The sequence below is a fragment of the Halomonas sp. GFAJ-1 genome (genome assembly GCA_002966495.1).
GTDB lineage: Bacteria > Pseudomonadota > Gammaproteobacteria > Pseudomonadales > Halomonadaceae > Vreelandella.
On record CP016490.1, the window covers coordinates 2,072,922 to 2,130,592 of the forward strand.

The 57,671-nt window shown below is 50.0% G+C and carries 34 protein-coding genes and 3 pseudogenes (2 of these 37 cut by a window edge); 27 read left to right on the top strand and 10 right to left on the bottom strand.

Annotated elements, in window-relative coordinates; all coding sequences use genetic code 11:
* The 5 genes from BB497_09520 to BB497_09540 all read right to left on the bottom strand — a co-directional run.
* Window positions 1-1,079, bottom strand: the 5' portion of a protein-coding gene (locus BB497_09520) for a helicase (GenBank protein AVI62918.1). It extends 469 nt beyond the left edge of the window; only the first 1,079 of its 1,548 coding nucleotides appear in the window; its start codon is at window positions 1,077-1,079; the stop codon falls past the left edge of the window.
* Complete coding sequence (locus tag BB497_09525; GenBank protein AVI62919.1) at window positions 1,076-1,684, bottom strand: hypothetical protein; 609 nt, start codon at window positions 1,682-1,684, stop codon at window positions 1,076-1,078. The genes BB497_09520 and BB497_09525 overlap by 4 nt, the downstream gene beginning before the upstream one ends.
* 577 nt (window positions 1,685-2,261) lie before the next feature.
* Window positions 2,262-4,592 (bottom strand): hypothetical protein, encoded by a 2,331-nt coding sequence (locus tag BB497_09530; GenBank protein ID AVI62920.1) that lies wholly within the window; start codon window positions 4,590-4,592, stop codon window positions 2,262-2,264.
* Window positions 4,580-6,934, bottom strand: coding sequence for a hypothetical protein (locus BB497_09535; protein AVI62921.1), 2,355 nt, complete (start codon window positions 6,932-6,934; stop codon window positions 4,580-4,582). The genes BB497_09530 and BB497_09535 overlap by 13 nt, the downstream gene beginning before the upstream one ends.
* Before the next feature lie 2 nt (window positions 6,935-6,936).
* A complete protein-coding gene (locus BB497_09540) occupies window positions 6,937-7,701 on the bottom strand; it encodes a hypothetical protein (protein ID AVI62922.1) in 765 nt (254 codons plus the stop codon).
* Window positions 7,702-8,602: 901 nt separating this feature from the next.
* Here BB497_09540 and BB497_09545 point away from each other — a divergent pair.
* The 4 genes from BB497_09545 to BB497_09560 all read left to right on the top strand — a co-directional run bounded on the left by BB497_09545 (window position 8,603) and on the right by BB497_09560 (window position 12,738).
* Window positions 8,603-9,013: a hypothetical protein gene (locus BB497_09545; protein AVI62923.1), complete on the top strand. Its 411-nt coding sequence runs from the start codon at window positions 8,603-8,605 to the stop codon at window positions 9,011-9,013.
* Window positions 9,013-10,749 carry a capsid assembly protein gene (locus BB497_09550; protein ID AVI62924.1) on the top strand — a complete coding sequence of 579 codons (1,737 nt, stop codon included), beginning with the start codon at window positions 9,013-9,015 and terminating at the stop codon, window positions 10,747-10,749. Before BB497_09545 ends, BB497_09550 begins: the two co-directional genes overlap by 1 nt.
* A gap of 78 nt (window positions 10,750-10,827) precedes the next feature.
* Window positions 10,828-11,637, top strand: a complete 810-nt coding sequence (locus tag BB497_09555; protein ID AVI62925.1) for an ABC transporter permease — start codon at window positions 10,828-10,830, stop codon at window positions 11,635-11,637.
* A gap of 3 nt (window positions 11,638-11,640) precedes the next feature.
* Window positions 11,641-12,738 (top strand): chain-length determining protein, encoded by a 1,098-nt coding sequence (locus BB497_09560; protein ID AVI62926.1) that lies wholly within the window; start codon window positions 11,641-11,643, stop codon window positions 12,736-12,738.
* Between the two features lie 78 nt (window positions 12,739-12,816).
* On the opposite strand, the gene BB497_09565 is transcribed toward BB497_09560, so the two are convergent.
* The 4 genes and pseudogenes from BB497_09565 to BB497_09580 form a co-directional block, all read right to left on the bottom strand.
* The gene (locus tag BB497_09565; protein AVI62927.1) at window positions 12,817-13,635 is read right to left on the bottom strand and encodes a transposase; all 819 of its coding nucleotides are present in this window, start codon (window positions 13,633-13,635) and stop codon (window positions 12,817-12,819) included.
* Window positions 13,636-13,691: 56 nt separating this feature from the next.
* Window positions 13,692-13,970, bottom strand: coding sequence for a transposase (locus BB497_09570; protein AVI62928.1), 279 nt, complete (start codon window positions 13,968-13,970; stop codon window positions 13,692-13,694).
* A gap of 178 nt (window positions 13,971-14,148) precedes the next feature.
* A pseudogene (locus BB497_09575) lies at window positions 14,149-15,014 on the bottom strand (transposase).
* Entirely contained in the window at window positions 15,011-15,313 is a 303-nt protein-coding gene (locus BB497_09580; protein AVI62929.1) for a transposase, read from the bottom strand. Before BB497_09580 ends, BB497_09575 begins: the two are co-directional and overlap by 4 nt.
* Before the next feature lie 60 nt (window positions 15,314-15,373).
* On the opposite strand from BB497_09580, the gene BB497_09585 reads away from it, so the two are divergent.
* The 19 genes and pseudogenes from BB497_09585 (at window position 15,374) to BB497_09675 (ending at window position 35,841) form a co-directional block, all read left to right on the top strand.
* Window positions 15,374-15,667, top strand: a complete 294-nt coding sequence (locus tag BB497_09585) for a four helix bundle protein (protein AVI62930.1) — start codon at window positions 15,374-15,376, stop codon at window positions 15,665-15,667.
* Window positions 15,668-15,738: 71 nt separating this feature from the next.
* The gene (locus BB497_09590; GenBank protein ID AVI62931.1) at window positions 15,739-17,151 is read left to right on the top strand and encodes an MBL fold hydrolase; all 1,413 of its coding nucleotides are present in this window, start codon (window positions 15,739-15,741) and stop codon (window positions 17,149-17,151) included.
* 129 nt (window positions 17,152-17,280) lie between these two features.
* On the top strand, window positions 17,281-18,093 hold the full coding sequence (locus tag BB497_09595) for a polysaccharide/polyol phosphate ABC transporter ATP-binding protein (protein ID AVI62932.1): 813 nt from the start codon (window positions 17,281-17,283) through the stop codon (window positions 18,091-18,093).
* A gap of 11 nt (window positions 18,094-18,104) precedes the next feature.
* A complete protein-coding gene (locus tag BB497_09600) occupies window positions 18,105-21,455 on the top strand; it encodes a hypothetical protein (GenBank protein ID AVI62933.1) in 3,351 nt (1,116 codons plus the stop codon).
* 8 nt (window positions 21,456-21,463) lie between these two features.
* Window positions 21,464-23,077, top strand: coding sequence for an aldolase (locus tag BB497_09605; GenBank protein ID AVI62934.1), 1,614 nt, complete (start codon window positions 21,464-21,466; stop codon window positions 23,075-23,077).
* Between the two features lie 22 nt (window positions 23,078-23,099).
* On the top strand, window positions 23,100-23,840 hold the full coding sequence (locus tag BB497_09610; protein AVI62935.1) for a 3-deoxy-manno-octulosonate cytidylyltransferase: 741 nt from the start codon (window positions 23,100-23,102) through the stop codon (window positions 23,838-23,840).
* Entirely contained in the window at window positions 23,837-24,490 is a 654-nt protein-coding gene (locus BB497_09615; protein AVI62936.1) for an HAD family hydrolase, read from the top strand. The genes BB497_09610 and BB497_09615 overlap by 4 nt, the downstream gene beginning before the upstream one ends.
* 158 nt (window positions 24,491-24,648) lie before the next feature.
* Window positions 24,649-25,218: a hypothetical protein gene (locus tag BB497_09620; protein ID AVI64316.1), complete on the top strand. Its 570-nt coding sequence runs from the start codon at window positions 24,649-24,651 to the stop codon at window positions 25,216-25,218.
* The gene (locus BB497_09625; protein AVI62937.1) at window positions 25,215-25,958 is read left to right on the top strand and encodes a hypothetical protein; all 744 of its coding nucleotides are present in this window, start codon (window positions 25,215-25,217) and stop codon (window positions 25,956-25,958) included. The genes BB497_09620 and BB497_09625 overlap by 4 nt, the downstream gene beginning before the upstream one ends.
* A 5-nt stretch (window positions 25,959-25,963) precedes the next feature.
* Complete coding sequence (locus BB497_09630) at window positions 25,964-26,806, top strand: 3-deoxy-8-phosphooctulonate synthase (GenBank protein ID AVI64317.1); 843 nt, start codon at window positions 25,964-25,966, stop codon at window positions 26,804-26,806.
* Window positions 26,807-27,614: 808 nt separating this feature from the next.
* A complete protein-coding gene (locus BB497_09635; GenBank protein AVI64318.1) occupies window positions 27,615-28,103 on the top strand; it encodes a 3-deoxy-D-manno-octulosonate 8-phosphate phosphatase in 489 nt (162 codons plus the stop codon).
* A gap of 140 nt (window positions 28,104-28,243) precedes the next feature.
* Window positions 28,244-29,089 (top strand): arabinose-5-phosphate isomerase, encoded by an 846-nt coding sequence (locus tag BB497_09640; protein AVI64319.1) that lies wholly within the window; start codon window positions 28,244-28,246, stop codon window positions 29,087-29,089.
* Window positions 29,090-29,449: 360 nt separating this feature from the next.
* Window positions 29,450-29,824, top strand: coding sequence for a hypothetical protein (locus tag BB497_09645; protein AVI62938.1), 375 nt, complete (start codon window positions 29,450-29,452; stop codon window positions 29,822-29,824).
* Window positions 29,796-31,397: a phosphoglucomutase, alpha-D-glucose phosphate-specific gene (locus BB497_09650; GenBank protein AVI62939.1), complete on the top strand. Its 1,602-nt coding sequence runs from the start codon at window positions 29,796-29,798 to the stop codon at window positions 31,395-31,397. Before BB497_09645 ends, BB497_09650 begins: the two co-directional genes overlap by 29 nt.
* Window positions 31,398-31,563: 166 nt before the next feature.
* Window positions 31,564-32,736 (top strand): transposase, encoded by a 1,173-nt coding sequence (locus tag BB497_09655; GenBank protein AVI62940.1) that lies wholly within the window; start codon window positions 31,564-31,566, stop codon window positions 32,734-32,736.
* A gap of 60 nt (window positions 32,737-32,796) precedes the next feature.
* Window positions 32,797-33,504, top strand: a pseudogene (locus BB497_09660) (glucose-6-phosphate isomerase).
* 23 nt (window positions 33,505-33,527) lie between these two features.
* Window positions 33,528-34,382 (top strand): UTP--glucose-1-phosphate uridylyltransferase, encoded by an 855-nt coding sequence (locus BB497_09665; GenBank protein ID AVI62941.1) that lies wholly within the window; start codon window positions 33,528-33,530, stop codon window positions 34,380-34,382.
* Window positions 34,383-34,467: 85 nt separating this feature from the next.
* A complete protein-coding gene (locus BB497_09670) occupies window positions 34,468-35,226 on the top strand; it encodes a 3'(2'),5'-bisphosphate nucleotidase (protein ID AVI62942.1) in 759 nt (252 codons plus the stop codon).
* 71 nt (window positions 35,227-35,297) lie between these two features.
* Window positions 35,298-35,841: pseudogene (locus tag BB497_09675) on the top strand (hypothetical protein).
* 83 nt (window positions 35,842-35,924) lie between these two features.
* Here BB497_09675 and BB497_09680 read toward each other — a convergent pair.
* Window positions 35,925-36,926, bottom strand: a complete 1,002-nt coding sequence (locus BB497_09680) for an AraC family transcriptional regulator (GenBank protein AVI62943.1) — start codon at window positions 36,924-36,926, stop codon at window positions 35,925-35,927.
* A gap of 539 nt (window positions 36,927-37,465) precedes the next feature.
* Here BB497_09680 and BB497_09685 point away from each other — a divergent pair.
* The 4 genes from BB497_09685 to BB497_09700 form a co-directional block, all read left to right on the top strand.
* A complete protein-coding gene (locus BB497_09685; protein ID AVI62944.1) occupies window positions 37,466-38,851 on the top strand; it encodes a channel protein TolC in 1,386 nt (461 codons plus the stop codon).
* A gap of 67 nt (window positions 38,852-38,918) precedes the next feature.
* Window positions 38,919-39,758, top strand: coding sequence for a hypothetical protein (locus tag BB497_09690; protein ID AVI62945.1), 840 nt, complete (start codon window positions 38,919-38,921; stop codon window positions 39,756-39,758).
* An 84-nt stretch (window positions 39,759-39,842) separates the two neighbouring features.
* Window positions 39,843-40,640, top strand: coding sequence for a multidrug transporter (locus tag BB497_09695; GenBank protein AVI62946.1), 798 nt, complete (start codon window positions 39,843-39,845; stop codon window positions 40,638-40,640).
* Window positions 40,641-40,783: 143 nt separating this feature from the next.
* Window positions 40,784-57,671 carry the 5' portion of a hypothetical protein gene (locus BB497_09700; GenBank protein ID AVI62947.1) on the top strand. Its footprint extends 14,150 nt past the window's final position, so 16,888 of the gene's 31,038 nt are visible here — the first part of the coding sequence; the start codon lies at window positions 40,784-40,786; its stop codon lies off the right edge, out of view.

A 57,671-nucleotide genomic window follows, 5' to 3' on the forward strand; every position in this document is an offset into this window, starting at 1 on the left:
TCAGTGACCATGCCTACTGAGACAATCCAGGCAGTCTGCGAACAACGGAATGCTTTTAGTTGTGCGTGAGCAGTTGGATCGTTGCTAGTGACTAAGCAGACAGACTGATGCGCATTCTCTAAGCGCTGCGTAATTTCTTCAGCGTGCTGGATACTGGCCGCCACCATTAAGCCACCTGCATATGGATCGTGCTGGCGCAGTTCGCTTAAGCGATTGATACCGAGTGTTAGCAGATGGGATAACGGGGCGTCATCGCGAATGATATGGGCATAATGTACGCCAGGGTGCCGAAGCAGCTGTGGAATGCTGGCATATTGACGTGCTTCTTTTTGCCCAGTCCTTGGATGAATGCGTGTTAACCCAATGCTGCGGTTATCGACCAGTTCTATATGTGGATAGCGGCAAACGCTATCTTGGATAGCCTCTTTCAGCGTGTACACAAAGTCGGGTATTAAGCGCTGTCGAGGCGATTTAGACGCAGTTTTATCTTCAACGTCTGTCGGGGTGGCTGTTTGTTCCACGTAACGCAGCAGCGGCAAGCAACTGCCATCTGTCCGCCAAGGGGTACCCGATAGGGCAAGCGTAAAACGTACATATCGTTCTAATACGACAAGTGTCATGCCCCATTGATTTGGGGCCTCCACTTGGCCACCAGGGGCCGATGCGTGGTGGCTTTCATCCCAAATAAGAAACACATTTGCATTCAGGCATAGCTGTTTGAGCGAAGCCAGGCGATTGGTGAGTGCATGATAGGTAAGTGTTACACCAACCGCGCCAAGCTGCCCGTCCAAAGAGCGTTTGAGTACTGTCTCTAAGGTGTCGCGTGCATCGTTCACAACGGCGCGAGTAGGGCCAAGGTATACGACGTAATCAATATCCCCGCGTTTGATTAACGCCTCTGCTAGCACGGCAGCGAGCCGCATTTTGCCGGCGCCTGGTGTGGCTTGGCAGAGGAAATGGGGTGTTTGTGATGACAGGCTAGTCAGGGCGCGTGCCAGGCAATTGGATTGCCACCGTCGTAGCGGAGGCGTTGCAGAAGTTGGGCTGGCAGTGCGGTGTGCTGGGGACTGCTGCTTCATGACGGTTTCCCCTGACTTGCCAGTTGAGATCGCAAGGTCACGTTAGCGTCCCATTCACCTTTCAGGCGGCTGCTTTTTTCCAGCGCGGTTTCAAGAAGCGGACTAATACGTGCTTTTTCATCAGGGTACTGATCAAGCACCTTTTTGTAATACTCAGCCTCGCTCACTGCAATTTGCATGCGAGTGCTCAGATGCTGTCGGTCTTTTTCTAAAAACACCAACAGGTTGTCATTGCTCGAGCGATGCGTTCCGGGAGATTGTGGGGCATTGTCGGTAGTTTGCTGTGTACACTCGGCCTCGACTACCTCGAGGTGTAAGCGAAAAATCGCGCGGTTTTCGCCCATCACCCCTACACGAGTCGCTAATCCCAAGCGTTCCAAAGTGTGTAAGCGGTCACGAACATAGTAGCGAAGTTGGGTTTTGTCCGTATCTGCAAAATCCGGCAAAGCGCTAAGGTCATTGCGTGCTTCGGGAATCGTAAACTCAATACCTGCATGGGCATAACGCAACAACAGGTTGTCTAATGCTTCGGCAATCATGCGGCCTAACGGGTTATCTTGACGTGGTTTACGAGGTGGTAGTGACGAGGAGGTTAACTGGCTCATGCGCTCACCTCCTGCTTGTTAAACCAATCTCCCAAAGGTGAACAATGGGTAATGGCGTTCAGGCAAGAGAAATACGTGAAGTAGCTCAGCAAGTAAGCGCGTGGATAACTGAAAATGGTGGGGGATAAATTAACGGCGGGTAGGGCAGTGTTAACAACTATCTGCCGATCGTATAGAGGTGTGGATATACATGTTGCCATGGATAGAGCTCCTTTTGCTTAGGGGCCGCTCCACTGTCGCCAAACAGTATGGAGGCGGCCGTACGCAGGTTGGCGAACCGGTGCAAAAGGAAACCGGCAGACCCGAGAGTCTCCCACGCACGACCGCCATATTCATGGCTAGCACAAATGAGCGCCTTCCATGATAGGGGCGCTTGCGCGCCTTTTGCTTGTCAGGTCGCCAAACCTGGTTGAGAATTTGTTCTCAACTGCTGTAAAAATATCAGGGCGTTATTAACTTGTAAAGTCTTCGTGTTGTTTCCTTGATCAACCTATTTTTTAACGTCTAGGTGTCAGGCCTCTCACTTAAATGGTCTGCCCTTATAAATGGTCTGCAAGAGCAGGTGATTGATAGCGCTCTAGTTTTTCGGTTTTGGTGCCAGTATGTCACTGTGTATGAGCCCAAGTGTATGCGCGTAGTTCTCTAACAACGTGCCGGGTTCGCGGTGACCTATCCACTTAGTGACCTGCAAAAGCAAAGTGCCTCTTGCCAGGGTGTCACGTCCTTCTGCGCCGCAAAAATGCTCAAGAATCTTTTGTAAGGGTTCCGGTTGGAACATCCAGTGGTGCCTATGTTGTAGGGTGTTTCGAAAATGCGGGTGTTGAGCCGCATGCAACCTTAGTAACGTCCAGGAGACAGCCGCGTGGCGCAGACCATGAAAATCAATATCCTCACCCAGCATATAGCGCATCCATTCGATGACGGGTTGAATTAATGACTTGCGTGTATAGGTTTCCGGTGAGTGTCGAGGGCCGAACAGCGCGGCTTCCGTTAACGACCACTGCGAGCATTCTGACAGGCGAGTATTGACCCACCTATGCATGCATTGGATAACGGAAGGTGGTGCCATAATATGCAGAGCCACTCGCCGCCTAGCCGCGGCTGTTTTTCCGCCTAGGATCTCGACCCAACAGTTGCGGTGACTTTGCTCATTAGCATCACTAAATATGATGGAATTCAGTGTTAGCGATTCAACTTCAGAGGCGCGCAGCCCACCATAAAATCCAAGCGCAATCACCAATCCCATCATTTGGCGTGGGTCGCCGTCGGGTACGTTGTTTGTCAGCGTATTCCATAGCAGCTGCATATGGTCCGGTGACAAAATGCGTGTGCGTAAGACGCTGGGTGCCAGTGTACCTCCTTGCTTCTTGGGCAGTGATACGTCTTCTAACATGCCGTGCTGTTGGCAGAACCGTATAAATTGTCGAAAACTGATTTTGAAACTTTCTAGCGTGCGGGCGGACCACTGGGCGCCGGATTGGGCCTCCATTTGCAGCTCGAGTACAACATCATCATCCCAATCGCTAAGATCGAGCACTGCTTCATGCAGTAGCATGGTGATAGGAGTTAGTCGTGAAAGCTGGGTGCGTGCTGTACTGAGTGTATTCCCTTCAGTACGCAGCTGATAATAGAGGAATTGCAGTATCCAGTCTGGATAGTGCCCGCGATGACCAATAAGCCTTTTTAGCCGTTTTTCATAGCGTTCTAACAGCGTCTGCATATCCACTGTATGTTTCTTGGCCACTACTTTTTTTTTATTGAGTCGAGCAGCTTCGGCTAAAAACTGTCTCAGCAGGTTTTTAGCGCGGCGCTGCCAGTCGATTGGTAAATGTTGAGTAGAGAAACTATAAACGCCCGCTGGGCGTGTTGTAGAGCCTGCTTCAGGAATAGGTGCTGGTGTTTGATTATGGTTGGATACTCGGTCAGGTAACCGCCCCATGCTGGCACCTGGGGCATACTGATGGGCGTCATCGTTTTGGGCAAGCAGCGGCACTGGTGTGCACGTTGGCAACGGATATTGTCGTAGCAGTGTAGACCATAGAGGAGGAGTGCCGCGCACAACGTCAACGTAGCGGCTAGCGGATACGACTGATGACCAGTGACGCAAGGCATACCACTCATGGCTGTCGGGGTGTGAGCGCAGTTCAGTTAGGCACTGTTTTACTGTTGTTTTTAGCCTCTGTCGTAGCTGTTTTCGTCGCTCTTTATAATTTAAGCTTTCAGCATCTTCGCTGATATCAAATAACCACGTTGTTGTGTTTTTACGTTTCAGACGCGTGGTTAGTGCTCGGATGGGTATCCATACATCATCATGCAGGGTGATCCGATAATGCCCGTCGTCAGGCCACTGGGCATGAGGAGATGATGGGATGGCGAGCTCGCGTCCGTTGATATGTTGCTGCGAAAGCATAGCTAGTGTGCCTAGCATGACTGTCTCACTCATTCCTGTCCTTGTCATTAATCGAATGGCCAGCAGCATTAGCCAAGCGTCGATATCCTGACGTTTCCGGCACCAGGGCAGCAGGTGTACCTCTAAGGCAATCATCTGCTCGGACATTGAAAAAGATCGCGGTGTGGTGGGAAGGGCAGAGGGCCGATGGACAGCGATGGGCTCCGGCATTAATACGGACTGCATGCCGGGCACTAAGTTGAGAGCCGTCAGCACGCGGTTAACGCGGTCTCGAGCTTGTCTTCTTGAAATGGAGCGCTCGGTAGCCTGACGCCATTCAAAAAAACGCTCGATTAGCGCTAAAACATCCGGCTGCTCGAGTTTTAGTGTTTGGATAGGCGTGTCACCCAGTGCATTGCTGAGTATGTGTGTTGTATCGCTGAGTTGCGATGCTTGGGTGAGTGGGTGGTTTGCTTCTTTCCACTCGCTGATTAGTCGCTCTGCATTTAGTAATTCCATGGCATACGGCTCCAATTCAGCGGTTGATATCCGCACGCGTTTAACCACTTTTTTAAAACATGACACAGTTGAGGGTGCCCTTGTACTCCCGACGGGGTTTCTGAACGAGGCGATGACAACATCCTTCCGTGGCGTGCGTGCCCAAGCAACGCGTCGACTTGGGCGTCCGGCACCGACTTGCGCAACCAACTAGCAAGCGAGTGACGAGCAACATTATTTTGGCTATCTGATATCAATGATAGGTTGAGAGTCGATATGTCTGACCAGTGCATGCCACGTAGTATTAAGTGTTGATCGCGCCGAGGTTTAAATAGCCAGGTGGGTGTGTCCAAGTTACCGGTGCGTTGATCATCAATAACGACCTCTGTAGAGCTCGCGACATGCATGACTAAAGAGTGCCAGCGGTGTAGTGATTTAAGGCTGTCGCGCACTGTAGGAAGAACAGGAATAACGCGCGACTCTAACCCGCGCGCTGAATTTTTGTCATGTACCCACTGCTGCTTTTGACCAATACGGTTCTCGCTGCTTGGGCCAATCGGGCGGGCACCCGTTGATAGCTGCCAGCCAAGTAGTTCATGTGCTGAAACCAGCTGTGAGAGGCATAACAGAGCATCAGTAGGAAACGGTTTATAAGGTTGCCATGTCTCGAGCTCTGCCTGTGAACTGCGCATGCGTTGACGAATATCATTAAATATCGACAGAAAAAACACGGGTGGCTGCGCAATGGCCGACCCAAAAGTCGCTGATGTGTGATGAGCGTTAACAGGTATTGCGGCAGGCAAAGTGGTTTTCGGAATACCTAGGTGTTGCAGCGTTTTATCCAACACGTGCTGAAGCTCGTTTCTGGATAGTTGTCTGTAAGCGGCTGGCGCGGAGAGGCCCAGGCCAAACTGACCAGCAAGTGCGCTTGCAGCCACATCATCAATGGCATGTGGCCGACGATAAAGCCAACTGCTTGCGCTTAAACGATTGGCGGTGGGAATCATGCCAGGTTCGTTACGAAAATAGCGTTTGAGATGTCGGTTGAGCTGGCCGCGGGCACCACGAAATGGGCGTTCTGAGAGTGGAAAGCGATTAAAAAACTCTGTCAGTGATGGAGGTAGCGCGAGCTGTACCCACTGATTTGCTGGGTTACCATTGCTTGAAGAGGGGCCGTCGAGTAAACGATAACACAGCAGGCTTTCAGCGGTGCACCAATGGGGGCGTTCGTCTTTTGGGTCGGCAGTGGCCGCGTTAATATACTCGCTAATGATGAGTCGCATTAATCGCTGTGGTGGCAAACCAAATGCGAGAAGCAAAGTCGCAAAAAACTTTAAGTTTAATTCGAGTGGCTGCGCGAGTACTTTACGCACCGTCTCGTCTGTTAGTCGTGCGAGATCGGTAATCGCAGGCAATGATGACACTGGCGCGCCCTGCGTCCGTCGACGTACGAGCTGAACATCATCGGTTCGGGTAAGCGTAGAAGAAAATTTGCGCTGTACTTGAGTGCTTTCGCTTGATTCTTCTCTATCGCTAGGGGCTTGCTTTTGGCCTTTAATAGGAATGTCATGCATGCCAAAAACTGTATTCTCGGACTGGCTACTACTATCATACTGTCTGTCGCGCTCTTTTCGTATAGTTAGACGGTTTGGCTGAGGTGTCTTTGATAATAAAGCTAGGCGTTTATTATGCCAAGGATCGCTTTTAAGCGTGCCGCCTGCACTTTTTTGACGATTTGAGCTGCTATATTCTCGTTGTTTTTCACCGGGCGTGAGAATTTTATTAGCCAACATGCTTAAAGTGTCTATTTTGTCTTTTAAACGTTTTTTTTGTGTATGCAGTGCGTCACTTCTGATGGTTGCTAAAATGTCAGAGCCTAAAGATTGTTGTGTTTCTAAAACCGTTATACCTGATTTTATAACAGCGCAGATAACGTCACGCGCTGCCAAGACATGGTTATAAAATGTCGATTTTGATATGCTTTTATTTTCATCAACGCTACTGAAAAGGTGACTAAAGTACTGCCTGGACTTTTTTGCTAATGCATTTGAGCTTTGAGAGAGATAAGAGGGATGAGTTAGTGCATAATAGACAGGATAGTTAGTTCCAATGTGCTCGGGCTTGGTTTTATTAATCAGTTCACTAGCCTGTAATTTTACAAGCAGCGTGTTAGTATCAATTTTTTGAACGTCACTACTATAAAGTGCAGCTGCTTTTTGAAACGTCAGCAGAGAGACGGGTGTCTGTGAATAGCTAACAACATCAAAAATACATGTTTTTTCATCATCAGACAGAGGGAGGCAGCCTATGGCGGACTCCCATTGTTGTTTGATTTCATGAGGATAAAGGCGTTCATTGGACATTTTTATAACTCAACATTTAATGAGAACTGTTTTTCTGCTTTTTCAGCAGCATTATTAATAATGGCTAACGATTTTTCAAAATTAGATGGCTTTTTTTGATGGTCAAAATTAGTGCTTGTTTTTTTAATTTCCGTACTGTTATCTGTTGGCGTTCTTTCAAGCTTGCCTTTGGGTTCTGTGTTTTTTTTATTTTCTGGTTTCTTCCTGGTTTTAATGTCAGGCATATGGGCAAGTGAGCTCTCGCTAAGGTTAGCTGCGTTGAGCAATGTTTTATAGTGGCGCAGCGAAAGTTTCGCGCTATTGAATAGAGTGTTTTCTATGCACGTTTTAAGTGCTGGGTTTTGTGAGATTTCGTTGGCCGCCTTTTTCCATAGTAGCGAACCGGCCGAATCTTTCTTTTTATAATGAAGTTGCTGAATCGTTCCGAGAAGAAAGCTCAACAGCATGCTATGGTCACTTTTTATAGATGCTTCCTCTACGATGTAAACAACTAAGTTTTCCATCAGTGAAAAGCTATTTTTAAGTGATGATTTCATCGAATTGAGCTGTGCAGTTATTGAGGGTCGGTTTAATAGCTGCTCACCCCCTCCTTCCGGTAGCAAAAGGACAGGAGGATGCGTTAGCACGACATTTTGCGCTCGGTCTGAAGCGCCACTCTTATAACTGCTGTTGTCTGTAAAGCCAAGAAGCTCTTGGGCTGATCGTACATCTATGCGTGCTTTAATAGTGTATGGATGACCAGTAAGTGGCTGAAAATTAATGTTCATGTGCAACGCTCTTTTATGTGTGTACATAGTGATAAGGGGCAATTTTTCGCTTCGTGCCCCAGCCGCGTTGGAGCGTTTTAAAAATTCAAGGCGGCAATCAGCACACACCCTCAAATAGCAGGCATGCGTAATGTCACCCCTCGAGCGCTAAACACCCGAAAAAATGACGTTTTAAACAGAAGGTAAGCGCGGCAGAGAACTGCCTAGCCTAGTAGATTGATAGCGCCAAAAGATTACGGCGATAAAGAACAAGCCAGCCAGCACCTAGCGCTATTCGTCATGGCCATTGGTCTAAGCCATAGCAATAGCAATAGCAATAGCCTACACAGCCCAAGCTATGAAGAGTGAGGCAGCCATGATTAGCCGGTGTGGAAGCTTCATTCGAAATAGCAAAGTGCAAGAAGGCAGCATTTTCCAAATGGATATCTTTGGAAGCCATCCTATAGGCACATTTGTATTGGGGGACTCCTAACAACCGATTTTGAACATCGAGAGGGAGCCGTAATAAAAGTGAAGATAGGTGATCATCCTCACCATGCGACAGCGGATAAATTAAATGCAATTGTACTTAATCAATGCATTATTTACCGGCACTGTGCGATAAGTACCTACTATCAGTAGATAGTCTTGGTTGGAAATTTACCATCGCTATTTCTGTATTGTCAATCACTTTTTCGCGGATCATGATTTTCGCGAGTGGCCTTGCGTGGTGCATGGCGGGTTTGCTTTAAAAGAAGCTTGTATAGGGTTTGTCTACGTAGAGCCTGCTATGCGAATACCTTACAATGGCGCGTGCATTTTAATAGCACAGGTTAATTAATATTCACCCGTACAGTGTAGGGCAAGGGAACACGCCCGTTTAATCCCTGGGCGGTAGCGTGCCTTTTTAATGGAAATCCTTATGTTACTAGATACTCCTATTTCCCTATCGCGGCCAGCGCGCATGCTGCTGGCGGCGCTAAGCGTTGCCGTGGTAAGCGGCTGTGCCACTAATTACCCCTCTGGCACCTCACAGCAACCCGCACAGTACGTACTCACTAACGACACCGCTAAGCCGCTGGAAGATGAAGCGCTAAACCGTTTCTTGTCTCAGGCGCCTGCCAGCGGGATACATAGCATGGCACGCAGCCCCTGGGGTGATAACGTCGAAATCATCGCCGACTCAACCTACCTAGCCGCCAGTGGCCGCCAATGCCGCCAGCTGCGCGTGGTGGCGGCGGGTGGCAATGCCCAAGCCGCGCTAGTGTGTGAAACGCCAAATGGCTGGGTGAGCCAGCGACTTGTGACCCAGGCCGTAGAAGGGCGCTACTAATGAGGATTTTACTGCCGATGCCGCGTATTTCGCTAAAACACAGCGTGGTTGCCGTGACGTTGATGATAGGTGCACTTGTAGCAGGCCCCGTTTCGGCACAGTCGCTTAGTCTTGCTGATTCTATTTTGCCCGAGCAGAGCGCAAGAGGTGGTCAAAGCGGACAACAGCAAGAACAAGTAGATGATACCCCTCGTGCCGATTGGCGTAGCGGTACCTTCGGCCCTGTTAACTTACCTATGCAGAATCCTGATGCGTTGCCGCCTTTTGGTGCCAACCTCTTTACTGGTGGTTTTCGTGGCGCTATGGGCGATGGTCTCAATGCGGATTACCGTATTAAGCCGGGTGACCAAGTCACCGTGCGTGCTTGGGGGGCTTTTGAACTCGACCGCGTTCTGCCGGTAGATGCCCAAGGCAACATTTTTATCCCTGGCTCTGGCCCGCTGAATGTACAAGGGCAAAACAGCCAGCAAGTAGATAACAGCGTGCGCCGCGCGATTACGTCTGTCTACCCGGATAACGTAGAGGTATACACCAACTTACAGGGCGTTCAGCCCGTGGCCGTCTTCGTAACCGGCTATGTGGAAAACCCCGGCCGCTACGCAGGCACCCCTAACGATTCGCTGCTTTATTTCCTCGACCAAGCAGGCGGTATCGATCAAGACCTAGGCAGCTACCGTCAGATCCGTGTGATGCGTAACAACAGCACCGTAGCTACCGTCGACCTTTATGACTTCCTGATTAACGGCACCATTGCCCGCCCGCAGTTTCAAGATGGCGACACCATTGTGGTAGAAGAACGCGGCCCTGCCATCGCAGTCGGGGGAGATGTACATCGCGAACACCGTTACGAACTAACGGGCAGCCTGCTCAGTGGGGCTGAAATCGTCAGTTTGGCGCGCTTAAGAAGCGGCGTATCGCATGTGCTGCTGCGTGGCGACCGTGAAGATGGCCCCATCGCTCAGTACTTCCCCATCGATATGTTTTACGGCCAAACGATTCGCAGCGGCGATGAAGTCCTGTTTAGCGCCGACCAGCGCAGCGAAACCATCGTGGTGGAAGTGGAAGGCAGCTATTACGGCCCATCGCGCTTTGCGCTTCCCCGCAATGCACGCTTAAGCGAATTGCTGGATGCCATCGCAGTGCCTGAAAATATGACCGCCGTTGAAAGCATTTCACTACAGCGGGAAAGCGTTCGCCAGCAGCAGGAGCAGTCGCTTCAAGATAGCCTGCGCCGCTTGGAAACCACTTATCTGGGCGCGTCATCGCGTACCGACCAAGAAGCGCAAATACGCCTTCAAGAGGCCGAACTCATTGAGCGCTTTATTGAGCGTGCCAGTGAGCTAGAGCCAAGCGGCCGCTTAGTAGTTGCTTCAAAGGACGGTATTTCTGACATTCGCCTGCAGGATGGTGATGTAATCACCATTCCCGAAATTAGCGATTCAGTACTCATCAGCGGGGAAATTCTTGTGCCTCAGGCCGCGGTGTATCGCCCGGGCATGAGCGTTATCGACTACGTGGAAAGCGCCGGTGGCTTTACCGAACGTGCAGATAAAGACCAAATTCTGCTGGTTCGCCAAAACGGCGCAGTGGAGCATGCCCGTAACTCGCCGCTTCGCCCAGGGGATGAGATTCTCATCATGCCCAAAGCGCCCACCCACAACCTTCAGTTAGCGTCCACGCTTACGCAAATACTGTTCCAAATCGCCGTTACCACCCGTGTAGCCTTGGATCTGTAAGCGTTTTAATGGTGAGTGGTGAGTAGACGAAATGCTCACACCTCACGCCTCACACCTCACTAATTTAAAAGTAGCGCTATGGCTAATGTAAAAGGGGCGCCAAAGGGCGCCCGCACGCCTTGGCAAGTCACCCGCAGCGTGTGGTACGCCATGTTTATGCGAGAAGCCATTTCTCGCACCATGGCAGACCGCATGGGCTGGTTCTGGATGATTTTTGAGCCAGTGGCGTTAGTTGCCATCATGGTAGCTATTCGCAGTTTTATCCGTGGCGACCGGCTGATTGTGAATGCTGAATTCATCCCCTGGATGATTGCTGGGCTGATGGGGTTTTTCTTAGTGCGTGAAGGGATGCTGCGCGGTATGGGGGCCATTGAAGCCAATAGTGCGCTGTTTGCTTATCGGCAAGTACAACCTGCAGACCCAGTGCTGGTGCGTAACTTCCTAGAGGGTATGCTGCGTACCTTTGTTTTTTTAATCTTTATCGTAGGTGGCTTGATGCTGGGGTTAAACATGTACCCCGATAATGCAATTAGGGCGATGGGGGCCTGGCTGTCGCTTTGGAGTTTAGGGCTTGGGCTGGGGCTAGTGACTTCTACAGCCGCTACGTTGGTGCCGGAAGTAGGCCGCGTGATTCGTATGCTGTCTTTGCCGCTGTTGATCATTTCTGGCGTCATTTTTCCGCTCAATCAGCTGCCTCACTGGCTGCTGGAATACCTGATGCTTAACCCTATTCCACACGCGTTAGAAACCCTCCGACTGGGCTTTTTTGAAAACTATCAGGTCATTCACGGCACCAGCCTGCTCTACTTCTGGTTATTTACGCTTTCACTAATTTCAGTAGGGCTACTCATGCACCTGCGTTTTGTTGATCGGTTAAAGGCAAAATAATTCATGTACGTTTCCCTACGTCGATTTGTAAAAACCTCTCCCCAATGGGCCGTTGCATTTCTTGCCATCCTGCTGGTCTCATTCTATTGGTTTGTTTGGGCAGAAGAGCGCTACGTATCCCGCGCCACGGTAGTATTAGAAAGCCCCCAAGTCGCCACGCCAGAATTCAGCCTTTCATCATTAATGGGGGGCGGAGGGGGTAACACGGCAGATCTCCTACTGCTGCGTGAGCACTTACTATCAGTAGATATGTTGCGTTTGTTAGACGAGCAGCTAGGGATTCGCCAGCACTATAGCGAGCATGGCGATTTTTTTGCCAAGTTGCGCGATGCAAACGCCCCGATTGAAGACCTGCACAAATATTACCTGCGCCGGGTAGAAGTGGAGCTGGACGAATACGCTGGGGTGCTGAATATTCATGTGCAAGGCTACACCCCAGAGTTCGCCCACAGCATGGCAACGCTACTGCTGGAAGCTGGCGAAAACCACATGAATGAAATGGGCCACCGCTTAGCAGACGAGCAAGTGCGTTTTCTAGAGCATCAAATGGTACGCCTGGAAGACCGCTTTAGAGATACCCGTTCAGAGTTACTCGACTTTCAAAACCAGTACGGCTTAGTATCGCCCACCTCCACAGTGGAAAGCATTAACCAAGTGGTTGCTACGTTAGAAGGCGATCTTGCCCGCTTACAGGCCCAGCGCAACGCACTTGCCAGCTTCCAAAGCGCACAATCTTCCGAGATGCGCCAAGTAGAGCGCAATATTGAAGCACTTCGCGACCAAATCATTGAACAGCGCGACCGCCTAGCCCAAGCGGCAGGGGACTCGCTTAACCGCATCTCCGCCGAGTACGAAACCCTAGAGCTACAAGCTCAGTTTGCTCAAGAAACCTACTCAAGTGCCCTGGCTGCATTAGAAAACACTCGCTTAGAAGCCGCCCGCCAGCTCAAGCAAGTAAGCGTACTGCAAAGCCCGCTATTCCCCGAATACCCAACCGAGCCTAACCGCTTATATAACAGCAGCGTGTTCGCCATCATTACCATCTTTTTGGCCTTCATCCTCAGCATGCTCATCATGATTGTGAAAGACCATCGGGATTGAGTTTTGGTGAGTGGTGAGTGGTGAAGAGTGAGTGGTTGGTGGTAACTCTTGAGCAATGGTTGAATCGCCCCGGATATTCTAGACACCCGTTAGGCTCTTAAAGTAACGCCTTTCATACTCAACCGGTGACAAGTTATCACTTGTGCCGTGTCGGCGCTTTGGGTTGTAAAACATTTCAATATAATTGAACACGTCACATCTAGCTGCTTCGCGTGTTGAATAAATCTGTCGCTTGATTCGCTCTCGCTTTAGAAGTTGAAAGAAGCTTTCAGCAACGGCGTTGTCATGACAGTTACCACGTCGGCTCATGCTGCCTACCAAGTGATTCGCTTTCAGAAAGCTTTGCCAGTCTCCACTGCTAAACTGGCTTCCTTGATCCGAATGCACCATCACCGTTCCTTGTGGCTTGCGTCGCCAGACTGCTGATAACAAAGCATCCAGTACCAACTCCGTAGTCATGCGAGACTTCATCGACCAGCCAACCACTTGACGAGAAAACAGGTCGATAACTACCGCTAAGTAAAGCCAGCCTTCATAAGTGCGGATGTACGTGATGTCCGTCACCCAAGTAACATTTGGCGCTGTTACTTCAAACTGACGGTCTAAATGGTTAGGGGATACAACAGCCGGTTTTCCACCGCCATAGCCGCCAGGGCGTCGTCGATAGCCTGTCTGAGAACGTAAACCTTCCCTACTCATAAGACGCGCCACACGGTGCTTCCCGCAAGCTTCGCCAGCTTCACGCAAGTCCTGGTAGACCTTGCGATAGCCATATACACCGCCGCTTTCAAGCCAGGAGTGCTTGATCAATCCCAGCAAGCGCTCATCTTCTCGCGCTCGATTAGAGAGCGCTTTTTTACACCATGCGTAGTAACCGCTGGGGTGCACTGCCATCATCTGACACAAGCGACGTACCGAATATTGGCTCGCATAATTTTGAATAAACGCGTACCTCAGTCGGACTCCCTGGCGAAGTACGCGGTGGCCTTTTTTAATATGTCTCGCTCTTCTGATACGCGTTTGAGCTCGGCCTTCAAACGACGGTTTTCAGCTTGGAGATCATCATCTTCTTGCCGTTGTTCTACCGGCTTATCGTAGCGCTTGATCCAGATGTACAGGCTGTGACCTGACACGCCTAGCCGCTCAGCGACCTCGGCCACGCGATGGCCGCGCTCTACCACCTGCTTGACGGCTTCGATTTTGAATTCTTCAGTGTAGCGGGGATAGCTCATGGTTCCTCCTAGATACCTTTAGTATAAGGCCTGGAGGTGTCTACGAAACCTGGGGCGATTCAGGTTGCTGAGAAGTGAGGGGGGGGGAATGAGGAAGCATCAGGAGTTGCGAGTTTGGCAACAGGCGATGGATCTGGTGGAGCAAATCTGATCTTACCCAGCAACAGTGGACACTGGTTTAAGCGATCATTCGGGCTTCGAAGACCTCTGGGCTGATCATCCCAATAGCACTGTGTCGCCGTTGCTTGTTGTAGTCCAGTTCGATGTATTCAAACACTTGGCGTCTCATCGTATCCCGCGTTTTAAACTGCTCTCCGTGGATCGCTTCAACTTTGAGACTGTGGAAGAAGCTTTCGGCACAAGCATTATCATAGCAGTTGCCTTTGGCGCTCATGCTGCACTTGAGCTCATGCCGCGTCAGTAGTGATTGGTAAAGCATGGAACAGTACTGACTGCCTCGATCAGAATGGACGATCACGCTTTTGGGCATTTTGCGTTTCCATAACGCCATCTGCAGCGCATCACAAACGAGGTCGGCTGTCATACGTTCACTCATTGCCCAACCAACCACTTTACGAGAGTAAAGATCAATGAGCACGGCCAGGTAAAGCCAGCCTTCGCCCGTCGCCAAATATGTGATATCACCCACCCACTTTTGATTGGGAGCTGAAGCCATGAAGTTTTGCTCTAGTAGATTTGGCGCCACTGGCAGTGAATGCCGAGAGTTCGTGGTTGCCTTGAACTTGCGGGCTGCTTTAGCGCGCAAGCCTTGGCGTTGTAAGCTGGCAGCCACCGTCTTACGATTGATCGGCATTCCATCATCTCGCAGGTCTAGCGTTAATCTCGGGGCGCCTGAGCGACCCTTACGTTGGTGATAAGCCTTGGCCACGCGCTGATCGATAATGGCTTGCTGGCTGCGTTTTGGAGACGAGCCCCCTCGCGCTGCCGCCAAGCGTAGTAGCCGCTTCGAGCGACCCCAACAACATGGCACATACGTTGAACGCTGAAAGCCTGACGATGACGATGGATAAAGGCGTACTTCACTTCAGGCTCTTCGCGAAGTACACCGCGGCCTTTTTTGTGATGGCCAGCTCTTCATTGGCTTCGGCTAACTGTCGCTTCAAGCGAGCGTTTTCTTCTGCCAGTGACCGCTCTCGCTCCGATGTATCTTGTTGTTGCTGAACCTTAGAACGCCACTGATAAAGCTGACTCGAATGTATGCCCAGTTCACGAGCCGCTGCAGCGACGCCTATGCGATCAGCAAGCGCTAACGCTTCTTGCCGATAGGCATCTGAATAACGGGTATAGGATTTTTTCTTCATTGATGTCGTCGATCTTGCCATTGTTCACCTCATCGTAGCGTATTACATTCTTGAGGTGTCCACTGTTACTGGGCAAGATCAATCTATCTCATCACAGCGCAATTTCCTGATGACGAACGGTATGGCCTCACAAGTCAGATGCGTCGAGCCGTGGTGTCAGTTCCTAGTAACATTTCCGAAGGTGCAGCAAGGGGTAGTCAAAAAGACTTTATTCGTTTTTTGTTTATTGCACGTGGATCGTTGAGTGAAATTGAAACCCAACTGCTGATTGCCCAGCGTCTTGGCTACATTCAGGATGTGGGCACTACCATTGAGTTGATTAACCAAGTATCAGGTTTGCTAGGTGGGTTGATTCGCCATTTACAAAATCGATAATTACTCACAACTCACAACTCACAACTCACAACTCACAACTCACAACTCACAACTCACAACTCACAGCCCTCATGCTCAACATCATCCACCACGGCGGAGCCGTTGGCGTTACCGGCAGTTGCCACCAGCTTATCCTCAGCAGTGAACACTCACTATTAGTGGATTGTGGCTTGTTTCAGGGCGAAGACGAAGCGCAAGACAGCTTCCAGCAGCTGCAAATCGAATTCGATATCAGCACTGTAAAAGCCCTCATCATTACCCATGTACATATAGACCACGTAGGGCGACTGCCTTACCTGCTGGCTGCAGGCTTTAAAGGGCCTATCATTTGCTCTGTTCCTTCCGCCGTGTTGTTGCCGCTGGTAATTGAAGATGCGCTCAAAATCGGCTTTACCCGCAACGCCCAGCTTATTGAACGCTTTCAAGCCCAGCTAGCATCCCAAATCGTTAGTGTGCCCTACGGCAAATGGCATAACGTGGTCGAAAAATCCGGCGAAGGCGGCATTACCACTAGAGTGAAGCTCAAGCGGGCAGGGCACATTCTTGGTTCTAGCTATGTAGAAGTAGCCCACCAGGATGCCAGCGGCGAAAAAGAGCGAGTTGTGTTCAGTGGAGATTTAGGCGCCCCTTATGCACCGCTGTTACCCGCACCGCAATCACCCTACGGCTGCGAACAGTTAGTGCTGGAAAGCACCTACGGCGACCGGCTACATCCAAATCGCCGTAACCGCCGTGCCATGCTTAAAAAGGCTATAGAGCAAGCGCTTACTAACGGCGGCACGGTGATGGTACCCGCCTTCAGCATTGGCCGTACTCAAGAGCTGCTCTACGAGTTGGAAGGCATCATTTTTGAAGCCAGCGCGAAATCCAAACCCAGCCGCTGGAAAGCGTTAGAAATCATCGTTGACTCACCACTTGCCGCCCGTTTTACCCAGGTTTACCGCCAGCTAAAACCCTACTGGGATAATGAAGCCCAGCGCCGCCTGCGCAGTGGCCGCCACCCGCTCAACTTTGAAAATCTCTATACAGTAGAAAGCCACGAAGCCCATGAGCAAACCGTGGCGTACCTTGCAAAAACCGGCCGCCCAGCGGTAGTCATTGCCGCCAGCGGCATGTGCGCAGGCGGGCGCATCATGAATTACCTAAAGGCTATGTTAGGCGATGAGCGTCACCAAGTTTTATTCGTAGGCTACCAAGGCACAGGCACCCCAGGGCGCGCTATTCAACAATACGGCCCCCAGGGCGGTTGGGTAGAAATAGACGGCCAACGGTTTGATATAAAAGCAGGTGTCACCACTATTAGTGGATACTCCGCCCACGCAGACCAAAAGAACCTGCTCAACTTCGTCAAACGCATGCGCCGCTGGCCCCACACGATTCGTTTGGTGCACGGTGAACAAGCTGCTCGCATAGCGCTCAAAGATGAACTCGAAAGCCTCTATAAACGGAAAGGCAAAGAAGTGAGAGTAGTGATCGAGGCGTAATCACCATTCACCATTCACAACTCACAACTCACAACTCACAACTCACAACTCACAACTCACAACTCACAACTCACGATTCACGATTCACGATTCACGATTCACCACTCACACCTCACGATTCACAAACAAATGATCGAAATTCGTAATCTCTACAAGCGTTACCACAACCACCACGGTAGTGACTGGGTGCTGAAAGACATCAACCTCACCATACCCAAAGGGGTAAGCGTTGGCTTGATTGGCCCCAACGGCGCAGGTAAATCGACCCTGCTGCGCCTGATCGCTGGTATGGATACCCCCGATAGAGGAGAGGTCATACGCCACAGCCGTGTTTCATGGCCGGTGGGGCTATCGGGCGGCATGCAGAACAACATGACGGGGCGGCAGAATGTCAAGTTCGTGGCCAGGGCGCAAGGAAGTGATGTTGAAGAGGTTCAGCGAGTCATTCGGTTCGTACAGGACTTTGCAGAGATAGGTAGTTCGTTTGATGAACCGGTACGCACATACTCATCAGGCATGCGCTCAAGGCTTTCCTTTGGTCTATCGCTTGCCTTCGATTTCGATGTGTATATATCAGACGAAGCAACATCCGTAGGCGACTTGCGCTTCCGTAAGAAAGCCACATCAGCATTTAAAGAGAAGGTTGGCAAGGCCAGTATTATTATCGTTTCACACAGCGAAGGCATTTTGCGTGAATTATGCGATGCAGGAATATGGATAAACAATGGCGATGCTATCTGGTACGACAACGTGGACGATGCCATCAAGGCATACCATGACAGCATGGCGGAACAAGATGGCGATAATCAAACTCAAGGAGAGAGTGAAAGTGCGAACGAGCAAGAAGTGTTAGCTGCCAAAAAGCAAATGGAAGTGGCAAGAGCAGAATATCAAAAGCTGCGGGACCAGTACGCAGCCCTTCGTGATTCATATTTCGATTAATAGGTGAAACAGTGAGCAAGTTGACCAAGTTTTTTAAACATCCTGTCATGTTTTTTGAAGATGCCCAGAAAAATAAAAAGCTGAAAGAAGGCAAGCCCAAGATTTTTGTCGTGGGATTTAGTACCTGGAAAACATATCTACGCATGTATTTTTCAGAATACGATTTGGTTTTTCTACCTAAAGACATTAAAAAAAGTCAGTTCAATTCGCAGTATCGTAAGAAAATACTTTCTCTAAAAGACTCGTGCCAAGTATTTATCTGGGGATTCAAGGCACCTGAATATATATTGGAGTTTTTAAGAGAAGAAAAAGTTTCAACCAAGTTTGTTGAAGATGGTTTCGTGCGCTCCGTGCAACTGGGCGCCACCAAGGCACCACCCATGTCATTGTGCCTAGATAGTAAAACACCATATTTTGATGCTACAAGACCTTCCGAACTTGAAGATCTGCTCAATAATTTTGATTTTTCAAGCAAGCCGGAATTGATTGTTCAAGCAAAAGAAGGGATAAAGCTGCTCCTTAAAACGGGAGTGAGTAAATACAATAACAGCAAGTCAATTAAAGTCGAAAAAATTTATGGGCCTAAAGCTAACAAGCGAATACTTGTGTTAGGTCAGGTGGAAGATGATGCTTCAATTCAATATGGTTGTGATAAAAAACTAACCAATAATGATGTGGTGCGCTTGGCCGTTGAGGAGAACCCTGGTGCACAGGTCATATATAAGCCACATCCTGATGTGTTGAATGGGCATCGCCCGTATCAGTCTGACCCATCCGATGTTGAAAATATAGCATTGGTGCTCAAGAGAGATATTCCGCTGGCAAACGCCTTTGAAACGATTGACCATGTTTATACGATTACTTCTCTAGGTGGTTTTGAAGCACTATTGCGTGGTATTAAAGTTACTACATTAGGTTGTCCATTTTACTCTGGTTGGGGGCTGACTGATGAAAGACAGAGCAATAGTCGTCGAAATCGTACACTTACACTAGAGCAGTTGTTTGCAGTTTCATATTTGGTTTATCCTACGTATTATAATTCAACAACAGGTGATAGGTTAGGTTTTGATGAAGTGGTTTGGCTGATTAATAAAAGTGCTGCTAATTCAGCGTCTGTTATTCAAGCCAAGCAGTCAGCTAAAGCTATGTCGGAAGATAAGAAAAAAATAACTTCATCCTTGATGGTAAATGTTAGTGCTGGTTCTAAAGTAAATAAGCGTGGCTTTCTTATTGGGTTTGGGATGCATAAAATTAAGTTTTATGCTGATCAAATAACAGAGTACAATTGTTGGGCTTTAAATATGCCTGTATCAAAACAGGCAGCTTTAAGTGTAAGCCAGATCATGTCTGCGTGTTCTCCTAATGAAGGAGACGCATTCATAATCTGGGGGAAAAAAGAACCTGTAGGGCTTGAGGCACAAGCTTATTCACTTGGAATTGATGTTATACGAATCGAAGATGCGTTTATTCGGTCAATAGGCCTAGGAGGCCATCATGCTACACCATTATCATATATTTATGATAAAAGTGGCATATATTTTGATGCTAGTAAGCCATCGGAGTTGGAGCACATTCTTAGCGGTTATGACTTTCAATCAAACACTGAGTTAATGGAAAAAGCAAGATACACCATTGATCGGATGCTTGAGAATAAAACGAGTAAATATAATTATGCTAAAGATGTGGCGATAGAAGATTTATATGGACCGAAAAATAAAAAAAGGATTTTAGTTATAGGTCAGGTAGAAGATGATGCTTCAATACAATATGGTTGTTCAAGAAAAATAACAAATAATGATCTTGTTATCATGGCCGCACTAGAAAACCCAGACGCGCAAATAATATATAAACCTCATCCTGATGTGCTGACGGGGCTAAGAAAAAGGCTTTCTGATCCTTCTTTAGTTGAGAATGTGGCGCAAGTTCTTTATGAGCCAGTATCAATTTCAGATGCACTAAGCACTATTGACCACCTTTATACTATCACTTCTTTAACTGGCTTTGAGGCCTTACTTCGAGGTATCCGCGTAACTACTGTTGGCTCCCCCTTTTACTCAGGCTGGGGGTTAACAGACGACCGCCAAACTAATTCAAGGAGGCAGCGTAGGTTGACAGTAGAAGAAGTTTTTGCTGGAGCTTATATTTTATACAGCAATTACATAAACCCTTATACAAAAGAAAAGATAGATATAGTTAAAGCCCTTGACTTATTAGACTGGATGAAGACGACAAAAGTTCAGCCTATTGATAAGCAGGGTTTATATTCGAACAGTAAAGCTGTGATTGCGAAAATAAATAAACAACTGTCGGATGGTAAGGTCGAGGAAGCAAAAGATAGTGCAGATCTCGCAGTTGGAGCTTATGGGGATATTGATTCCTATTTGGCCAGAGCTAGAGTTAAAGTGTTAAGTGGAGAGCTTGGCGAGTCTGTAAAAAAAGATATTAAATTTGCGATTGAAATGACAGGCTGGAAAGACAAAAGGGCTCTTTTGCAATATGCAAAATATTTGTGGGAGTTCGAAGGCTACGATAAAGAGTTACACAAAGCAACATCTGCTTTAGCCCGTCACGACACCTTGACTGTGAATGAAGCTAAAATGATTTGTGCGATGCTCTGTGATGGTGGGTTTTATGGTAAAGTTGAAGATCTGATTTCAAAGAATAAAATTGGTAAAAGTGGATTAGGGTATTTGTCATTAAGTGCTTATGTTGATAAAAGTGAGGACTCTTTTGCTAATGACGATAAAAAAGCGGCTGTGCTACATAAAAAAATAATTTCAGCTACTCATGGGTTTGAAAACTATATTAGAGAAAATTCCAACTCTTTTTGTATCGTTGGAAATTCTCCTATTGAAATAGGAGAATCACAAGGGACTACAATTGACAGTTATGATTATGTGATTCGTTTTAACGCTTATGACACTGGTCATCCATATTGCAAAGATTATGGTTCTAAGACTAATGTGTGGGTTCGTATGCCGAAAAACATGCTAAATATGGATGCACGATCAGAAGATGATCTTGATCTTGTGATAATTAGTGGCGCTAATTGGCTCAGTCGTATGGATGATGGAGTAGAAACTTTTAAACATTTTGTCGAGACTTATAATCAAGTGGGTGTAGTGCCATTTAAAGTCTATAGCAAGCTTGTCTCTGAGCTTCATAGTCCTGCGAGTGCTGGCTTGCAAATCTTGTATTGGATTTATACTTTAATTGGACCTATTGATAAAAAACAGATCTTTGGTTTCCAATTAACAGATCAGAGTAACGGAAAAGATAGTCAATATAACAGTAGTAAAAATAGATCGGTAAGGCATGACTGGAATAATGAAAGATCTCTTTTTGAAAAAATTGTTAAATAAATTTGGAGATGGTTGTGAAAGAGTTAAAATTGCTAGATTGTACTTTGCGTGATGGTGGTTATTACAATGCCTGGGATTTTTCTGAGCAACTAATACATGAGTATTTAGATGCAATGCAATCTGCAGGTGTTGATATCGTTGAGCTAGGTCTTCGTACGCTCAAGAAGCAAGGGTTCCAAGGCCCTTGTGCGTTTACTACAGATGAGTTTTTGGAGAGCCTTACCATCCCTTCAGGCCTTACTGTAGGTGTAATGGTTAATGGTAGCGAACTAGTTGGTGAAATTCCGCAAATTGAGGCTTTAGAACGGCTATTTCCCAATAGTGCTTCTAACTCTCCAGTAGAATTAGTGCGAATTGCCTGTCACGTTCATGAATTTACCAGTTCTTTGCCTGCAGTAATTTGGTTAAAGGATAGAGGTTATAAAGTTGGCTTTAATTTAATGCAAGTGGCTGATCGAACTGAAGATGAAGTGAAGGCCCTTGCTCGTGAAGCTAAAGCATACCCACTTGATGCACTTTATTTTGCGGATAGTATGGGCAGTATGAATCCAGATCAAACTGCAAAAATTATACAGTGGATGCGCACTGAGTGGTCTGGTCCTATGGGAATTCATACACATGATAATTTAGGGTTGGCTTTGTCAAATACTCTGCGTGCGATTGATGAGGGTGTTACATGGCTAGATTCAACTGTTACTGGCATGGGGCGCGGTCCTGGTAATGCGCGTACTGAAGAATTAGCTATTGAGCTTGCTGAGCGGCGAGATAAGCAAGTTAGCATCGTGCCACTGATGGCCTTACTGCGTAAGCATTTCAAGCCTATGCAAGAGCATTATGGCTGGGGAACTAACCCATATTACTATTTGGCTGGGAAATATGGTATTCACCCTACATATATCCAAGAAATGTTGAGTGACGCTCGTTATGATGAAGAAGATGTGTTGGCTGTTATTGAACACCTTCGTGTAGAGGGAGGTAAAAAATTCAGTCTTAATGCTCTTGATGCTGCACGTCATTTTTATCGTGGTGAAGCGAGAGGGAATTGGTCGCCCATAAATATTTTTAACGGTAGAGATGTACTTTTGTTAGGTTCAGGTCCAGGCGTTGGAGATCATCGTAAAGCTTTGGAGCGTTATATAGAAAAAGCTAAGCCTTTAGTAGTTGCTCTTAACACGCAAAAATGTATAGAAGCAAAGTTTGTTGATTTTCGCGTTGCTTGTCACCCTGTACGATTACTAGCTGACTGCGAAGCTCATACTAAATTACCACAGCCATTAATTACCCCATTCTCGATGCTGCCCGTTGATGTGCAAAAATCTTTAAGCGAAAAAGAAATATTAGATTATGGTTTAAAGGTTAAGGCCAATACTTTTTCATTTGACGAAAATGCATGTACTGTTCCTAGCTCTTTAGTTGTGGCTTATGCACTTGCAGTCCTTAATAGTGGAAAAGCAAACAAAATTATGATGGCGGGCTTTGACGGTTATGGAGCTGATGATCCTCGCAGCCAAGAAATGCACCAGCTTTTTGAAGAGTATCTAGCTAATAAAGAAACAGTGCGGTTGGTGTCAATAACGCCGACTCGATATGCTCTTCATACAGAGTCTGTTTACGCACTTTAAAAGCCTAATGAAGGATAATATTATGCGTAGTGTTGTGTTGATACCCGCACGTTTTGGTTCTACACGCTATCCAGGTAAGCCGTTAGTTAAACTTCTTGGAAAACCTATGGTGTTATGGGTTGCTGAAATTTCGGCCCGCGCTGTAGGAAAAGAAAATGTATATGTTGCTACAGAAGATGCGCGTATTGTTAGTGTTGTCGAGGAATCAGGTTTCCAAGCAGTTTTAACGTCAGATGACGCACTGACAGGCACTGACCGACTTGCACAGGCCGCTTTACAGGTGGAGTCAGATATCTATATAAATGTTCAAGGCGACGAACCTTTAATTGATCCTTTAGATATTTTAAAGATTCGTGAAGCAAAGCTAAACAATATGGATCATGTGATTAATGGCTTCAGTTGGGTGTCTGAAGATGAAGATCCTCATAGTGTTAATATTCCCAAAGTAATAACTACAGAAGATAACCGGCTTGTTTACATGTCCCGTTTAGCATTGCCTGGATATAAAGATAAGAAATGTGCACCAAAAAGCTATAAAAAACAGGTTTGCATCTATGCTTTTACAAAAAAAGAGTTGCAGTTATTTAAGTCATTTGGTCGTAAGAGTGAGCTGGAGTTTAGCGAGGATATTGAGATACTGCGTTTTCTAGAAATGGGGAAAACTATTCGATTAGTAGAAACAAAGCCTGGTAGTTTAGCTGTTGATGTGCCAGAGGATGTTTATAAAGTTGAGGCTGCAATGCGCCAGGCTGGTCTGAAATGAAACAAAGTCTATCCAAATATAAAACGTTAATTTTTGATTGCGATGGAGTTATTTTAAATTCAAATAACGTAAAGACGAATGCGTTTTATAAGGTGGCTTTGCCATATGGTGAAGTTGCTGCACAAAAGTTGGTTGACTATCATGTGCTCAACGGTGGAGTGTCTAGGTATAAAAAATTTGAATTTTTTATAGATAGTATTGTTAAAGATTTGCAGAGTGGCCCTTCTTTAGAAGAATTGCTTACGGCATACGCGATGGAAGTGCGAGACGGATTATTAAAGTGTGAAGTTGCTCATGGACTTTCTGAGTTGAGAGCCCTGACATCTAAAGCTCGTTGGCTAGTAGTATCTGGAGGTGATCAAGAAGAGCTAAGAACAATTTTTCTCGAAAGAGGTCTACTTTCTTTCTTTGATGGTGGTGTATTTGGTAGTCCGTGTACCAAGGAAAATATAATTGCTCGTGAAATTAAGTCTAAAAATATAGAGTTTGATGCTCTTTTCATAGGAGATAGTAGATATGATTTTGATGCATCTAGGGCTTTTGGGATAGATTTTTGTTATCTAAGTGCTTGGAGCGAATGGAGTGTTCCTGAAAAGGAATATTCTAAGTTTAAATTTTGCTACGACTCGTTAAGTAACTTCTTAGTTTAGCCTTGAGGTTTTCTATGTCAGTAAATTACAATAATGTATACGATTACTGTTTTTCTAAAGCAATAATTGCGAAAGAGAAAAAAGTTGTTATTGAGTTTCCTGCCCGTATTTTAGGCACTAAGATAGCTACTAATATTCATATAGGCGCATACACCTATATTCGAGGCGGAGAGGTTAGGTCGTTAAAGAAAATAGGCAGGTTTTGTTCTATTGCTCCTAACCTTAGAGTTGGAGATGGTTTGCATCCGACTTCATACCTGTCCTCACATCCATTTCAATATAATGGTAATGATTTTTCTTTTGCTTCTGAGTATAAAGAATATATAGAGTTGTCCGAGAGTTTTAATCCTCCTTTGCAAAAAAGAGCTGGAACAATTGGTAATGATGTTTGGATAGGTAGTAATGTAACAATTATGAGAGGTGTTAATGTTGGTCATGGCGCTGTAATTGGTGCTGGTGCTTTAGTGACTAAGGATGTAAAGCCATATGAAATTGTTGGGGGTGTACCATCCAAAACTATAAAGTTCCGTTTCTCTGAGGAAGTGATTGACAGGCTTTTAAAATCAAAGTGGTGGGATTACTCGTTGCCATCACTTTCTGGTCTGGACTTTGCTTCTCCAGAAAAAGCTTTAGATGAAATCGAGAATAGAAAAGAGAAGAATTTGATGAGTCTGGCCAATAGAGATAAGTACCTTTATTTTAATGGGAGGGTTAAGTTGATAAAATGATTAATTTTAAGATTTTTTTTGTTTCTTTGTTTAAGAAAGTGAGTGGCTTTGGTTTTTCAAGTCACGAATTTAAAACAAAATCTAGTTCTTCTGGTTCTGCTTTGCTAGATCTTGGTGAGGGTAGTGTTTTCAATTTTCAGCATAATCCTTTCGCTAAGATTCGCGGAAATGTTACGGGGAAAAAAAATAAAATAATAGTTGGTAGTGGGTCTAAAGTTGACTGTGAAGTTACTATGGCTGGCGATTTTAATAAACTTTATATTGATGAGGGCTGCAAGGTTAAGGGCAGGATTATAATAAGAGGTAATAGGCAGAAGGTGCGAGTTTTTAGAAACACTACCTTTCAAAATGTATATATCCTTTGTCAAGAAGGCTGTGATGTTTTAATTGGTCGTAACTGCATGTTCTCTCGTGACATAGAAATACGTACCACTGACGCTCATTCAGTAGTCGATGTACAAACGCGTGAGCGAGTTAACAAACCTGCTTCGGTTAAAATTGGTAATCATGTATGGGTAGGCGTTGGCAGCTTAATTAGCAAAGGCTCACAAATCCCCAATGATTCCATCGTAGGTGCATATTCTTTCGTAAATAAGAAATTTACCGAGGAAAATGTGCTAATCGCAGGTACTCCTGCAAAAATTGTCAGGCATGGGGTGACCTGGAACAGGGGCCGTAAGCCCAAGTTCACCCAGGCACAGCTTGAACATTGGAAAGAACCACCATCAAAGACGGAATGATGACCATGAATTTGAACGGCTACAATATCTCTATCGCGAACGACAAAGCATTTACCCTGCTGGCGGGTATCAACGTGCTTGAGTCCCGTGACCTTGCCATGACGGCCTGTGAAAAGTATGTGGAAGTCTGTGGCAAGCTGGGTATCCCTTACGTGTTCAAGGCCAGCTTTGACAAGGCCAACCGTTCTTCCATCCACTCTTACCGTGGCCCCGGCCTGGAAGAGGGCATGCGCATTTTCGAAGACGTGAAAAAAGCGTTCGGTGTGCCCGTGATTACGGATGTACACGAGCCTTGGCAAGCCGCTCCCGTGGCGGAGGTGGTCGATATCCTCCAGTTGCCCGCCTTCCTGGCTCGCCAAACGGATCTGGTCATGGCACTGGCCAAAACGGGCAAGCCTATCAATATCAAGAAACCCCAGTTCTTGAGCCCAGGGCAAATGGTCAACATCGTCGAGAAGTTCAAGGAAGCAGGCAACGACCAGCTCATGCTCTGCGACCGGGGCACCAGCTTTGGTTACGATAACCTGGTGGTCGATATGCTGGGCTTTGGAGTGATGAAAGATACCTGTGGCAACTTGCCCATCATTTTTGATGTTACCCATGCACTGCAGCAGCGTGACCCGCTGGGTGCCGCTTCGGGTGGCCGTCGCAAGCAAGCATTAGAGCTGGCCCGTGCCGGTATGGCCGTGGGTATTGGTGGCCTGTTCCTGGAAGCACACCCCGACCCGGACAACGCCAAGTGCGATGGCCCCAGCGCCTTGCCACTGCATTTGTTGGAGCCGTTCCTTACCCAGATCAAGGCTATCGACGATGCAGTAAAAGTTATGCCTGCGCTGGAAATTGATTAAGGAGTTGGCTGTGTCTACCTCTAACCGTGTTGCGCTGGTTATACCTGCGCGTTTCGGCTCTAGCCGTTTGCCCGGTAAACCCCTGGCCGATTTGCTGGGCAAGCCTATGGTGCAATGGGTGTTTGAGAAGGCACAGCAGGTGCCTTCTGCCCATACCGTGGTGGTTGCCACTGATGACCAGCGCATTGTCGATGCCGTGAACGCGTTTGGCGGTAAGGTGGTGCTGACATCAAAGGATCATCCTTCCGGCACCGACCGCTTGGTCGAAGTGATGGGCCAAGTAGACGCTGATATCTACATCAACTTGCAAGGGGATGAACCCCTGGTTCGCCCCAGTGATGTAGAACAGCTTGCGCAAGGCATGTTGGTCGACCCCACCGTAGATGTGGGCACGCTTTACCATGCCATTGAAGATGAAGAGGCCCAGAACCCTAATGCAGTAAAAGTTGTGTTAGGGCAGGCGGGTAACGCGCTCTATTTTAGCCGTTCCCCTATACCTTACCCCCGCGAGGGGGATAAACACCCCGGCTTTAAAAAGCATGTGGGGGTGTATGCCTATCGCAAACGCATTTTGGAGCAGTACGCCCAGTTGCCTGCCTCGGCATTGGAGCAAACTGAACAGCTCGAACAGCTGCGGTTGCTAGCGGCAGGCCTGCGTATCCGCGCCTTTGAAGTAGCGCCCACTGGGCCAGGGGTCGATACCCCCGAGTGCCTTGAAAAAGTGAGGGCAATACTGGAAGGCAAGCCCTATACACCCGCGTCGCCACTGGCCCACGTCAAGCTACTGATTACCGATGTAGACGGCGTGCTGACTGATGGTGGCATCTATTACGATGCCACAGGTGAATGCTTGAAGCGTTTTCATGTGCGTGATGGCTTAGGCATGCGCTTGCTGGAAGAGTGCGGTATTAGGGTGGCGGTGCTTTCTGGCCGGGATTCCCCCACGTTACGTAAACGCGTGGCGGATCTGGGTATTAACCTGCTTGCGTTTGGTGTGAAGGACAAATATGCGGCGTGTTTAGCGCTTATGGAACAAGCAGGCGCCACACCAGCGCAAACCGCTTGTATCGGTGATGATTCTATTGATCTTCCTGCCTTTGCGGCGTGCGGGCTGTCTTATGCCGTGGCCGATGCTCCCAGCTATGTGAAGCAACATGCCACTGGCGTGCTTACCTTAGCGGGTGGCCAAGGGGCCGTGCGAGAACTGGCAGACGCCATTCTTACTGCTCATGGCCGGGCAGATGTATTTAACTCAGCGAAGGGCTTCCATTCAGTTTCTGGTGGAGCTGCCCAATAAAGTGGCAGAGCAACGTGATAGAAAAGGATAGACATCAAATGTCGAGTATCAACGTCGGTAAAGAAGTATTCGAAGTCCAGGCCCGTGCATTGGAAGCAGCGGCTACCCGACTGAACGGTTCCTTCGACCAGGCCGTGAATATGATTCTTGAAACGCCGGGGCGCGTGATTATTTCCGGTATGGGTAAATCGGGCATCATTGGTAACAAGATGGCGGCCACACTGGCTTCTACCGGCACGCCGAGTTTTTCCGTGCACCCGGCGGAAGCCTATCATGGCGATTTAGGCATGTTCACTGCCGACGATGTGGTGGTACTGATCTCCTATAGTGGCGAGACGGAGGAAGTGATTCGCTTAATTCCATCACTACGCCATTTTGGGGTAAAAACAATTGCGATGGTGGGCAATCCGGACTCAACCTTAGGCCGCAACTGCGATCTGGTACTGGATGTATCGGTAGAGCGTGAAGCGTGCCCGAATAACTTAGCACCCACCACTTCCACGACCGTGACGCTAGCCATGGGCGATGCGCTGGCGGTGGCGCTTATTGAACGGCGTGATTTCCAACCCCATGACTTTGCGGTATTCCACCCTGGCGGTAGCCTGGGTAAACGGTTGCTGACGCGTGTGAAAGACGTGATGCACACGGAACTGCCGATTTGTGCCCCGCACGACAACATGAAAGAAGTCATCATGACCATTACTCAAGTTGGTTTGGGTATTGCCGTTGTCGTAGATAGAGGCACCATTAAAGGCGTTATTACGGATGGTGATTTGCGCCGTACACTGTTTAACCACGATAGCTTTGATGGATTAACAGCTGCTAGCGTAATGACTCCCTCTCCGCTCACCATCAATCAGATGGAAATGTTTGCAGATGCTGAAAACATTATGCTGAAGGCCAAAGTGACCTCTTTGCTGGTGGTGGGAGAAGAAGGGGCGCTAAGTGGTGTGCTAAAACTTCAGGATGCTGGGCGGCTTGGCTAATCTAGCTTTATCTAAACAATTAGTGTTTTTTAATTCAGCATGAAGTACTTATGAAAGTATTGGGGTTAAGAGGGGCAGGATACATTGGTGCCCAGGTGGTCAAGCAGCTGGCCCGTTCAGGGCACTGTGTTGTCGTGTTGGATAATCTGTCTACTGGCTTTCGTGAGTTAGTGAAATATGGTGAACTGGTAGAACACGATTGAACCGATACTGTGATGCTCAACTAATTGTTGAGCATCATCATTTTGTTGGCGTCATGCATTTTACCGACTTCAGCTTTGTAGGCGATTAGGTGAACGACTGTGACAAACATTATTGTAACAATGTCACCAATACCCTCAATCTGCTAGATGCTATGGCGTGCAACGCTTTATTTTCTTTTCTATAGCGGCAGCGGCCAGCTTTGGTGAATCTGAATACGTGCCCTTTGATGAAGCACACCCGCAACTACCCATTAACCCCTCCGGTGCTAGCAAGCTGATGGTAGTGTGGGTATTAATGGACTATTCCGCAGCTTATGGGCTTCGCTTTATTGCGTGGCGTTATTTTAATGCGAGTGGTGCTGACCCTGAAGGTGTTTTGGTTGGATCGTTTTGCTCTAAGTGTATATTAATCAATACGTTTTTTATCACGATCATCGTCATGGCTATATTGCGCACGGTAAATATATTCGGTGCGAATGGCAAACCTAGCAAGGGAGACGCAAATGGACGCCATCACTCAAGATTTTTTTGATCAAACCCCAGATGCCAACGTGGCAAAAGAGCGTGTCGCCTTTGGTACATCAGGCCATCGAGGGCGCGCTGCTGACCGCACCTTTAACGCGGCGCACATTTTTGCGATTACCCAAGCCGTGGTGGATTACCGTAAAGCGCAAGACTACCAAGGGCCACTGTTTTTAGGTTTTGATACCCATGCGCTTTCTCGCCCTGCCTGGGAGTCCGCGCTGAGAGTCTTGGCGGCTAATAAGGTGCCCGTGCTGATTGAAAAGCATCACGGCTACACGGCAACGCCGCTGGTTAGCCACGCTATTTTGCAGCACAACAGCCTTCAACATCAGGCGATGCCAGGAGCGGCCAAAGCCGATGGCCTGATTATTACGCCCTCCCATAACCCACCAGAAGATGGTGGTATTAAGTACAACCCGGCCCACGGTGGGCCTGCCGATACCGACGCTACAACATGGATTGAGCAGCGTGCTAATGCCTATTTGCTAGGTGAGTTAGGCGAAATGGCGCTGGTTTCGGTTGAAGATGCGCTCGCTTACGCCCAGGAGTATGACTTTACGGCCCACTACGTAGCGCAGCTGGGTAAGGTGGTGGATATGGCGGCTATTCAAAGCGCCAGCCTTACGCTAGGGGTAGACCCCATGGGGGGAACCGCGCTGCCGGTATGGCAAGCGGTCGCTGAGCACTACGGCCTTAATCTTGAGGTGGTCAATACCACGGTCGATGCCAGCTTTAGCTTTATGCCGCCTGATCACGACGGCAAAATTCGCATGGATTGCTCCAGCGCTGCCGCCATGGCGAACCTGTTAAACATTAAAGACCGTTTTGATCTTTCTTATGGCAACGACCCTGATGCCGACCGCCACGGTATTGTGGATGCCAACGGGTTGATGAACCCTAACCACTTCTTAGCCGTGTGCGTGGACTACTTAATCAGCCACCGACCCGAGTGGGCAGTGACACTTAAAATCGGTAAGACGCTGGTGTCCTCTTCCATGATTGACCGAGTGGTTGCCTCCCACGGGCGTGAGCTTTATGAAGTGCCGGTAGGGTTCAAGTGGTTCGTGGATGGCTTGCATGAGGGGTGGCTTGCCTTTGGGGGAGAGGAGAGCGCAGGCGCTAGCCTGCTTACCCATGATGGTAAGGCATGGTCTACTGATAAAGACGGTATTGTGCTGTGCCTATTGGCCGCCGAGATATTGGCGGTTACCGGTAAAACACCGAGCGAGTATTACCGCACCTTAACCGAGCGTTTTGGCGAGCCGTTTTACAAGCGGGTCGATACTGCCTGTACCGCTGAAGAAAAAGCCGCTTTCAAACAGCTAAGTGCAGAGAGCGTTACCGAAACCATGCTGGCGGGTGATCCGATCACTGCCGTACTGGTCAACGCCCCTGGTAACGGTGCAGCCATTGGTGGTTTGAAGGTAACGACTGACAACGGCTGGTTTGCTGCCCGCCCCAGCGGCACGGAGTCGCTTTACAAAATATACGCTGAGAGCTTTAAGGGCCCGCAGCACTTAGATGAACTGATCGAAAGTGCCACAAAGCTACTTTCCGGTGTGTTGGGTAGCTCGGTGTAAACTGCAGCGTACCCGCATAGCGATACTGGGATTAGCAAAAATCCGCGTAAACCCTCGCCCGATTGAGGGCGGGGATACAAGCGGGCAGCGCGCTAGCGCTGCAGGGGTTGTAGTGTCGTATTTATCTGGCACTATACATTCATACAGTCAACGAGTTGAAGCCGTTGTGTTAACAGCCACCAAAGTACGCATCTACCCCACCCCCGAACAGGCTGATTTCTTGAATCAGCAATTCGGCGCGGTGCGGTTTACGTACAACAAGGCACTGCACATTATCAGCTCGCAGTACAAGCGCCATGGCACCAAGCTGCGCGCTAAGAAAGACCTCAAGCCGTTGTTGGCGGTGGCGAAGAAGTCTCGCAACTACCACTGGCTCAAAGCATTTGATTCTATCGCACTGCAACAGGCGTGCATTAACCTGGATCGCGCCTTCCAGAACTTCTTTAACCCCCAGCTTAAAGCCCGCTATCCGCGTTTTAAACGCAAGCATGGCAAGCAATCGAGCTATCACTGCACCAGCGTTAAGGCGGGTAATGACTGGATCAAAGTCCCCAAGCTTACGCCGATTAAAGCCCGAATCCATCGAGAGATCGCCGGCACGCTGAAAAGCATCACACTGACCCGCACCCCCACGGGCAAGTATTTTGCCTCGCTGCTGGTGGAGGATGGTGTGGAGGCAGCCGCACCGCTGCAAACGGTGGAGACGGTGCTGGGGGTCGATATGGGCTTAACGCATCTGGCCATCGACTCCACTGGCCGCAAGGTCGCCAATCCTCGCTTCTTGAAGCTGGCGTCTGCCAACCTACGCCGCAAGCAGAAAGCGCTTTCACGCTGCCAGAAAGGTAGCAAGCGCCGTACGAAAGCGCGGCTAATGCTCGCCAAGGCGCACGAGCGGCTGGCGAATGTGCGTGCTGACTTCCAGCACAAACTGTCTCGACAACTCATTGACGACAACCAAGCGGTGGTGGTCGAGACACTGAGCGTGAAAAACATGCTCAAAAACCGCAAGCTGGCCAAGCATATTGCCGATGCCAGTTGGAGCAGGTTGATCGAAAAACTGGCGTATAAGGCGAAGCAGCAAGGCAAGCATCTGGTCAGAATCGACCAATGGTTCGCCAGCTCCAAAACCTGCGCGGGCTGCGGCCACAAAGTCGAACAAATGCCCCTCAGTGTCCGCACCTGGGATTGCCCAAGCTGTGGCACAAAGGCGATTGACCGTGACGTAAACGCCGCGATCACTATTCGCCAGCAAGGCATTTTAAAATTAAAGGCGGAAGGGCTGTCCGTCTCTGCCCATCGAGGCCTGTGTAAGACCGGTCACGCACCGGCTGCGGCCTAAGACGTGGGAAGCCTCACCCGTGGTTGCGTAGCGACGTAGGGTGGGGAGCAGTCACCGTCTAATTTTCCTGTGTTGATGGCGTTGGTGGGCGCTTGGAATAGTCAGTTCTTACATATACCAACCCATGCCGTGCTGCCTTATGATGGCCGCTTAAAGAGTCTACCTGCATACTTACAGCAGTTGGAGATGGAATCTAACGGCAAAAGCGTGGGTCGCGATGGTCATTCGGTTAATCATGCCACTTGCCCTATTATGTGGGGCGATGTTGGGCCAAATGCTCAGCATGCGTTTTATCAGCTACTTCATCAGGGCAGCCACACGGTAAGTGCAGACTTTATTGCTGTGGCATCACGCCCCGCGGTAGCCTCTGAAAAAGTGAACCATGCGCTGCAGTCTCAGGAAGCGCTCACCCTGGCAAACTGCTTAGCCCAAGCGCAGCTGTTTGCGCTGGGAGATGACGCCATTCCCCAGGCGTTGCGGGGTTATATGGCGCAGGGTTATCGCGGTAACCAGCCTAATTCTGTTTTACTCTTAAAAGTGCTGGATGCGTGGACGATTGGAGCGCTGCTGTCGCTTTACGAGCATAAGGTGTTTGTACAATCGGTGCTGTGGAACCTCAATCCCTTCGACCAGCCAGGGGTAGAGCTTGGTAAGCAGCTAGCGACCAGCCTTTATCACACGTTATCGGGTAAGCCAGTCGAGCAGCAAAACGTCGAAGACCCAAGTACTGAGCAGCTGCTGCGTAAAGTAACTGAGTGGCGCGAATAGTTTAACGAAAAAGGAAGTATGTAATGTCCCAAGTGCGCAAAGCGATTATCCCGGTCGCCGGTTTCGGTACACGGCTATTGCCGATCAGCAAGGCGATCCCGAAAGAGATGGTGCCTGTTGTTGATCGCCCGCTCATTCAGCACGTGGTAGAAGAAGCGCTGGCGGCAGGCATTAATGAGATTATTTTAGTAACAAGAGCAGGGAAGTCGGCGATTGAAGACCACTTTGATGCTCATTTCGAGCTTGAGCACTCGCTGGCAAGTAAGGGTAAAGATGCGCTGCTTGAAACGCTTTCTGCCATTTCGCCTAAACAGCTAAAAGTCACCAGCGTACGCCAGCCCAATGCCAAAGGCCTGGGCCACGCTATTTTCTGTGCTGCACATTTGCTGGATAAAGATGAACCGTTTGCGGTGATCCTTCCGGATGTACTGGTGAAGCCCCAAGTAGGCAGCACTGCCTGTGACCTGGGCAGCATGGTAGCGCGTTGGAATGCCAACGACGCCTCCCAGATCATGGTGGAAGCCGTTCCCCAGGAAGAGGTCTACCGTTACGGGATTGTGGACTGTGACGAGCCTGCTGCTGGTGAGAGCGCCACAATGCGCGGTGTGGTTGAAAAGCCAACGCCAGAGGATGCCCCTTCGCGTCTTTCCGTCATTGGTCGTTATGTGTTGCCGTATCGCATTATGGAACTGCTGCGTGACCAGCCGCCGGGCGCTGGCAATGAAATCCAGCTGACCGATGCCATTGACCGCTTAATGCAGGAAGGCAAAACCGTACAGGCATTCCGCATGCACGGCCGCACCTTCGACTGCGGGCACATCGAGGGCTGGTTGAAAGCCAATACCACGCTCGCCCGCGAAGCAGGTTACGATATTTGATGCTGTCTTAATAAGTGTGTTTCATTAAAGCCGCTCAGCTGATCACTGTAGCGGCTTTTTTTCGCCCAACACATGGAGGAAAGGTATGCACGATTTGCTTGAGCAAGTGTTAGGCATTGCCTACAAAGCCAATGAGGCCATTATGTCGGTTTATGCCCGCAGCTTTAGTGTTGAGCTAAAAGCCGATAAAAGCCCGCTCACGGAGGCAGACCAAGCTGCTCATAACGTGATTATGCAGGGATTGCAGGCGCTTTCTCTGCAGTTACCTATTCTCTCTGAAGAAGATATTGAAGGATTTACTGGGGTAGACAGCGAAGGCCGTTATTGGCTGGTAGACCCGCTGGATGGCACTAAAGAATTTATCAAGCGCAATGGTGAATTTACGGTCAACATTGCGCTGATTCAGAACGGAAAGCCAGTATTGGGCGTGGTGACCGCGCCTGCTCTCGACATTGCTTACTTAGCGGCTGAAGGAGTAGGGGCATTTAAGATAGAAAATGGTCAGCGTTATGCTATTCAAACAGCAGGAAAACCAGCGCCTGATAATGTGTGGCGAGTCATGGGTAGTCGTTCTCACCCAAGTCCAGATTTAGCAGCCTGGCTGGATAAATTAGGCCGCCACCAAGTTCAGCCTATGGGGAGTTCGCTCAAATTTGGGCTTATCGCGGAAGGTAAAGCTGATGTTTACCCGCGCCTAGGCCCTACCTGCTTATGGGATACTGCGGCCGCCCACGCTGTTGTTCTTCAAGCGGGCGGCCGAGTAGAAAATTTAGAAGGTGATTCACTTAGCTATGCGAATCCCAACCAACAACTAAACCCTCATTTTGTAGTGTGGAGTTATTGATTAAAAAAAAGCAAGGCACGGCGCTATTAATGGCCAAGTGCAACACCTGACCCATCCGGTATGGTGTTGCTATGACTCACTGCTATCTTCACCTCTCTGCTGAAGACCGAGCTGCCTTCATGCTGATGCGTGCTCACCACTCGATCCGTGCCATCGCGCAGCAATTGGGACGTGCACCCAGCACCATCTCACGGGAACTGGCACGCCACACGACTGGTGATCCTGGCGAAAGAGGATGGCACTAATGCCACAGCGGCGGCAGTGGTCTTCAGCGAAAAGCTCCATGAGGTGCCGCGAGCCCTGCGCCTATCCATGACCTACGACCAAGGCAGAGAGATGGTGAAGGCCGAGATTACTCAGAAGATCGGTACCACGATCTACTTCGTTGACCCGCATAGCCCATGGCAACAGGGTTCCAATGAGAACACCAATGGACTGCTGCGACAGTACCTGCCGAAGGGCACGGGCTTGTCGGTCTACAGCCATGAAAAGCTCGACGCCATCGCCGACTCACTGAACACACGGCCTCGCAAGACGTTGGACTGGCGAACGCCGCTGGAAGTCTTCGCCGAGGTGTTCAAGAAGTCGGTCACTGGCCCGAGCACCCTTCAATAGCATTGCGCTTGGAACTTGAGACCATCGTATTCAAAAACCTATTATGCGGTGATGCCGCTGGTTGTCACTACGGGCGACTATGATCAAGGTAAATGTTGATTGGGTGGCTCGCCTTGCTGTAATAGGCTTATCTGCGCTAACTCTCGCGCTTCGCCGGGCGGCATGCCGAAACGTGCTTTAAACGCGTTATAGAACCAAGAAAGGTTGTTAAACCCAGATCGGAAAGCCACTTCTTGAACAGGAGGTGGCGTCAAGGAGGGGGAAGTAAGCTCGTTGAGTGCACTGGTTAACCGCTTTTCTAATAAATAATCCGTAAACGAGGTGCCTTCGTCTCTAAATAGAGACCGAATATAGCTGGTTGACACTTTATGGCGCAACGCTAGGTCATCCAGTGATAACGGGAGCCTGAAGTGTGTATTTATATCAATTTTGATTGCTTTTAAGCGTGCCTTTTTCAAGCTGCTACGACTGGCATGAAAGCCGACACTTCGCTTAGAGCCCAACGTAAGGCAGGCAAGGTCAAACAGTTGGCGGGTGATTTGCATCGTAGTGGCGTTATCAATGTCATTACTTTGCTGCGTGAGATCAAGCGCTATGCGTGTGATGTGGTTAAGCGTCTCATTGTGGTGAAAAAGGTGGTCGTACAGCTTATTAGAGCTTTGTAAAAAAGGCGCCAGCTGAGAGCGTGAAAAGGCAACGCTCAAAAACTCTACGCTATCACCCTGAAAATCAACGCTACCCGATTGATAATTCATGACCACACGCGCCGAACCTGGCACACACAAAAGGGACGGGTTTGATTGCAGATTGGATTGCCAAACCCCAGAGCCACCTGGGTGAATAAGAAACGTAATATCGTCATTACCGTCTGTCACTTGCCTTTTGCCACGAGTTGCTTTTAACGAAGATGTGGTGACGTGGGCAATCGAAACACCGGGAAGTAATCGAACTCTTGTTTGAATATCGGGATGTGTGTTTTTTTGGGCATGAAGCTCAACGTTTGCCATTGCACCGTAAGCTTCTTGTGCAGCCTCTAATCTATCTTCTGGTTCAAACTGATTGGTCGAGAACGAAATGAACGCCATTGCTTCACCTTTCCGCTAACGCTATTGATATTGTTTGAGTGCAATAGCGTTGACATTTTCCTCTACTTTTGACGCAAGAGGTGTGGTGCGTGTGTAGGAGCTGAGGCTGGTAAAAAGCTAAGCTTTGAATTGCTTGCATGTAGCTCGCGTCTGGACAGTAAGCCCACTCACATTGTTCCAATCTGGTTTTATCGACCAAATTCCGTAACCAGGCCAAGTGCATGAGGTTTCTCATTCTACCGAATTGGTATTTCTTAGCTCAGGCATGCTTCCACGCTTTCTCAACTAAAAAATATCGATTCGGTAGCGCTGAGTGGAAGTCGTGCCTAAGACGTTAATGCTAGGATCATTTATGGACTCATGAAACCAAGATTGTAAAACGCGTGGATCCACGGTAGGCATGGGAGCCACATGTCCTGCGAGGTGTGGAGGTCTTAGAGCGATGGGTGACGCGGATTGAATGAGTGGCTTTAGTGGAGGCTAGAGAAAAAGGTTGCTCATATAAATGAAATAATAAATAGCGAAAAATAGGGGACTCAATGTTTATTTCGCGATACATGCATTCGATGACCAGCACCATAACGGTTCTTATTGTTGTGATGGCGTCAGGCGCGACAGCTAACCAGGCCCACGGTGGTTTATTAGACGTTTACCAGTTGGCGAGAGACAACGACCCTATTTTTAGAGAGCAGTTCTACGGCAAGCAGGCAGCCGATGAACTCTACTATCAGGCGCGCTCAGCCCTGTTGCCACAGGTCTCAGTAACGGCCAGCCAATCACAAACTTATCAAAATATCCGACAGTCAGATAATGAAAGCTTTGATAGCGGCTCTGTATCGTTTCCTACTACACGCTATGGTGCATCTATTTCGCAGTCTGTCTATGACTACGCACGTTGGTCATCCTTTGCTCAATCGAAAAAGGAAATCCGTCAGGCAGCCTCAGAGCTAGAGGTGGTGCGCCAGAACTTGCTGTATCGAGTCGCAGAACGCTACTTCGATGCCTTGTCTATTTATGAAAACCTTTCCTACCTGCAGGCTGAGAAGGGGTCTGTTGAAGCGAATTATCAAGAAGTATTGGCACGCTTTGAAGACGGCCTCACACGCTCAGAAAATATGTTAGACGCTAGGGCGCGATTAGAGCAGGTGAGAGCACGGGAAATTGAAGTTCAAAATGCCTTACGTGATGCCATTGAAGCGTTGGCTGAAATGATTGGTGCGCCGCCACAACAGCTTGTGTTGCTGGGTAGTGATTTACAGCTTTCACGTCCGGATCCCGACTCTCAAGAAGCGTGGGAGACATTGGCAATTGAGCGCAGTCCTCGGCTTAAGGCAGCAGAGCTTGCCACAGAGGTTGCGAATCGGTCGATTGACGTACGTCGTGGGGGGCACTTTCCTACGCTGGATCTACAGCTGAACTATGACTTTGATGATACCGACGGCTCCTTATTTGGGGGCGGTAGTGAGGTTGAAACACAAGAAATAGCCTTACGTCTTAATGTGCCCGTGTATAGCGGCGGACGAACCTCTTCAGAAGTGCGTGAAAGTGTGAGTCTCTTAGAAGCCAGTCGGTCTCAGCTAGAAGGCGTAACGCGTGAGCTACGCCGTGAAGTGAGGTCGAGTTATCAAAGTATTCTTTCGGCAAAAGCGCGTGAACGTTCTTTGCGCCGTTCCCTTGAAGCCAGCGAGCAAGTGGTTGAATCAAGGCAAGTAAGTGTGGAAACGGGCATTGTTCCTCTACGCGACTTATTGGACGCTGAAAGAGATTTGTTTTTTGCGCGAAGCGAATTGGCCGCTGCTAGGTATGACTACCTAATTAACGTATTACGCCTTAAACGAGCTACGGGCGTGATTAATGTTGATGACCTTCGCGAAATCGACGAGAGGATGAATGAGCATGTCAGTATCTCAAACATCTTTAATTAAAACGTCGAACATTGCTTCTGCTAAATCGTCGACTGCACATGCATCGTCAGACATGGCGACCGGGAGTGTGGTCAATGATTTAGAGGCACTAGTGAAAGGTCTCGGCGCCCCTTATCTCGTGGAGCCTTCCGCTAAGTTTCAGCCGGGTCAATGGCGAAGCGACAGATGTTTGTTCGGTATCGACGTGAACACCTTAACAGCCGAGCAGTGGCAATCTCGTCTACAGCCTATGCTACAGCAATTAGGGATGTTGGCAGAGGACGAACAGTCATTCATGCGCCTGCTTTATGCCCCCGACGCTGAGCAAAAAGCGTCACCTCATTACCTGCTGGTAGGGGTGGAGGGCAAGACTAACAAAGTGTATTGGGAGCACTCCCTTTCTCAGCTGCGTCACCATGATCCTATCAACCCCCTAGTGCTTTACAGCGCATGGAAGTGGCAATCTCAACATCCGGCAATAATTACCGACTATGTGATGGCACCGGATGCTCATCAGGCGCAACGACTGATACAACGTGAACTCCAAAATCTGCCCCCTGTGGTAGAGGATTTATTAGAGCAACTTGAAATCATTGCGGCCCTCAAGAACACGCCATGGCCGCCACTTACTGTTGATGTTATCGAGCGTGCGCCACCGCAGGCTTTGTCGCTACCGGCGCCTGATGACCGCACACCGCGTTGCTCTATCAACTTACATCTACATCACTTTGCACCACGGCTAGGCGATATCGCGGCGCCAATGTTTGCCTTAGCACGGGAGTGGCTCAGCGCTGAGCGTGATGAGTTAAGGAAGTGGTTAGCACACTATGGCGATCAGATGCTAAGTAATGTGTCATTAGGTGTTGACCAGCATGCTAAGCCTTTTATGACTTTTTATTACGGTGGGAAGGTAAGTTCATCGTCATAGCGGTGGACTCGTCTCTCTGCCAACAACGCATCGCACGGGCGATACCTCTTAGTACTTAATAAGACATCATTAGGAGAAATTTATATGTCTACCCAGCTGCTGATTTATCGAGACATTCAACCGATTACTCGCGACAAACATAAAGAGCGCTATCTAAAAGTTAGCCGCGATTTCCGTTTCGCGAGTAACGTCAACTCTGTCCCGCTGATGGCGGCTGAATTTCCTGCGGCGGCCACAGACCTGCCGATTGTGTTCACCGCTGCAGAAGACGGCGGTGTGTTACCCGTGGCGATTTTGGGCCTACAGCAAGATGAAAATTATCTCGTGGACGCCGAGGGGCAGTGGCGGGGTGAGTATGTGCCAGCGTTTTTCCGCCGTTATCCCTTTGTATTTGCGTCCAGTGAGTCGGGTGATACGTTCACATTATGCGTCGACGAAGCGTACGAAGGTCTAAACACTGACGGTCGCGGCGAGCGGTTTTTTGATACTGAGGGTGAGCAGACCCAGTATTTAGAACGTATCTTAAACTTTTTGCAGGACTATCAAGCCCATTTCCAGCGCACGCGCGCATTCGGTAAGCGTCTTGTAGAGCTGAATATTCTTGAAGATGTTCAGGCCCAAGTTCGCCAATCTGAAGGTGGCCCACGTACCCTGACTGGTTTTAAAGCCGTCAACCGCGAAAAGCTGAAAAGTTTAGATGAGCAAGCACTGCAAAAAATGCTGGCGACTGACGAGCTAGAGTTGCTCTATATCCACTTGCAGTCAATGCGTAACTTTAACCGCCTAAACCGCTTATCTGCGGGCGGTGAGCATGTTGACGCACAGTCAAAAGGTGACCCTGCTGATGAGGGTATGCCCAGCGAATCCGACCCAGTCCACTAAGTGGGCTGTTTGCTGTAACCCCTATGTACGTATCAATCATTCAATACGACACATAGGGGTACTCAACGCTTTATAAAGCGTGCCAGCGTTAGGCCACTGTCGATCCCCCGTTAAACAGTGGCACATCAAGTAGGAGTTTTGTCATGAACCGCCCGTTCCAGCCAACGCGTAAAATGCTTTCTGCCTTAGTCGGTCGTTTGTCACGCAGTGATAAAACGCAGCGTGCTTATGCAAAGAAATCTCGCTTTATTTTTGAAGGGTTAGAACAGCGAGTGCTCTTGTCGGCAGACCCATTAACAGCAGCGTTGGCAGGCGGTGGTGACTTCGAACTGCGTGTCGCCGAGGAGGAAGGTGAGCAGCACTTGATGGTGATGCAGCTAACCGACGAGGGTGATGAACTGGTTGAGAAATTCCAGATTGACAAAGCACGTGACGAAGGCAAGGTGACGCTCAAAGCGGATGACAGCGAGGATGTTGAAACCAACCTTGCGCTCTTGCTGGGTGATCATGCCGATCAGTTAAATGGCATTGAGTTCGTCTTTCTCGGGGGAGAAGGCGATGAAACGTTAAACATTAGTGATGCGGGCGGCGTCACGTTTGACTTTCAGGCAGGTGATGGCGACGACCGTATTATCGATCAGGGTAGCAATGATGGACGCTGGGAAGTTGATGTTGAATCAGAAAGCGGAAAGCGAGATAGCTGGCTGTCGTTTTCTGGCGTACTAGATGTTGAGCTTACTGAAAGTACTGGCCAACACACACTCAGTAGCAGTGAAGCGGCGGCTACATTTTCTGTTTTTGATGAATCACTGGTACTGATTGGTGGTCATGAAGACGACCCGGATGAGCGTGAAGGCATTACCTTTGACGGTGTCGCGATTCTCGAAGGGCGCCATGAAGATACGTTGAGCTTTGCGACATATTTTGACGGTGTCGAGGTCGACCTATCACTCGGCACAGCCACCGCATTAGGGGGTGTGTCAGGCTTTGGCACACTTGAAGGTTCGAACGCTAACGATGTTCTCATTGCAGATGATGAAAGCATTACGCTGCGTGGGCTCTCAGGCAATGACATCCTTCAAGGCGGCGGCGGTGATGACACGCTGATGGGGGGCGCTGGCGATAATTTATTCATCAATACTGGCGGAACCGACACCTTTGTTAGTGAAACAGAGGGCGATGATGCCTTTTTGATTGAGCGCAATCATGATGGTGCGGTTCTCCGACTAAGTAGCGGTGAAGAGGGCGCGGAGGTGGTTCTCAGTGATAGTAACAGCAGCGATGAAACCACCCTGCTGCACTTTGTGACGCCACCCACTGAAATCATCCTAGGCGCCGGAGCGGATAGCCAAAATGTCACCCTGGATGCCAGCGGCTATGGTCTTGGTAGCGTGACGTTCCAGATCCAAGGCCAAGATGTCACGGCCATGGGTAGCGCAAGCGATGACTTGTTTGTGTTGTCGCCTAACGGAAGCGGCACGCTTGATGGCGGCGGCTTTGACGATGAAGGCAACCTGCTGCAGCTAGAAGCCAACCAGAATATGGTGCTAGGCGAAGACATGTTGGCAGTGTCTGGCACACAGCGGTATACCTTCTCAAATATGCAAACGGCCTTGCTGATTGGCGGCGCCAGTGATAATACGCTAGACGCCTCAGGCTTCGCAGGCAGCGTGCGTTTGGAAGGAGTGGCGGGTAATAACACGCTTAGAGCCAGCCAAGATGACAGCCTGCTGGTAGGCGGCAGCGGCGATGATACCCTTATCGGCGGGGCAGGCAACGACGTTTTAACCGGTGGCCGCGGCAATAATGCTCTTGACGGTGGTGGCGGCACGAACCAGGTATTTGGCCAAACGACACATCGTCTGACGCTAAGCGATGACACCTTAGTGCGCGGTGACCAGGAAGAGATTGTCAGGCTTACCTGGAGCGGCAATCAGGATGAACAGGTTCGTTTTTTCTACGGTGAGAGCGATGATTTTGACCGCAGCGTAGAGCTGGCTGCCAACGCAGAAGCGCTGGAAGTGCAGTATGCGTTGGAGCAGCTCGACGGTATTGGGCGGGGCAATGTCCAGGTAGACCGCGAGCTGTCTGAGCAGGGCAATGTGTCGTGGGTAGTGCGCTTTATCGGTGATTTTATGGTCGCCGACGTTGATGGCAAGGCCAGTAAAGAGCTGCTGACGCTGGGGGCGGCAGCAGCCTCGCAAAGTGCGCTGAGTGTGCAAGCACATCGCGAGCAGGAGCGGCGTTTTGGGGTCGATACCTTAACCAACATTCAGGGCGGTCTACTACAGGCTTTAGAGTCTGGCAACGTGCGCCTTGATGCCAGTGGCTTTAGCCATGATGTCTACTTCGAAGGTAGCGGTGGTCAGGATACGTTTATCGGTAGCCTAGGAGATAACACCTTTAACGCCCTAGCCGGTGATAATCATATTATTGCAGGTCAAGGGGTCAATACGGTGACAGGCGGAACGGGCACTGACCACCTGATCTTGAACCTTTCAAGCGATACCTCAGAGGTTGATCTAAAAGGCAGTGAGTTTAGCATTACGGCTAGTGACGCGACGGTAACGTCCTCCTACCAAAATATCGAGCGTGTCTCTATTAACAGCGCTGACGATGGTGGTGAACTTTCCCTTGATGCAAGCGAGTACCACGGTGCATCGCTCTCGACGCGCTTAGCGGATTTAGTCAGTGAAGCGGCGCTCGATACTCTGATTGTCGAGGAGGAGAAGGGCGGTAGCATTAGTGATGAAGGTCAGCTGATTAGCCCGTTGCGTCTGAGCGTTCAGGTGGGCAGCGGTGAGCAGCAAGCCATCTCATTTAGCGGCGTGCGCCAGCTTGAAGACGTGGTGAATCAGCTCAATAACCTTGATGATGTTGACGCAACGTTTGACGCATCTTCAGGCCGTATTAGCGTCACCGCGATAGATACCTTAACGCTTAATGCCCTGGGTAATGCTGATCAACAAGCCGCGCTTGCCGGGCTATTTGACGCACTGGGCATGTCGTTAAGCAGCGCCTCTGGTAGCACGTGGCAGAGCGAGCGGCTCGTCGCTAGCGGCGTGAGTGTGGTCATGGCGACTGATGCGGCGCTAACTGCCGTAGGTAGCCAAGGTAATGACCGTTTCCAGGTTGATCATGCCAGGGCACATAGCATCGATGGCAATGGCGGTGTAAATACGCTGACGGCATTTTACGCCGGTGATATGCAACTGAGTGATGCGTCACTGGTTTACGACTTTAATAATGTTGAAACAAACGATGATGATGATGAAATCGTCGATGATCAACGGATTACCGCCGATCTTTCCAACCTGCACAATGTGACGCTGACCGTCACCGGTGACCCCACTGAGACGGATATCGATGCCACCGACTTTAGTGGCGATTTCGTTAATTTGGTGACGCATGTTAGCGGCTCACTGATCGCAGCAGATAGCGACAATACCCATACGCGGTTTGATGTCACCACCGACGGCCTCGCCGCAGATGCGATATCAATTACGACTCATTCGGCAGCGCAGACTAGCCAAGTACGTGCGTTCTCTGGTGATGTCGATACGCCTTCGCTTGCAGGACTTGATGCCGTCAGTATTGATGGATCGGCAGACCTTTTGTATGCCTGGACCGGGGATGTAACGCTGCAGGACGAGACGCTTGATATTGATCGGGCGATCACCCTTGCGGCGGATGGCGTGCTAACGCTGAAAGATGTCTCCATCAATACCACCAGTAATGACCTACTGATAACGGGCGATGCGGTTCGCGTTGAGGGCGGCGAGATCATTACGGATGGCGGCGACTTGACGCTCGAAGCGGCTGCCATTTATGTCGGTAAAGCCGCGGAGCTCAATACCTGGGGCGGCTCAGAAGACGGTCAGCTAGCCCTGAATGCCCGTCCAATGGGCTTCCTTAACGGTGGTCCGGCCAATGGATTTGTGGACGTTGGGCTGTTTGACCTGAGTGTTGTTATTGAAGAAGCCGAACTCAAGGCGGGAGACATTATTGTTGATGCCCGCATCATTGACCCTGATCGGTCGTTAATCCGTTTGGACAGCGGCAACGCCACGGTTAATAGCGGTATCGATGCTGCGGTTGGCTTTTTAGAGGGGCTTTCGCTCTTCGGGAGTATTTCTGTCCTACTGGCCAGTGGGGATATAGACATCGGTGCTGACGCTGAGCTGGATGCCAGCGGTGATATCCGGATTGACAATGAAATTGAATTAACGGCCTCCATGGAGCCTACGGTGGCGTTTGGCATTGGTGTCTCGGTGGGCGTGCTAACCGCCTATGCCAATGTCAATGTCCACGGCACGCTAACGGCGCAGGACGACGTCGTTATCAACACGCGTGTGTCCACGACTCAGGCCGCCACTGCCAAGCCGTCGGGCATAAAAGGCTTTGCGGGTTCCGCCGCGGTCACGGTGTTAAGGACAGAGTCACGCGCGATGGTGTGGGAAGATGCCACCATTACCGCCGGACGCGACGTGATTGTCGACGCGCGTACAATAGACAGAGGTGCTGTATCGGCAACCTCGGGTGCCGAGAAGGGGAAAGTGGGGGTTGCCATCGCTGTTGCAGTGGAGAACGGCCTCACTGAAGCGCAGCTGGCAGGTAACGTGACGGCGGGCGGCGATATTAAGGTCAATGCGGACACGCGGCGCGAAAGTATCAGCGGTACACGGTTTATTTTTCTTCCTACGTCAGCTAATGGCGTCTCTGCTTCGGCGGGTACCGCCAAGCCGACCCCAGGTAGTGTGATTGAAGGGATCAGCGATAGCTCCGAGGATCTTGCTAAGTCGCCGCTGACGCTGCTTGAACCGCTGAAAGAGAAAGTAGGCGGCTGGGCAAGCCAGTTAGGCGAAAAGCTTAAAGTTGATCAGCTAGCGAAAAAACTATCGTTTGGTGGCGATAGTGATGGCGAAAAGCTCGATCTTGCTGCTGGTATTGCGGTAATGGTAGACATTAACGTGGCAGAAGCACGGCTTGGCTTGAAAGACGGCGTTGATCGAGACGGTAATGCGACAACGGTGCGTTCACAGATCACCGCAGGTGGTGCGGTAGACGTGATTTCGCTGAGCCAGCATCGCCCCAACGTGAGCGCGTCGGGTTCTGCTGCCAAAGATGGCCAAGCGGGAAAAGAAAGTGACAATGAATTAACCAAGCTTATCAAGAAGCGCTTAGCCAAAAAGTCAGACAGTAATGCCAGTGCAGACGGCAGCGCGAAAGATAAAAAAGACGAGAAGAATAAAAAATCAAAAGAAGATCAAACCGCTACTGTGGCTATCTCTGGTGCGGTGAGTGTCAGCGTGCTGGACAATCAGGCACATGCTTCGATTGAAGGGAATGTGGACCTTGATGCCGGAACAGATGATAGCCGAGACGACCGTGCCATCCGCGTCGATGCGCAAAGTATCAATGCACTCGACCTCACCAGTGTGTTCGGTGCGAACCTGGTCACCAGTATTATTGACTTGGTTAATGCAGAAGATGGCAGCGATTTTAGCAGTGATGAAGGCGAGCAACGTGTCGATAATGGCACTAAGGTCATTGTAGATGACGATCATACCGTTGGTGGTGACCCAGGCCATGTGTATCAATTCCTGGGAAGCAACAATACGCTGATTGACTTGGCCGATGAGGACTTTGATAACCCAGATCGTTGGGAAAGCTTAGGTACTCCGCTAGAACAGCAGATTCCCGATCTGATCAATACCATTTCAGGCTACTTCTCCAACAATTTTGGCCTCAACGGCAGCTTTGATACCTGGACGATGGCGACGGCCTCTGGCGAAAAACTTGCTTTAGCAGGGGCGGGTACTGTTTTTGTTTTAGATCAAACCAGTGATGCGCGCATTCGTGAAGGGGCGCGTATTAACGTGGACGGTACTGATAGTGTCACAGACATCGACGTGGATAGCGGCCGATCAGTTAGCGTGACAGCGAGTTCGCAAAACGATGCTTTGAGCGCGGTAGGTAACATTAAACTGCCCGGCATCTCTGCACCAGGAAGCTTTAATCTTGAGCGCTGGAAGGAGTCGTTCAGCAAAGATAAGTTTAGCCCAAAAGAAATAGGCAATAATTTCCTCGCGACCCAGGCGGACTCCGTTGCGATTGGTGCGGCGTTCACTGCCAATATTCTCGGCAGCCAGACACGCGCTGAAATTGAGTCTGATGTTGTGCTGATGGCAGACAGCCTTGATGTGAGTGCCGATCATCAGTCAATTCTATTAGGTGTGGGCTCTTCGGGCGGAAAGTCTCAAAAAGTAGCGTTTAACGCCTCTGCTGTTGCTAATGTCATCCAAAATAGCACGCAGGCTTGGATCGCTGATAACAGTTTCATTCGGGTAGGCAGTGGCTCTGTTGATAGCGGCGATAGTGATAGCCCTGCTTTGCGTGTTAGCGCCAATGATGCGTCTTACATGATCAACCTAACCGGCAGCTTTAACACGGGTGGAAAGGCCGCCGTGGGGGCATCAGCTGGGGTGAGTGTATTGGAGCGGGATACCCGTGCCATGGTGGGGCGTGAGGCCAGCAGCTCTTGGGATGACAGCACGCTCTCTAATCTTCAAGGTTCCATCGTGGTGGGCGGCGATGCTCAAGTCGCGTCCACTAACAGTGGTGTGGTTATTGACTTGGCCGTCGCGGGTAGCGTTGCAGGTAAATCCAAATCAGGCACTAGCAGTAACTCTTCAACCCAACCAGCGAAGGACGACCCCGGTAAATGGCCTAATAACCAAGCCAACTACGACAAAGTGTTGGGTGATATGCAGGGCAAGCTGGGCAGTGGTTCAGGAAGCTCGTCAAGCAGCAGCTCGAAAATAGGCGTGGGTCTTTCGGGGTCTGTTGTAGTGCATGTCGGTGACGATAACACTATCGCCACGGTGCGCGGCTTGGACACAATGGAAGTCGACGGGAAGGTGGAAATTGCCGCCAATGACGCTACCCAGATGGGCATGTTTGCCGGCGGTGCCGCGATCTCGTTAAGTCAAAAAAGCGTGGCCGTGGCCGGTGCCGCTACCATTGCGGTACAAAGCGGTACAACACAGGCAGGCGTTGCAGATATTCATCACTGGCAAAGTGATGATGTGGCTATTAGCGCTGAGCGCGAAGGCTGGAGTGTCCTGGGGGCAGCTGCCATTGCCATCGCAAAAGGGGCTAAAGGTGCTGGGGTCGCTGGCTCCGCCAGTGCATTGGTATCGACACGCACGGTCGATGCACGCTTGCTGAATATCCGTTCTGGCAGCGCCGGTCACCTGCAGGTTGAGTCTCAGGATGCGGCTAACACTATCTTGATCTCTGGGGCTGTTGCCGCCAGCGGTATGGCGGGTGTCGGCGCTTCTGCAGCCGTTAGCTACATTGAGCATGAGGTCACTGCACTCGCTAGGAAGGTGGGCGATGTTTCGGGTGACTTCTCTGGCGACGCGTTTGACGCGGATAGTATTAGTGTTACGGCGGATAACGATGCCTTAATTATCTCTGTTGCGGCGTCTTTAGGAATTGGCGGGGGCGGCAAAGGTGCCGGCATTGCAGGCACCGTTGGCGTCAACATTGTTAATAACACGACCCTCGCCGCGCTTGAACGCAGCAACCTGAATCTTAACGCTGGCGATGAGGCTGATGTCCATATTGTCGCAGCGGATTCTGCCAGTGTATGGAGCTTAGCTGGTGCCTTGGGTTTTGGCAGTAAAGCAGGCTTCGGTGTGGCCATTGGTATCAACACTCTGACTAACAGCACCGAGGCACGTTTGGCGGATAGCCGTATTAGTCAGGCGAATAGCGTTACGGTTGATGCTTCTGCACGAGGACTGATTCGGTCTGCCGCCGTTGGGGTTGGCGTTAGCTCTGCGGTGGGCGGCAGCGGAAGCGTGTCTGGCAATATTATTGTCAACGAAATCAACGCGAACCTGACGCGGTCTCGCATTGAGCAGGCGTCCGGTGAGGTAGCGGTCAGCGCCTATAACCAAGCCGTAGTGCTCTCTTACGCAGGTGCTGTTGCCGGTGGGTCTAAAGCGGGTGTGGCGGGCAGTATCGCTGCTAACTTTGTGATTTTTGATCAAGCAGCGCTGGTGAACGGTGGAACCATTAATGCAAACGCGCTAAATGTGTCGTCCATTTCTGACACTCTGGTGTTTTCTGTTGGTTTTGGTGCCGCGGCCGCTGGTAAAGGCGGTTTTGCCGGTGCGGTGACGATCTCAACCATTGCGGGGCAGACACTTGCTGAAATTGGCGGCGGTGCAAACGTGTCTGTTCATGATGATATTGATGTTCAAGCACAAGATATAACGCGTGTTGCGGTGATTGCCTTTGGGGCAGCGGGGGCGAGCACGGTTGCTGGTGGCGGCAGTTTGAGTACCACTATTCTGGATAACGCGGTACTCGCGAGAGTGGCGGATGACACTGTTTTAGAAACGCAGGGTGACATCAATGTTTTCGCTGGTCTGTCAGAAGAGAGCCAGCCGATACTTAACCTTCGTCAGCTAGGTATTGATGTCGACCTTAAAGAATATGGAACGGGGTCCGACGATGCCGATGATGCGGCGGATGCAGGCTTAGCCGCCCGCTCTGATGAGTTTGACTTGTCGGCGGGTGTCATCAACATCAGCTTTGCCGGGGCAGGCGCTGGAACAGTTGCCGGTGCCGGTGCCGTTGGTCTGAACTGGTTGAGAAGCTCGGTGCGTGCTGAGATTTCAGGGCAGTCCACACGCCTGGATGCCGGTAACAACATTAATGTCATTGCGAAAGATCAATCGGCGGTGATTAACGTCGCCTTCGGTGTGGCTGGGGCGGGCACCGTGGCCGGGGGGGCCGCTATTGCGTTCAACTATATCGGGGGAGACCCGACAAACCCATCGCGCAGCCTGCAGTCTGAAGATGACATTGACACCTCTCAAGACCTGCTCATCACTAACGTGCAAGACGATAACGAGCGCGAGTTTGTTGCTGGCGAGGTCGCCGCTGTTATTGAGGGTGCAGAGCTTGTTGCCGGGGGCGATATTACGGTTGATGCACAGGCTGAAAGCATCCTGGCTAACCTGACGGCCGGTGGTGCCGCTGCAGGTACTGTTGCGCTGTCTGGGTCTATTGGCATTAACTTCGTTCGCCATCAGGTAGTGGCCGATATTAGCGACGGTGCAGATGTGAAGGGTCGCTCGGTTCAGGTAACGGCAGGCTTGGCGCCTATTTCGATCAACATTGCCGGTGCCGCGAGCGGCGCAGGCACCGTGGGCTTGGCGGGAGCCTCCGCAACGACCGACATTAACACGGCCGTTAAAGCATCTATCAGAGGGAGTGCAACCTCTGTCACGGCCAGAGAAGGCGATGTGGTGGTCGATGCATTGATGCGTCGTATTACCGACGGTGTTTACGAAGGCATTAATGAGCGTGATCTTGCCCAGGCGGATGTTGATAACACCGACCCAGACGCTGATATCGAAGACGAAGACGACGATAAGACACCGCTTAGCGTGCTTGAAAGTGTGGGGCTCGTTGATACCGATGACGCTCCAGAACTCCCCACGCCCACTCAAGCAGGTGACCAGATATTCACTGCGGCCATTAGTGGTGCCGGGTCAGGCACAGTATCGATCGCCGGCGCCTTATCACTGAACTGGATGCGCAGTACAGCGGAAGCTGTTATTGAAGGCGCAACCGTCAAAGCCGATCAAGGCGATGTGTCGGTTAAGGCTGAAGACCGCCTAGGCATGAACGCCTTTACCATTGCCGCCGGTGCATCCGGTGCTGTGTCAGCACTGGGTTATATGGCCTACAACTATATCGGCGGTAATCCAGGCAGCAGTGGCGATGATGACACCAATGTGGTGCGTGCGCGTATCGATGATGCTGTCGTCACGGCCAGCAACATTGACGTACAAGCCATCTCTGACTCGGCGATCAGCTCCTACACGGTAGGCGCGTCGGTCTCTGTTTATGCGAGTATGGTCGGCTCTGTTGCGCTTAACTTCACAACAAAAGATGTGGAAGCCGAGGTGACGGGCTCTGAGTTGACAGCGCGCGGCGGCGACATCGTGGTGAATGCACAAGACACCAGCACGATTATTTCAGGTGCTGTCCAGCTAAGCGTTGCCGTTTACGGTGGTAGTGTCGGTGTCACTGTTTCGCTCAACGATATTACCAATACCATTAGCGCGGGCGTCGAAGAATCGGCACTGACGGCCGAAGACGGCGGTAGCATCATTGTGACCGCTGATGCGTCGGCTATCACAATGAACGTGGTGGGCGGCGTTAGTTTCGGTACCTTTGTCAGTGCCGCTGCCAACTCGGCGGCAACGGTGGGTGGCAATACGGTTGATGCTTATATCAAGGGGCGCAGTAGCGATGTAAGCGCCTACGATATTGTGGCCGATGGCCACGTGCTGGTTCACGCCAACAGCAACGACCGTAACTTTGTGATTGCAGGTACCGTATCGGCGGGCTTGGTGGCTGGCGGCATTGCCGTCGGTGTCAACCTAATGGGTTCTGATACCTCGGCGACCGTTGCAGATAATGTCAGAGTGCGTGCAGAGGGCAACGGCAGCACTGTCGATATTTTCTCTGCCTGGGATAGCGACGACGATGCGTATGAGACGGAGCCCGGGCGTGGTGTAGCGGTATTGGCGACCAGTCGACTGCGTTACACCCACTATGCTGTTGCAGCGGGTGGTGGTGCCGTAGGCCTTGGTGCCAATTTGTCCGTTGATGCGTTGGCCGGCTCCACGAATGCCCGTGTTGAAAATGCGCATATCTCTTCTGGTCAAGATGTCACCGTGCGTGCACTCCATGCCACTCAGGCCGATAGCGGTGGCGGTACGCTTGCTGGTGGCATTTTTGCGGGGGCTGCGGCGATTGATACATCGCTTGCTTCACACCGGACACTGGCTGAGGTTGTGGGTAAGCGCAGCGATATCATCAGTGCTGATGGCGATGTGCGGGTTGATGCGCAGAGTGACGTGCGTCTTGAGACGTATGTCGTGGGTGTCAGCATCGGGTTGGTGTCAGTGGCGGGCTCAGCCAGTGCGCTTGACGTCTCTTCTTCGACGTCGGCACGCATCACGGGGGTATCTGTCGATGCTGATAACATTCTGGTTCAGTCCAAAAGCGAAACACTGTTAACGTATATTGTCGGGACTGCAGCCGCAGGCTTGTCTGCCAGCCTTGGTGCTTCATTATCAGTCGGCCTAATTAATCCTGACACCGTTGCCGAAGTACTAGGCGCGAAGCTAACAGCCAGCGGTGACATCACTGTGGCTGCGGATCAGCGCGCTGCTGTTGAAGTCTCTATGGCAACTGCTTCCCTTGACGGCCTAATGGCATTAGCGGGTTCTGTATCCGTCATAACGTCTGATGCGTCAGCCAGTTCGTTTGTAGGAGATTTAGTAGATACCGATGGGAATGTTGTCGCTAATAGTGTTTTCAAAGCGGGCGGCGATATCAATATCACGGCGGTTAATCGGACGATCATCAACCCCTGGGATGAGTTCGCGGCTAATTTTATCGGCACATTGAGTGCGGGTGGTTTGGCCGGTGCAGGGGCGTCCGTTGATGTCATGGTACTGCGAGAAACGGTGTACGCCACCGTTGGTGATAACACGACGCTTGAGGCGAATGAGCGGATTAATATCGATGCCCACTTAGAGCGTGACTTGACGTCACTGGTGATGGGGTTTTCAGTCTCGGTGGGGGCTGCGCTGACCGGCTCAATCTCTGTTCTTAGTCTTGGTCAAGGGCTACGCGAGGGAACCCGCGATACCTTTATGGGTGAGGATGATGGGATCAGTGAGTTGATCGCTGATAGCTTTGGAAATGGAGCTAACTATCAATTAAACAACGATCGCCAAGAAAACCTAGAGGACGTACGCGTTGAAGGTAGCGATGACCCAGATGCTATTAATGCCCCCATTGGTAGCGAAATCGACAATCCCAATGCTGACACCCAGTCTTCTCGCGATCGCGTCAATAACGGATTGCTTGCCAATAATCTTAGTCCAGAGTTACCCAGAGCCAATCAGATTGACGGTGATATTACCGTTGGCGATGTGGGGGCTACCGTCGGCCGAAATGTGATCTTAACGGCAGGCAGTGATATTGATGTGTCTGCCAGGGAAACGCTGGATGTTGACGTTATTGTAGGTTCCGGCGGTGGGGCTTTATTGGGCGCTGTGGGGGCATCTGTCTCAACGTTGGATAACTCCACCGCGACAACGGCAACAGTCTCTAGGGATGCCGTCTTAAGCGCTGGCGAGAGGATCCGTGTAGGAAGTCACTATGATGCTCACGTAAGCCAAGGGGCTTACGGTGGCCAGCTTGCGCTGGGTCTGGGAGCCTCTGGTCAGGCCGCAGTTCTGTGGGATGCCACACAACAAATCGCGTACCTTGAAGACGGTGCCCGTATTGCCCAGGCAAGTCACTTGGACGTTGTAGCAAATGCTAACCGTCATTACGCACTCGAATCTGCGGGTGGTGCGGTCGGTATTGTGGGGATAGGTGTCTCGGTCGCTCAAGCCGAGCTAACAGGCTCTACTCGCGCCTATATCGGTGAAGGCGTCACCGTGGGCAATCCCAGTGATGTGGGCTCTGCCGGGAATGCGGGGGCGATTTCCTCGATTATTGACAATGTCAGCGTAACGGCCTCATCCAACGACAATATCGATATTTATGCGTTATCTGTTGGTGGCGGAGTCGCAGGTGGTGCCGGTGTTGAGGTTACCGTCACGCTTGAGAATAACGTAGACGCTTTCATTGGTAGTGGCACTCAAGTGTTGGCAGGCAATGTGTTGCTTAACGCAACTCAGACTCCCGTCATTGCCACAGACACAGTGGGTGTGTCAGCGGGTGGTTTGGGTGTAGATGTCACAGTGACTGAGATTACACTCGGTGCCGACATCATGGCAGCGTTAGGAACAATTACCAACGATCGTCAAGTTAATGGTGACAATCTTCGTATCACTGCAGAAACAGTGGGGGTGCAGGCGGCCCTGGTACGTGACGAACATGAGAGTAGCGTCAGCAGTGATGCGACCGGTGTCAGTGGCTCGGTGATCGGGGTTTCTGCATCGATATTAGATATGATTGACCGCACGCGTGTTATTGCAGAGGTCGGGGCTTCAGCGGCGGTGACCTTACAAGCGCTTCCGGCATTTCAGGCACAGCGGTTGCAAAAACTTAGAGAGGAGGCAGCTGAGGGAGGTCTAGATGAAGAGTTGTGGAGCGGTTGGACGGTTCCTGATGTAAACAATGCGGAAGCGCTGACGCTTGCGGATTTGCCTCTCCAAGATGTGTGGTTCAGCGTTGATGCGCGCCAGGAAAGCCGTGTCGATGCTGATATGGGAAGTTATGCCGGTGGTGGTGTTGTTGTTGGTGCGGCAGTTGCGCGTCTAGATCAGTCTACTTATACCCTTGCCCATGTAGGGGATAACGCGCGAATCGATATGGCTCGTGGTTATGTTAACGATGCCAGTGAAGTAGACCAAGTCTTGTCTGTCAGATCGGTAACTGAGCAGGTAGCACGTCTCAATACGCGCGCCATTGCGGGCGGATTGGCCAGTGGCGCGGGCGTGGAAGTATCTATTGATAGTCAGAATAGTGTGCTGACGAAGGTGGGCGAATCTGCCGAAATCATTGCGTTTAATACGGATGCGACGCTAGATCTCCTTGCACGGCAAACGCTCGACGTTGACGGAACTTTACGGGCATTAGGAGCAGGTCTTCTATCGGGTGCTGGTGCGCAGGCAAGCTATGCTTTGAGTCCGGATACCCAAGTTATCATTGGTGAAGACGCGCTACTAGATGCGGATGCAATAGCAGCACGTGCCACAGCTGAGGTGTTCAAGCGCGATGTGGTAGAGCGTGGCTCGGGTGAAAATTTCAATATCCAGGGTGAGGCTTATGGCTTGGTATCGGGTGCGGGACTTGGGTCTGATATTACGCTGTCAATCGCAACCGAGGTAACGGTAGCCGATAATGCGCAGCTAACCGCACGCGGTGAATTTAATGCAGCGGATGGTAGCGGTGATATTAATCTTCGTGCCTTTAATAATTTAGATATTCGCGACCAGTCCTCGATTTTAGCTGGCGGTCTGCTGGCGGGTACTGGAGCGACATCGTCCTTTAATGGAGTGGATATTGAGGCATCCGTTACCGTGGGTGCTGCGCTTCTTGATGCACGACGTGACCTTTATTTAGCGGCCAATACTCAGGCTAATATTGCCATTGTTCTCTTCTTGGATGCCTATGGTGCCGTGACGGTTACGGCCGGTACCACAGAGGCATACCTTGCACCAACCAACAGCGTGAACATCGTCCAATCTGCTCAGGTAGAGGCCCGCGGCAACATCTGGTTACTGGCAGGTCGTGACAGTAACCGCATTGGCGATGCTTATCGTGTTGTGTCGACCGTTGATACGCTATCGGGCAGCCTCGCGCCCGTTGATGTTGTTGATGCAGAAGCTATTCTTTTGCGCAATAACCTGATCAATGTTGAGCGTGATGCCCAGGTGTCTAGCCTTGGTGATATCACAATATTGGCGGAAGATTTTGATGGGGCGGCGATGCTGGCCCGTGCGAAGGCCGTCAATTGGATTAATGCAGCATTGGGCGGTATTAATTCTGCCCTGGGCGGGACAGAAGCTCAGTCAGGGAATAGCACCGCGACATCTAACGGTATTGTGACTATTGATGGCACATTGGAGACTGGGCGTGAGCGTGTTCAGCGTTTGGTAGTTGACATTGCTAACGGGTTTTCTTTTAACGACCTAGATGAACCTGACCGTCCGTTAGAGGAGATTTTCGTAGCATGGGACCAGTTTAATGATATTGGCTTTACACTTAGTCTTGGCAATGTTGAGACAACACTGTTTGAAGAGTGGAGGGAGGCCAGGTCTCGTTTAAATGATTATCGTGGTATTGGTTCGAGTGATGTTATCGCTAGCCTGAGTGACGAAGTATCACGTATTGAAGCACGCCTAGAAGCACAAGGTTTCATCGACCCTGATAGCGGTGCGGTTAATGATCCAGGAGTAGTAGAAATTGTGCTTGACGATATTGATGCAACCGCTGGTCGCATTGATATTTTTGCTGATTACCTAGGGGGGAGTGGTAACTTTATTTCCCCACGAGGATCTGATGTCACCATCGTTAACAAAACGCCGGCATGGATTATCGTTAACGACATTACGATTGATGATGGTGCGTCAGGCTTTTTCTATAACGGTTTGCAAGTTGAAAAAGATGCGGATATTGCAGACTTAAATAGAGCCCCTGATGCAGAAGCGCTGTTGCCTATCGGCGTGACACTGAGCGGCGTTGCGTTTGGGTATACGGCCTCATTGAGTGGTGATGACGATGCAACCATCACGATCGCCAATACCTACTCAAATCCTGACGCTGACCTAGCTGCGCTTGCTACCTCATTAGGCCTTGATAATACACAAAGCAACCGCAACAGTTTGGTGTCTGAAGAGTTTGATCGTGATGCTATTGCACCGAGTGTCGCCGTGCGCGGTTCTATTTATGCACCGCTAGCAGAAGCAGTTATTTTTGCAGGCAGAGATTTCGACCTGAGCACTGATGTAAATGGCTTAACTCAAGGGCAAACAGCGTCGATTAATGTAGCTGATCTGGTTCTCTCCGCTCAAGATTCGATCAACATCGGTGGCGTTTCACGCTTCGCATTGGGTGAAGCGCCTTACCTGACGATGAAAGATTTTACGCGAAATTGGGCATACAGCGCTGACCCCGAGACCCCCGAGATTACGGATGCCTTTATAGAGAGCCAGCCTCTATTTCTTCAGTCTTTCTACCGGTCGATGCAGCGTCTGTATGACAGCATGAATCTCTCTGAAGAAATGTTCGATGCCCTTGAGGACATTACTAACTCGACGCCCACGCAAGCTCGGCGTATCAACATCCAGGCCGATGTTATTAACTTAAATGGCCGGATGGTAAGCGGTGTAGGTGAGTATGACATCGAAGTTAATGAGAGTGATGAAGCGTTTATTGAACGCCAGCTAAACCGCGGAATCAGCAACACGTTCAGGCTTGGTGATGCAAGCAACCGAAGCGGAGTGAACATTGGCTTCAATCCTGACACCATGCAGATTGAAGTACAGGATGCCGTAATCGGCGGTGGCGATGTCACCATAGACGGGCATCTAATCAATACCGGTAGTGGTGAAATCGATATTTTTGCCGGATATGGCGATATCAACGTTGATAATCGCACACGTTTCGCTATTTCCCTGGCAGATATTGATGTATCCACACCTGGGCGTGGTTCACTAAGCATCACTGACAGAGAGTTGTGGTCAGGTGATGATGAGCGTGACACAACCCTAGGTGATCAGGTTGATCAGGTCATTATTCAGCGTAATAGCGATGGCCAGTTTGAGGTGGAACACAGCGGCCGGAACTCTAACGCAAGTAACTTCAATCAAGGTACGCTTTCTCAACAGGCGCTGATTAACGAAGACTTTTCCTATGCTATTGCTGAAAATCGTCGCTATGCATTCGAAGTGGCGCAAGTACAAGAAACAAGAACAGAGTATGTGTTAAGAACGTCCAGTTGGATTGGTATTGATGCGCTTGCATCGGATCCACCTGATGAAAGTTCGAAAGACACACAGACGTTATCACAGCGTCTGCTACCAGTTGGTTCAGGCGATAAAGGCATCGTTTATACAAGTGACGAGTCTTTAGACCGTTACAAGTACGAGAGCAGAAGGACGAGTGGATCAACAGAGCCTGGAAATGCCGATGGGGCGGGCATCATCGATGTTGGTCGAAACGAGATTAAGCTTGATGACGATCGCTATGTAGATGCAGGTATTTACTTTACATCAGGTGCAGAGCTGGTTGAGTCGACTTGGTATGGCAAGAAAACGTATGAAATCACATTATCCCAACGTGAAATCACCTCCACCCGACATCGTCACGATATACAAGCAGATAACGATGTAAGTATTAATTTTTGGGGAGAAGAAACAGGCAGCATTAACGTTAATTCGGTAGGTGATATTGTCATTGATGGTGCGATGT

Excerpts from the sequence above, each read along its gene's own strand:
- BB497_09525 (AVI62919.1), bottom strand. The coding sequence starts at position 1,684 with ATGAGCCAGTTAACCTCCTCGTCACTACCACCTCGTAAACCACGTCAA.
- BB497_09530 (AVI62920.1), bottom strand. The coding sequence starts at position 4,592 with ATGGAATTACTAAATGCAGAGCGACTAATCAGCGAGTGGAAAGAAGCA.
- BB497_09535 (AVI62921.1), bottom strand. The coding sequence starts at position 6,934 with ATGTCCAATGAACGCCTTTATCCTCATGAAATCAAACAACAATGGGAG.
- BB497_09540 (AVI62922.1), bottom strand. The coding sequence starts at position 7,701 with ATGAACATTAATTTTCAGCCACTTACTGGTCATCCATACACTATTAAA.
- BB497_09545 (AVI62923.1), top strand. The coding sequence starts at position 8,603 with ATGTTACTAGATACTCCTATTTCCCTATCGCGGCCAGCGCGCATGCTG.
- BB497_09550 (AVI62924.1), top strand. The coding sequence starts at position 9,013 with ATGAGGATTTTACTGCCGATGCCGCGTATTTCGCTAAAACACAGCGTG.
- BB497_09555 (AVI62925.1), top strand. The coding sequence starts at position 10,828 with ATGGCTAATGTAAAAGGGGCGCCAAAGGGCGCCCGCACGCCTTGGCAA.
- BB497_09560 (AVI62926.1), top strand. The coding sequence starts at position 11,641 with ATGTACGTTTCCCTACGTCGATTTGTAAAAACCTCTCCCCAATGGGCC.
- BB497_09565 (AVI62927.1), bottom strand. The coding sequence starts at position 13,635 with ATGATGGCAGTGCACCCCAGCGGTTACTACGCATGGTGTAAAAAAGCG.
- BB497_09570 (AVI62928.1), bottom strand. The coding sequence starts at position 13,970 with ATGAGCTATCCCCGCTACACTGAAGAATTCAAAATCGAAGCCGTCAAG.
- BB497_09580 (AVI62929.1), bottom strand. The coding sequence starts at position 15,313 with ATGGCAAGATCGACGACATCAATGAAGAAAAAATCCTATACCCGTTAT.
- BB497_09590 (AVI62931.1), top strand. The coding sequence starts at position 15,739 with ATGCTCAACATCATCCACCACGGCGGAGCCGTTGGCGTTACCGGCAGT.
- BB497_09595 (AVI62932.1), top strand. The coding sequence starts at position 17,281 with ATGATCGAAATTCGTAATCTCTACAAGCGTTACCACAACCACCACGGT.
- BB497_09605 (AVI62934.1), top strand. The coding sequence starts at position 21,464 with ATGGTTGTGAAAGAGTTAAAATTGCTAGATTGTACTTTGCGTGATGGT.
- BB497_09610 (AVI62935.1), top strand. The coding sequence starts at position 23,100 with ATGCGTAGTGTTGTGTTGATACCCGCACGTTTTGGTTCTACACGCTAT.
- BB497_09615 (AVI62936.1), top strand. The coding sequence starts at position 23,837 with ATGAAACAAAGTCTATCCAAATATAAAACGTTAATTTTTGATTGCGAT.
- BB497_09625 (AVI62937.1), top strand. The coding sequence starts at position 25,215 with ATGATTAATTTTAAGATTTTTTTTGTTTCTTTGTTTAAGAAAGTGAGT.
- BB497_09630 (AVI64317.1), top strand. The coding sequence starts at position 25,964 with ATGAATTTGAACGGCTACAATATCTCTATCGCGAACGACAAAGCATTT.
- BB497_09640 (AVI64319.1), top strand. The coding sequence starts at position 28,244 with ATGATTCTTGAAACGCCGGGGCGCGTGATTATTTCCGGTATGGGTAAA.
- BB497_09650 (AVI62939.1), top strand. The coding sequence starts at position 29,796 with ATGGACGCCATCACTCAAGATTTTTTTGATCAAACCCCAGATGCCAAC.
- BB497_09665 (AVI62941.1), top strand. The coding sequence starts at position 33,528 with ATGTCCCAAGTGCGCAAAGCGATTATCCCGGTCGCCGGTTTCGGTACA.
- BB497_09670 (AVI62942.1), top strand. The coding sequence starts at position 34,468 with ATGCACGATTTGCTTGAGCAAGTGTTAGGCATTGCCTACAAAGCCAAT.
- BB497_09680 (AVI62943.1), bottom strand. The coding sequence starts at position 36,926 with ATGGCGTTCATTTCGTTCTCGACCAATCAGTTTGAACCAGAAGATAGA.
- BB497_09685 (AVI62944.1), top strand. The coding sequence starts at position 37,466 with ATGTTTATTTCGCGATACATGCATTCGATGACCAGCACCATAACGGTT.
- BB497_09695 (AVI62946.1), top strand. The coding sequence starts at position 39,843 with ATGTCTACCCAGCTGCTGATTTATCGAGACATTCAACCGATTACTCGC.